A 57671-nucleotide genomic window follows, 5' to 3' on the forward strand; every position below is an offset into this window, starting at 1 on the left:
GTTCTCGTCGGAGCAGGGCAAGAAGGGCCAGATCAAGGTCGGCCAACTGGCGGACCTGGCGGCGCTGAGCGCCGACTTCTTCCACGTCGAGGAAGAAGCCATCAAGTGGATCGAGTCGGTGCTGACCGTGGTCGGCGGCAAGATCGTCTACGCCGCCGGCGACTTCGAGAAGCTCGGCCCGGCCAGCGTGCCAGTGCTGCCGGACTGGTCGCCAGTGGTGAAAGTCCCGGGCCACTGGCGGCCGAACTCGCCGTTGCAGGCGCAGGTGCACCAGTGCAGCGGCCCGTGTGCGGTACACACCCACAGCCATGAGAAGGCGCGGATGTCGAGCGTGCCGGTCAGCGATTTCGCCGGGTTCTGGGGTGCGTTCGGCTGTTCCTGCTTCGCTTTCTGATGCCCTTAACAATGCGCCGGCCAGCACGGCCGGTGCCGTACGCAACATCCATCCACCGAGGAGTTTCACATGAGCAACGTTCCTTACTCGCGCCTGAACAAAGACGACGCCGTGGTGCTGCTGGTCGACCACCAGACCGGGCTGATCTCGCTGGTTCAGGATTTCTCGCCAAACGAGTTCAAGAACAACGTGCTGGCGCTGGGCGACATCGCCAAGTTCTTCAACCTGCCGACCATCCTCACCACCAGTTTCGACAGCGGCCCGAACGGCCCGATCGTGCCGGAACTCAAGGAGCAATTCCCCGACGCACCGTTCATCGCTCGTCCAGGCCAGATCAACGCCTGGGACAACGAAGACTTCGTCAAGGCCATCAAGGCCACCGGTCGCAAGCAACTGATCATCGCCGGTGTGGTGACCGATGTGTGCGTGGCGTTCCCGACCCTGTCGGCCATCGCCGAAGGTTTTGAAGTGTTCGTGGTGACCGATGCTTCCGGCACCTTCAACACCACCGTGCAGCAAGCGGCGTGGGCGCGGATGTCGGCGGCCGGTGCACACCTGCTGAACTGGTTCGCCGTGGCCTGCGAGCTGCAGGTTGACTGGCGCAACGACATGGAAGGCCTGGCGAATCTGCTGTCGCAGCGCCTGCCGAACTATCGCAACCTGATCAACAGCTACACCAAGTTCACCGCCAAGTAAGGCGCTGACGACAAAAATGCCCGCCGTTGTGCGGGCATTTTTTTTGCGCTGTTGCTGCAAGCGTATTGCAACCCCTCTCTCACGGTGCGAGAGGGGACTGACCGCGGTATCTGCTCATTGTTCGGAGACCTGAAAGATCGAGCTGATCTCGGCGGGCGCTCACCTCAACGCTTCTGCAACCAGCCCAGAAATCCGCCTTTCCTGACGGGCGCCGGGGCGGCCATCAGTGCCAGTCGGCTGTTTTGCTGGCGCACGGCCTGCAGTTTGCTCAGCGCTCGTCCGACTTCGCTGCGCTGCTCCATGCACTCGCGGGTCAGGTGCTTGTCGAGGCGGTAGATGATCGAAGACGTCAGCGCGGTGAACGTCGCCTGCGAAGGCGTATCCGCCAGAATGCTCTGCTCGCCCATGACTTCGCTCGGGCCCATGCGTCCGGCCTCGGTGAAGCCATTGCCGTCCGGCACGCTGGCGCTGACCACGCCGGTGGCGATGACGAACAGGCTGTCCGGCACTTCATCCAGGGCCAGCACCACCTGACCGGCGCTGTACTGCTGGGCGACCATCGACCCGGCGAGGCGATCACGCTCATCGGGGCTCAGCGAGCGGAACACTTTCACCTCATCGAGCAACGCGCGAGCGCGGCTCGTGGGTTCGAGGACGCCGTCCGGATGCCGCGAAATCCCCGCGGCTTCGAGATGCCGATGGGCGAGATCGAACAGCTGATTGCGCACGTCGCCTTTCTTGCCCAACTCGGCGATGAAGCCACTGGCGACGTACTCGGACATCTCCTCGCCGGCCTCTTTGAGCAGCGCTTTCGGTGCCGGCTCCAGCAGCAGGCTGCTGCTGCCTTGCAGCGTGCGCTCGAGGGCGTCGAGTACCCGGCGTGGGCGGATGTGGTTGGGCACCTTGATGCTGATCGATACGCCGTGCAGATGGGTCGGCCGGCTGAGATTGACGATCTTGGCCTTGGCCGCCACCGAGTTCGGCACCACGGCCAGGGTGCCGCTGCTGGTCAGCAGGTGCGTGGCGCGCCAGTCGATGTCGAGCACCTTGCCTTCGACGCCGTCGATCACCACCAGGTCATCCACCTGATAGGGCTTGGTAGTGTTCAGCACGATGCCGGAGAACACATCGCTCAAGGTGCTCTGCAGCGCCAGGCCGAGGACGATGGCAAACACCCCGGAGGTCGCCAGCAAGCCTTTGACCGGCAACTCCAGCACATAACCGGCTGCAGCGACGATGGCGACCAGGAATACCAGCGCGCCGATCACCTCCTGCAACAAGCGGCCGCTGTGACCGATGCGGCGCATCAGCGCCAGACCGATCACCACGGTCAGCACCCGTGCGGCGTACAGCCACCAGAGGATGCCCAGTGCCGTCGCGCCGAGTTGCGCCACCGGGTCGTCAGCGAACGGCGGCGCCTGCAACGGGCTCACGCCGGCGTTGATCAGCAGTGCCGTGAAACCCAGGAACAGCCCCAGCCGCACCGCTACCTGCGGCGCACGGTGCTTGAACGGGGCGAGGTGCCAGAGTACGGCGTCGAGCACCAGCAGCACGGTGCTCCAGGTCAGCAGGTGGGCGAAGAGAAAGGACATCGCAGGCTCCAGGTCTGGGTGGGCGGTTGTCGCGAGGGTGCTGGCTTGCGCTTGCGTGCGAGCCCTCGCCACGCCCGTCGACAGGACAGAAAAAACCTCGCCACACCGTTGAGTGTGGCGAGGCTCCGGGCATCAGTTCAGATGCGTCTTCAGTTCGGCCGCTGCCTGGCGTACCGCTGCCTTGACCTGCGGAATCTGGCTCAACGGGTTGAGCAGACCGAAGTCGTGAATCATCCCGTTGTAGCGCACCGAGGTCACCGCCACACCTGCGGCGTCGAGGTGGCGCGCATAGCCTTCGCCTTCGTCACGCAGCACGTCGAACTCGGCGGTCTGCACCAGTGCTGCCGGCAGGCCCTTGAGCTGTTCGCTGCTGGCGTTGAGCGGCGAGGCGTGGATCTGCGCGCGCTCGGCCGGGTTGGTGGTGTAGTTGTCCCAGAACCACTGCATCATGCCTTTGGTGAGGAAGTGGCCCTCGGCGAATTGCTGGTACGAACCGTCGTCGAACTGTGCGTTGGTCACCGGCCACATCAGCAACTGGAAGCGCAGGGCCGGGGCTTTCTGCTCCTTGGCCATCAGGGCCACGACCGCCGCCATGTTGCCGCCGACGCTGTTGCCGGCCACCGCCAGACGCTTGCCGTCGACAGCAATCTCTTTGCCGTGCTCGGCCACCCATTTCGTCGCCGCATAAGCCTGGTTGATCGCGGTCGGGTACTGCGCTTCCGGCGATGGTGTGTAGTCGACGTACACCGCGACGGCGCCGGAGCCCACCACCAGGTCACGAATCAGGCGCTGGTGCGTCGGGTAATCGCCGAGCACCCAGCCGCCACCGTGGAAGAACATGAACACCGGCAGCTCGCCTTTGACCTTGGCCGGGCGCACCACTTTCAGGTTGATCGTCTGGCCATCGACCGTGATCGCCTTGTCGCTGACTTCGACACCGGACAAGTCGACCTTCACCGAGGCCTGCGCGCCGGTCAGCACCGCACGGGCGTCTTTCGGGCTCAGTTGCTCCAGTGGCTTGCCACCGCCGGCGGCGAGGGCTTCGAGAAAGGCCTGGGTGTTGTGTTCGACACCCGGGCTGCCAGCGGCGGCAAAAGCGTTGCCGATCGACAGGGCGAGCAGGGAAGCGGCGAGGGTTTTCTTAATGGTCATGTGCAATTCCTTTTTAAGTCGTTTGAGTTTTTCTATGCCTTGGGATCGGGCTGCTGTGGCGCTGGGCTTCAGGCCTCAGCAACACCGTGAGCACAGATTAATCAGGTGCCAGAATGGGAAAAAGCGGCTATAAAGCGTTTGACTGTCAACCAGAGAGCGACAATGAACCCGTTCGAAGACATGCGTATTTTTTGCCAGGTGATGGACTCCGGCAGTTTCACGGCGGCGGCCGATCAGTTGGGCCTGTCCAAACAGTTCGTCAGCCGGCGCCTGATGCAGTTGGAGGAGCGCCTCGGCGTGCGACTGCTCAATCGTTCGACCCGGCGTCTGGACGTGACCCCGCTGGGCCAGAGCTATTACGAGTCGGCGTTGCGGCTGCTTGGCGAAGTCGAGTCGGTGGAGCAGGGCATCGCCGGGCAGACCGCCGAGCCGCGCGGGACGATCCGCGTCAGTGCACCGCTGTCGTTTGCGGTGGCGCACCTGGGCTGCCTGCTGCCGCCATTCCTGCAGCGTTACCGCGAGGTCACGGTGGAGGTGGACCTGAGCGATCGTCCGGTGGACCTGCTCGGCGAGGGCTACGACCTGGCGCTGCGCATCGGTGTGCTGGAGGACTCGACGCTGATCGCCCGACGCATTGCCGCCATCGAGCGGGTTTACTGCGCCAGCCCGGCGTATCTGGCCGAGCGCGGCACGCCGCAGAAGCCCGAGGATCTGCTCGGCCACGACTGCCTGCCGTACGGACATGGCCGGTCGGTGCAGTGGCGGTTCAACGCGGGGCAGGGCAAGCCGCTGCTGGTGAATGTCACCGGGCGCATGCGCGTCAACAACGGTGAGTTGCTGCGTGACGCGGCGGTGGCGGGGATGGGCATTACCTATCTGCCGACCTTCATCGTCGGCGCGGCGCTGCAGGATGGCCGGTTGGTGCCGGTGCTGGATGAGTTGCGTCCGGAGCCGCTGACGTTGTCGGCGGTGTATCCGCAGCATCGCCAGGCCTCGCGGCCGGTGCAGGCGTTGATCGAGTTTTTGCGCGAGCGTCTCGATCAGTCACCCGGCGCGCTGTAGCGGCGGGGGGGCGCTGGGCTGCGGGAGCCGGTTGTCGGAGCGACGGGGACGAGTTTGACAGCCTTGGGGTGGCTGTCGGGGCCTCATCGCTGGCAAGCCAGCTCCCACAGGGGGTGGTGTTTCAGCCGGGGTCAGTTGGTGCGTTTGTTGTCGCCCGGTTCACCACCGACATGTACGCCGCGATCATCACCGACTTCACCGGCACGGTGCACGCCACGGTCGTCACCGACTTCACCGGCGCGGTGTACGCCACGGTCGTCGCCGACTTCACCGGCGCGGTGCACGCCGCGATCATCACCGACTTCACCTGCACGGTGCACGCCGCGATCATCACCGACTTCACCGGCACGGTGTACGCCACGGTCGTCGCCGACTTCACCGGCGCGGTGTACGCCACGGTCGTCGCCGACTTCACCGGCGCGGTGTACGCCGCGATCGTCGCCAGGTTCGGCGTGCGTGCCATTGCGACCCGAGGAGGCGCTGCTGCCGGAATGCCCCGAGCCCTGTCCACTGTTGCCGCTGTGGCCACCGCTGTCGCCATGGCCGCCGCCACTGCCGCCACCACTGCCACCGCCGTTACCTCCGCCACCGCCACCGCTGCCACCATGGCCGCCGCCGTTACCTCCGCCGCCACCACCGCTTCCGCCTCCGCCGCCACCTCCACTTCCGCCGTGGCCGCCGCCACCACCGCCGCCGCCACTACCCCCTTCCTTGGCCTGAACACTGGACACCCCCGAGAGGCTGTCCGGAATCAATACGGTAGACGCCGACAGGACTGCGCCGATGGCCATCGCGAGCATGAGCTGTTTAATGTGCATATCGTTCTCCGTCTTTGTTGTCATGGTTGGGAACGTGGATGTGCGTTGTTGCATGGGATCCGACCCGTTCCCGAGGTCAGTGAATACTCGACGCCAGTTCGAAAATCGGGATGTACATCAGGATCACGATGACCCCGATGAGCAGGCCGATGAAGGTCATCAGCAGCGGTTCGAACAGGCGCACGAACCACTCGATCCAGCGGCTGATTTCCTCGTCGTAGAAATCGGCGCTGCGTTCCATCATCTGCCCGAGGTTGCCGGACTGTTCGCCGGCACGCAGCAGGCGCAGGGACACCGGCGTGACCAGGCGATTGAGCTCCAGCGCGCTGGACAGTGACTGACCCTCGCGCACCCGCTCGCAGGCCTGATCGAGGCGCGCCCGCGACGCTACGGTGAGCAGGCCGCGCACCATGCCCATGGCGGTCACCAGCGGAATCCCGCCCTGCAGCAGAATCCCCAGCGAGCGGTAGAAGCGCGCCAGCTCGTACATGAAGATCCGCTGGTGCACGGCGGGCAGGCGTTCCACCAGCCGATCCAGGCCACGGCGAAATGCCGGTTGTTTCTGCACCAGCGCGAGCGTGACGATGATGGCTGCCAGCGCACCGAAGAATTCGCCCTGATGGGCGTGCAGGAACATGCCGCTGCTCATCAGCAGCTGCGACAGCCACGGCAGGTTCGAGCCCAGGCCTTCGAACACCAGGCTGAAGCGCGGCACCACGTAGCCCATCAGGAACAACACCACGCCACCGCCGACCACCAGCAACAGCAGCGGATAGATCGACGCACTGACGATCTTCTGCCGCACCTCGTCCATGCGCTGGCGGTAACTGACATAACGGCCCAGCGCATCGCCGACCGCGCCGGTCTTCTCGCTGGACTGTACCAGCGCCACGTACAACGGTGGGAAGACCGCCGACAACTGGCCCAGCGCCTGGGAGAAGGATTTGCCTTCGTACAGCAGGCGCACCAGTTCACTCAAGGTCTTGCGGGCGGCGGGCGCGGTTTCTTTTTCCGCCAGGCTTTCCAGGGCATCGATCAACGGCAGGCCGGCGTTGAGCAGGGTGGTCAGCTCCTGGCTGAACAGCACCAGGTTGAACGTTTCGCGCTGGCGCAGCCGCAGCGAGCGCCAGTGCCGCTCGACGTGCAGGCTGACCACGCGCAGGCCCTGATCTTCGGCGATGCGCCGTGCTTCGCCGGCACCGGGCGCCTCGATGCTCAGCGACACCACGCCGGCCTTGCCCACTGCCTTCAGATGAAAACGCATGCCAGGTGCTCCGCTCATTGCCAGTTGGTGACTTCGGCGTTTTCGCCTTCGCCGCCAGGCTGGCCATCCTTGCCCATCGACAGCAGGTCGTATTCGCTGTTCTCGCCGGGGTAGCGGTAGGTGTAGTTACGACCCCAGGGGTCCTGCGGCAGTTTTTTCTGCAAGTACGGGCCGGTCCATTTCGCTTCGTCGCTCGGCGCGGTTACCAGCGCCTGCAGGCCCTGTTCGGTGGACGGGTAGTGGCCGACTTCCAGCCGATAGAGGTCCAGCGCCTTGCTCAGGCCTTCGATCTGCGCCTTGGCCACCTTGACCTCGGAGCGTCCCAGCTGGGCGAAGTATTTCGGCGCGACGATGCCGGCGAGCAGGCCGAGTACCACCAGCACCACCAACAGTTCGAGCAGGGTGAAACCGCGTTGGCCGCGCGGACGAAAATGCAGCTTCATGATGACCTCCCGTGAGTGGCAGCCGTGTCGCCACCAGGGACTATGCAATTGCCATGCTCAGCCCCCGATAAAACCCGCTGCTGTGGCTGAGGCCCTTGTAAAACGGGGCTTTGCAGAGTCGGCACAGTGCTTGCGTACGGCTGATTCACGATCGGTCAGTGGGGCATTTCCCCCAATTTTTCCGGGCCGGTCAGGGGAGGCCCAATGCTCAATCCATTCTGCGCAGGACTGCTCGGCTGCATGCTGTTGACCGGCATCGCCGAGGCTGATGTGTTTGTCTCCGTGGACGCCAGGGGCGGCTACGTACTGTCCAACGTCCACCGCCCGGGACGCACCTACGAACGGGTGATCCACGAACCGCAAATGCCCGTGGCCAGTCTCGACGGGCAACCGCAAATGATCGCCAGCCAGCCCTACGCCGAGCTGGTGTCGGCGGCGGCTTCGGCCAACCAGTTGCCCGAGGCGCTGCTGCACGCGGTGATCAACGCCGAGTCGCACTACGACCCCGGCGCCACCTCGCCCAAAGGGGCTGGCGGGCTGATGCAGCTGATGCCCGACACCGCCCGGGAACTGGGGGTCAAGGACGTCTACGACCCCAAGGCCAACATTCAGGGCGGCGCCAGATACCTCAAACGCCTGATGACCCTGTTCAACAACGACATCGCCCTCGCCGTGGCGGCGTACAACGCCGGGCCCGATGCGGTGCTCAGCCGGGGCCGGGTGATCCCGCCGTTCGCCGAAACCCAGCGCTACGTGCCCAGCGTCCTGCGCCAGTACCGGCGCTTGCAGGGGCTGGCCGCGGACGCGCCGTTGTAAACCCTGAACCCGGTTTTTCCCCAATGTCGGGGCAGGCGGGGCATCCCGGAAAAGCGGGGAAATGGGTGGGGAATATCCCCCAGCGCCTCAAGTCGGCGATGTAACTGATTGAAAGATGGGTGAATTTTTTGTGGCATGCGGATTGCTCCGGGGCATTTGTCGAGAATCATTCCCTGTGAGTACCCACGACGAGGTTTGCGATCATGGTTGGCATTCACCACGCTCCGTCTCTGTTGAACTGGCTGCTGTTGCTGGCCTCGATGCTCAGTGTCGAGGTGGCCAGCGCGGCCGTGCGCTGCGAGCGCAACCTGGTGGCCAATGTGGTCGCGTTCGATCAGCCGCTGATGTTCAACCGCCTCGGGGCACAGAACGCCAACGGCATGATGTATGCGCTGCGCCGCGATGTGGTCGACGAGCATGACGTGTCGCTGGCCTACGGCGGCGCGGCGGTGCCGGGCAAGGTCGCGCTGCGTGCGGACAAGCGGCCACGGCCGCTGGTGCTGCGAGTGGCCGCCGGCGACTGCCTGACGATCAACCTGCAGAACCTGCTCGACTACCAGGCCAACCCGAACAAGCACGTCGAAGGTCCTGAAGGCGAAGAGGGCGCGCCCGTGGCCAACGACGGCAAAGCGTTCAAGGTCGACGAGCAGGTTGCCGACCGCCATGTCGGCTTCCAGGTCAACGGCCTGCAAGCGGTGAACAGCATCGATGACATCTCCTCGTTCACCGGGCGCAATGCCAACACCCTGGTGCCGCCCGGCGCCAGCCGTTCCTATGTGCTTTATGCCGAGCGTGAAGGGGCGTTTGCCGTCAGCAGCCGGGGTGCGACCTTTGGCGGCGAGGGCGCGGCCGGCAACGTCGCCAATGGCCTGTTCGGCCAGGTCGTGGTGGTGCCCAAGGCAGGACGGACGTATCGCAACACCCTCACCGAAGAAGAAATGCGCCTGGCCACCACGGGCCGCACCCCCGCCGGTCAACCCATCGTCGATTACCAGGCGCGCTACCCGCAACGCCAACCGTGGCTGCGCGAAGGCAAGGCCGGCACGCCGATCATCAGCATGGTCGACGGCAATGAAATCATCTCCAGCGAGAGCGACGCGATTGTCATGGGCAGCAACGCCGACGGCAGTTTCCCGCCCAGCACCTACCCGCTGGAGTCGGTGGGCAAACGCAACCCGGCGATCCCCAACCGGCTCGAGCCGTTCCGCGATTTCGCCTCGCAGTTCCAGGACGAGACCGCCGCCACCCAGGCCTTCCCGGCGTATTGGGCCGACCCGGTGATGGCCCACGTGCTGGAGCCGACCCGCGACTCGTTCATGATCAACTACGGCTCCGGCGGCATGGGCGCCGAAGTGGTCGCCAACCGTCTGGGCGTGGGGCCGATGCACGATTGCCTGTCCTGCGCCTACGAAGAATTCTTCCTCAGTTCGCACACCGTCGGCGACGTGGCGATGCTGGTGGATGTGCCGGCCAATGCCGGGCTGGAGAACATCGCCCCGGGCCAGACACCCAGTGCCGAACAGATCGGCGTGAAGGCCACCATGGCCCTGTATCCGTCGGAGCCGTCGAACGTCAATCACAGCTACATCGGCGACTTCGTCAAATTCCGCAACACCCATAACGGCCACGAGCAGCACATCTTCCACCTGCATGGTCATCAGTGGCTGTTCAACCCCAACGACGACAACTCCGACTACGTCGACGCCCAGGGCATCGGCCCGGGCGCCGGCTACACCTATGAAATCGCCAACGGCGGTTCGGGCAACCGCAACCGCGTGGCCGGCGATGCGATCTATCACTGCCACTTCTACCCGCACTTCGCCCAGGGCATGTGGGCCATGTGGCGGGTGCACGACGTGTTTGAAGAAGGCACCCGGCTGGAAGTGTCGCAGCAGGGTGCCGACGGTTATCACAGCGAACCCTACGCGCTGCGCAGCGGCAAACCGGCGCCCGGCGCACGGGCCTTGCCGGACGGCGAAATCATCGCGGGCACGCCGATTCCGGCGGTGGTGCCGCTGCCGGGCAAAGCCATGGCGCCGATGCCGGGCAAAGTGGTGGTGGTGCCCAAGTTGGGCGAAACCCTGGTCGCCGGTCACGATGACGATGACGCCGCAGAGGCCGACGATGACGGTGAGCACCACGGCGGCAATGGCGCTGGACAAGCGATCGGCTCGCTGGCGCTGGTCGATCGCAGCGAAGCCAACCGCAACGCCGACGGCAGCCTGAAAAACCCCGGCTATCCGTTCTGGATCGGTGGCATGGAAAGTTCGGTCGGTCAGCGTCCACCGACGCCTCCGCTGGACATGCTCGATGCCACCACCGCGCAGACCCTCAAGAGCAGTGGCAACGCGCTGTGGGCCAACCTCGATCCGGCGCAGTCCGGCGGCTGGAACGGCGGTCTGCAACGGCACGCCCTCGACGGCGTGGCGGCCGGTGGCGAGGCGCACACGGTGACCACCTCACTGGATTTCTCCAAGGAAGTCACCCGTGCCAAACCGATCTACCTGCCGGAAGAGGGCACGGAAGTCGAACAGGCGGCGATGGCCTTCCACGCGAAAAAGGATCACCCCAGCTTCGCCCTGTTGCCGGGCAATCAGATCGTGGCGCGGGCATTCCGTACCAACGGCGCCTTGCCGATGGCCGGCGCGCCGTACTACGAGCCGTGCATGGACGACCGGCAGAAACGCCTGACCAGCAGCGCCGGCAGCGGCGAATTCAACAGCGGCGAGCGCATCGACGGGCTGTCGTTCGTCGGTGCCTCGACCTTCACCGCCGACCGGCCGCGGGTCTACAAGGCGGCGAATATCCAGTTCGATGCGGTGTACAACAAGGTCGGCTATCACTTCCCGCAGGCGCGCATTCTCGCGTTGTGGGAAGACGCCTGGCCGGTCATCACCAAGCAGCGTCCGCCAGAGCCGCTGGTGATGCGCATGAACACCTTCGACTGCGTGCAGTACCAGCAGACCAACCTGGTGCCAGCCACCTACGAGATGGATGACTATCAGGTGCGCACGCCGACCGACGTGATCGGCCAGCACATTCACCTGCCGAAGTGGGACCTGACCTCGGCCGATGGTTCTTCCAATGGCTGGAACTACGAGGACGGTGTGCTCTCCCCGGGCGCCGTGCAGGAGCGCATTCATGCCATCCGCGAGTTCAACCAGTGCCAGGCCAGCGATCCGCGCGACGGCACGCCTGCGTGCCCGAAAGCCAAGGCGCATCCATTCTTCGGCCAGTTCGGCCGCAGCGACTGGCTGGGGGCGCGCACGGCGATGCAGCGCTGGTTCGTCGATCCGGTGGTCAACGCCAAGGGCGTCGACCGTGGTCTGGGCACGATCTTCACGCACGACCACCTCGGCCCGTCGACCCACCAGCAGATCGGCCTCTACGCCACGGTGCTGGCGGAACCGGCCGGTTCCACCTGGTTCCACGCCGAGACCGGCGAGCCGTTGTACAGCGGCGCGCGCCAGGACGGTGGGCCGACCTCATGGCAAGCGGTGATCAACACCGGCGACCTCGACGGCGACGGCAAGAACGACAGCTTCCGCGAATTCTTCCTGGAGTACAGCGACTTCCAGCACGCCTATGAAGCCGGCGTCTACGTCGGTGCCGGGCCGAACGGCGTGCCCAACCCGCAAGCCTTCCCTGCCACCGCCGACAGCTTCCGCTACGCGATCAACCCGCCAGTGCGCAGCAACGCCAGCAACCTGCTCGAAGGCGTGCTCGAAGTGCAGGGCGGCCAGGTGCCGGGCTGCCCGAGCCGGCCATGTCCGCAGGCGATCTCGGTGGATGATCCGGGGATGTTCGTCGTCAACTACCGCAACGAACCGCTGGCCCTGCGCGTGTATGACCCGAACAAGGTCGGCCCGGACGGCAAGCGCGGCATGCAGGCCGACGGCCTCGGCGGCGATCTGGCGTACGCCATGCAGAGCCGCACCGACCGCGCCATCCCGGCCATGAACCTGGCCCCGAACCTGGTCACGGCGGCGACCGGCCCGACTGGCGGCACCACGCTGTTCCCGCCGCACATCAACAAGGGCGGCAGCGAGCCGGGCGATCCGTTCACGCCGATGCTGCGCACCTACACCGGCGACAACGTGCGGCTGCGGGTGCATGCCGGCGGCCACGAAGAAGAGCACAACGTCACCTTGCACGGCGTGAAGTGGCTGCAGAGCGGTTCCGGTTTCGGCAACAGCTCCAACTCCGGCTGGCGCGCGTCGCAGATGATCGGCATCTCCGAACAGATGGGCTTTGTCGCCCCGGTGTCGATGCTCTCCAGTTCGGCGGCGACCACCGGCGACTACCTGTACTCGATGGACGCCTCGATCGAAGGCTACTGGAGCGGCATCTGGGGCGTGATGCGCAACTACACGGCCAAACGCAATGACCTCTTCGCCATCCCCAACAACCCGAGTCCGGCGGGCATGCGCAACACCGTGGCGTTCGAAGGCAGCTGCCCACGGATCAGCGCCAACCCCAACGGCATCGGCACCCGGCCGACGGTGCAGCGCAACTACGAGGTGGTCGCGGCGCTGGCCAACGACATCCTCGGCAATGCGCTGGGCCTGACCATCGGCGATCCCGCCGGCCTCGGCCAGCATGTCGGCGGCCCACTGAATCCGGCGGGCGGCACCCTGGTGCTGAACTCGCGCACGGTGAGCATCCCGCAAGTCACCGTGACCGATCCGGAGGATGGCGCGACTATCACCATCGGTGGCCAGAGCGGACCGCTGCATGATCCGACCGCCATCCTCTATGTGCGCAAGTCCGACCTCGATCCGGTCAGCGGCAAGCTCAAGCCCGGTATTCCGGTCGAACCGCTGGTGCTGCGCGCGACAGCCGGTGATTGCATCAACATCACCCTGGAAAACCGTCTGCCGAGTGTGATGCCCGACCTGACCCAGACCGCCGTGATGCAGGGCCTGGTCAAGCGCGACCGCAACAGCGGCCTCGGTTCGACCACCTTCAGCAACAACCTGATGCGGCCGTCCAGCCATGTCGGCCTGCACGCGCAACTGCTGGCCTACGACATCACCAAATCCGACGGTGCCAACGTCGGCGCCAACCCGATCCAGACCGTGCCGCCGCGTGTCGGCAACAGCGGGGCCTACCCGAGCCGTACCTATCAGTACTACGCCGGACACCTGGAGCGTGAAGGCAAACCGGTCACGCAACTGGGCCGCAGCGTCGACAACATCAACGCCACGGCGGTGGAGTTCGGCGGCCTCAATATCACCCCGGCGGACGTCATCAAGCAGCCGCAGAAAGGCCTGGGTGGGGCGATGAGCATCCTGCCGATCGGCGCGACCTGGGTCGACGATGCGCGCAAGGTCAACGCCACGGTCACCGCACCGGGGCAGACGACTTACCGCGACTTCGCGATGGTCTGGCACAAGGCGCTGAACACCCGTTGGGCCAATGGCCGGCCGGTGGAAGGCATCGCGGCCGAGGGCCTCGGTGTGCCGACCGATCCGCAGGACAACTCGAGCATGGCCATCAACTACAAGACCGAACCGCTGTGGTACCGCTTCGGCCTCGCCCCGGATGCGCCGTTCGGGCACGCCGAAGGTGCCGGTTACGGCGACATGGTCAACGCGCACATGGCCTACAGCAATGCGCTGGTCGGCGGCGATCCGCAGACGCCGGTGCTCTACGCCAAACCGGGGCAGCCGCTGCGTACGCACATTCTGATGCCCAGTGGCGGCAGCCGTGGCACCACGTTCCAGCTCGACGGACACGTCTGGTCGGTGAACCCGTTCCAGGCCGAGAAGAGCGACACCGGCGGCTACCCGATGGGCACGCCAGGGGTGGGCTCGGTGCGCTTCGGCTACAACCCGATGTCGATGTACGTCGGCGCTCACGAGAGCGTCCTGCCGGCCGCGCACTTCAGCTTCATGATCCCCAGCGCTGGGGGCAGCAACGCGATACCGGGTGACTACCTGTTCCGCGACTACGCCGCCTACGGCAACACCTCGGGACTGTGGGGGCTGCTGCGGGTGACCAATGAGCCGGAACCGGCGCCGCAGGGGCAGTAGCCCATGCCGGTGGATGCAAAAGCCTGTGGGAGCGAGCCTGCTCGCGAATGAAAGCAACGCGGTTTCGAGGGGTGAGGCGTCTGACGCCTTCGTCGGAACGCCGCCCGGAGCCAGCTCGCTCCCACAGGGGCGGTGGTGTTTCAGAAAACGTGTCAGGGGAGAGCGGCATGAACCGGATCATCAGAATCAGCGCGGGCGTGGCGGTCCTTGCCGGAGCATTGCTCAGCTTCGGCATCTGGCGCACCGCGCCGCCGGCGATGCTCAGCGACGTCGCGTTGCCGGACACCTGGAGCGGTCAGACTCTGGCTCGCGACGGCGTCACCGTGACGTTCCAGCTGCAACCCCTGGCCAGCGACGGCCTGCTGCGCGAAGGCGAGTTTGCCGATGTGCAGTTTCGCGTCAGCGACGGCGCGTCCGGCCAGCCGTTGTCCGGTGTGGCGCCGGGGGCCTGGATCGACCCGCAAACCATCGCTGCCGACCAGGCCCAGGGCCGGGAAAGGAGCTGCAAGTCGCGGGTCGGGGTGTTCCTCAAATCGAACATCGGCGCGCGTCCCTTGCTCGACCTCAACAGCTACTTCCTGCTGGTCATGAACCGCGACGCCAGCATTGCGGTGGTCGATCCGTCGGTGTCGGTCGGCGGCATCACCAGCACGCTGGCGCGCATCGAACTGAAACAGCCGCCGATGGATTGGGTCACGCCGAAAGACAACAAGCGGGTGTTCGTCTCAATGCCCACGGCCGGGGAAGTGGCGGTGATCGACAGCGAGCAGTTCAAGGTGCTCGCCACGGTCGCTGCCGGCGTGCAACCGGTGCGGCTGGCGTTGCAGCCGGACGAACGCCTGCTGTGGGTCGGCAACAACGCGGGCAAGGCTGAACAGTCCGGTGTGACGGTGATCGACAGCCACAGCCTGAAACCGCTCAAGCACCTGGCGACCGGACGCGGTCACCATGAAATCGCCTTCAGCAAGGACAGCCGTTTCGCCTTCGTCAGCAACCGCGACGACGGCACCCTGAGCGTTATCGACATCGCCAGCCTGAGCCTGCTGCAACAGCTCAAGACTGGTGCCAGCCCGCTGTCGGTGGCGTATTCAGCGTTGTCCGGCGCGGTGTATGTGGCCGATGGCAAGGACGGCACGGTGACGGTGATCGACGGCAACAGCCATGCGGTGCGCCGGGTCATTCGCCTGCAGCAGGGCCTCGGGCCGATGGGCTTCAGCGCTGATGGCCGCTTCGGCGTGGTACTCAACACCGTGGAGAATCGCGCCACGGTGATCGATGCCGCCACCGACGCGGCGATCCACGACCTGGAGGTGTCCGCCGAACCTTATCAAGTGGTGTTCAGCAAGGCCTACGCCTATGTGCGCGGGCTGGCCTCGGCGAAGGTCACCATGATCAATCTGGCCTCGCTGGGCGAAGGCCGGCAGCCGATCAGCCAGGGCTTCGAGGCCGGGCCGCAGCCGCCACGGCTGGCCGGCGACCTGCCGCTGGCCTCGAGCCTGGCGGTGTCACGCGATGACAACGCGGTGTTCGTGGTCAACCCGGTGGACAACACCACCTACTTCTACGCCGAAGGCATGAACGCGCCGATGTCCGGTTATCCCAACCGCGGGCAGATTGCGCGAGCGGCGATGGTCATCGACCGCAGCCTGCGCGAGGTGGCGCCGGGGCTCTACAGCGCGCGGGTCAGGCTGCCGGCGGCGGGGCGTTTCGACGTCGCGTTCCTGCTCAACCAGCCGAACATCATCCATTGCTTCACGGCGCAGATCGAGCCGAACGGCCAGGCCGAGCAGCACGTCGGTCAACCGCGGGTCGAGTTCCTCCTGGACAAGACCCGCGTGGCGCTCAACGACCCCTACGTGGTGCGCTTTCGCATCGTCCAGGGCAAGCACAAGGTGCAACGCAGCGGCGTGAAAGACGTGCAGTTGCGCTACTTCCTCGCGCCGACGTCGCGGCCGCGCGAGGTGCCGGCGCTGGAGGTCGCCGACGGTGTCTACGAGGCACCGCTGACGCTCGACCGCAGCGGCGCCTGGTACCTGCATGTGCGCGCCGCGTCGTTGGGCGCCGGGTTCGACGACCAGACCTTTGCCAGCGTCCGGGTGTCGCCCGGGCAGATTCCGTGAAGAGGACATCCCCATGAAGCGATTTGCATCCCGTGGCCTGCTGACCCTGTGCCTGTTGGCGTTCGGCGTCCACCAGGCCCTGGCGCATTCGGCGGACGAGCACGCCGGCCACACCGCACCTGCCGCCAGCACCCAGGAGCACGCCCAGGTGAAATTCGCCGACGTGCCGCTGCTCGACCAGAACGGCAGGACCGTGCGCCTGGAGCAGGATCTGGTGCAGGGCAAAATTGTCGTCATGAGCTTCATCTACACCAGTTGCACCACGGTGTGCCCGGTGGTGTCGTCGATCATGGGCAAGGTGCAGAAGCAGCTCGGCGCGCGGGTCGGCAACGAGGTGCAACTGGTGTCGATCAGCATCGATCCGCAGCGTGACGATCCCAAGCGCTTGCAGGATTACGCCAGGACGTTCCAGAAAGGCCCGGGCTGGAGCTGGCTCACCGGTTCGCCGCAGTCGATCAGCGCCACGCTCAAAGGCCTCGGCAGTTTCAGCGGCGACTTCAAGAACCACCAGCCGTTGATCCTCGTCGGCGACGGCAACAGCCGGCACTGGATGCGCTACTACGGCTTCACCGATCCGGCGTTGCTGGCCAGGGAAGTGGAAAAACTCAGCGGCCTGCGCACCCATGCCAAACACACCGCGATCGCCATGGAGCAACAGCCATGAAAGCGCTGATCCTGATTTTCCTGACCCTGTGCTTCTGCGTGCTCAGCCTGCTCGCCATCGCCCATGAGGGCCATGAGGCCGCGCCATCGGCGCAGGTTGCGCTGCAACCGGCCAAGGGCACCCACGATGCCAAGACCTGGTTCACCGACACCCCGCTGCAGGATCAGAACGGCGACACCCTGCGGTTCTACAGCGATGCGCTGCACAACCGCGTGGTGCTGCTCAACGTGATCTTCACCCGCTGCAATGACGCCTGCCCGCTGATTACCCGCAAGCTCAAGGAAGTCCGTGCGTTGCTGGGTGACAAGGCCGCCGGCATCACCTTCATTTCCCTTACCAGTGATCCGCTGCGCGACACGCCGGCGGTGCTCAAGGCTTACACCTTGGAGCAAGGGGCCGATGACCCGCACTGGCTTTTTCTTACCGGTGACAAGGCGCAGATCGACCTGGTGCTCGGCCGCATCGGCCAGATTGTGCCGACGCCCGAGCAGCACTCGACCCAGTTGATCGTCGGCGATGTCGCCAACAAACGCTGGAGCAAGATCCGTCCCGATGCCCCGGCCGCCGCCATTGCCCAGCGCCTGCAGCTGCTGACAATGCCCGTGGCCGGCCGCTGAGTCCTGGCCATGAAGCGCTGCCGCGTTCTCGCCCTGCTCCTGTTCGCCAGCGTCAGCCTGGGCGCGGCCGCCGTGCCGCTCACCGCTGAGGAAAGCGCCGGCAGGCGCCTGTACCGCGAAGGCCTGTCGGCCAGCGGCGAGGCGATCATGGCGCGGGTCGGCGCGGCGGATGTGCTGCTGCCCGCCACCAGCCTGCCGTGCGCCAACTGCCATGGCGCCGACGGCCTTGGCCGACCCGAGGGCGGCGTGCGTCCGCCGGAGCTGAACTGGGCGCGCCTGAGCAGCAGCTACGGCCAGCAGCAGGTCAACGGCCGCCGTTATCCGGCCTACACCGAGAGCAGTCTGGCGCGGGTGATCCAGCAGGGGCGCGACCCCGCCGACAACCGTCTCGACCCGAGCATGCCGCGCTTCCTGCTGTCGATGAAGGACCAGCGCAACCTCACCGCCTACCTCAAGCGTCTGGCCGAGGAACGCGACCCGGGACTGGAGGCCGAGACTCTGCACCTGGGCACCTTGCTGCCCAGCCAGGGTCCGCTGGCCGAGGAGGGCGCGACAGTGGCGGCGGTGCTCAACGGCAGCGTGGCGCGGATCAACGCGGCGGGTGGCATCCATGGCCGCCAGTTGCGCCTGACGGTGCTTGATCCCGGCCCGGATCGCGCCAGTGCCGAACAGGCCCTGCAACGCTTGCTCGAGCAGGAGCAGGTGTTCGCCCTGGTCGCACCGCTGGCGCCGGCGCTGGACAATGAACTGGCGCCCCGCCTGGAGCAGGCCGGCGTGCCGATGATCGGACCGCTGTCGCTGCTCGGTGCAGTGCAGACCAGTCCGCAGATTTTCGAACCATTGCCGGGCCTGCGCGAACAACTGATCGCCCTGGCCGATTACGCCGCGGCCAGCCTGCGCGTGTTGCAGGGGCCGACGCTGATCGCCTATCCCGACGACCCGGGCCAGGCGCAGACCGCGCAGACCCTCGGCCAATACCTGCAGGCCCACGGTTGGCAGAACGTTCACGTGCAGGCCTACGACCCGGCGGCGGACAGCCTGCCCCTGGGCTCGCGTTCGGTGTTCTACCTGGGCAGTGGCGGCGGCTTCAGTCGGCTGGCGGCCGGTCTGCAGAACGCCGGGCAGGTGCCGTACCTGTTCGCGGCCTCGAGTCAGGTGGCCGGGGATCTGCTGCAGGTGCCGAACGGGTTTTCCCGGCGGGTGTTCCTTGCCTATCCGTTCGTGCCCAGTGACTGGACCCAGGCCGGGCGCATGGCGCTGTCGCTGCTGCGCGAGCATCAGGGCCTGGGTGCGCAGCATGCGGTGCTGCAGGTCGGCGCGTACGCCTCGATGCTGCTGCTCAGCGAAGGCATGAAGCAGGCCGGGCGCGATGCCAGCCGCGAAAAACTGGTGGCGGCGCTCGAAGGCCTGCACGATTTCGACACCGGCCTGACCCCGCGCATCAGCTTCGGCCCCGGGCGACGCCTGGGCCTGAGCGGGGCGCATGTGGTCACCGTGGATTTGCCCGATCAGCGCTTCTATCTGGTCGCGCCCTACAAACCCGTTGTCGCCAGCCCCTGAACGGAGGCCCTGATGATGAAGCTGAGAATGCTCTGCTGGTTGCTGGCGTGCGGCGTGTCGCTGGCGTCGGCGAACAATGAACCGGTGGCGGCGCGGGTCAATGGCGAGGCGATTTCCGAGTTTCGCCTGGAGCGCTATTTCGCCGAATACCTGGAGGACCAGGGCCGCGCCGTGGCCAGCATCCGCAATCCCAAGGCCTACAAGCAGCTGCGCCAGGCCGCGCTCGATGCGCTGATCGACAAGGAGCTGCTCTGGCAGGAGTCGCGCAAACGCGGGATCGAGATCGACGAGCAAGCGGTGCGCGCGCAGGTCGAGCAGACCCGCCAGGCCCTCGGCGGCGCGGAGAAGTTCCGCCGTCGTTTGCAGGATGCCGGGTTCGACGAAGCCTCGTTCAGCGAATACACGCGCCGCGAACTGGCGGCGCAGCAGGTGTTCGCCGAGCTGAGCCGGGTCGATGCGCCCGACGAGAAACAGGTGCGCGCGTTCTTCGCCGAGCATCGCGCCGAGATGGGCACGCCGGAGCAGGTGCAGGCGCGGCATATCCTGGTCAAGGTTGCCGAGGATGCCGACGCCGCCACGATTGAAGCGGCGCGGCTACGCTTGATGCAGATGCGTGCGGCGATCAGCCAGGGCCAGGACTTTGCTAGCGTCGCGCAGAGCGGTTCAGAGGATGCCAGCGCCAGTCAGGGCGGGGCGCTGGGGTACTTCGCTCGCGGGCAAATGGTTGCGCCGTTCGACGCGGCGGCTTTTGCCCTGAAGCCGGGAGAGCTCAGCGATGCGGTGCGGACACCGTTCGGCTGGCATTTGATTTTTGTCGAGAACCACTTGGAGGCAGCCGATGTCCCAGAGTTGCAAGGGCTGGAAACAGTCCGGGCTTACCTTGCCCGACAACAACAGACCCAGGCTCGTCGTCAGGTGCTCGCGCAGTTACGGGCGCAGAACAGGATCGAACGGATTGACGACGACTGAAGGTTCCCCCCCAATAGTGGGGAATGGCTTCGATGTCCATTCAGGTGCTTCCCCGTTTCTGGGGAACGGGAAGCCGGGACGAGCGGGCATTGTCATTGAATTCAAGGACATGAAGACTTAATTCTACCGGCGCTCAGCCTGGCATGAAGTGTGCGTTACCGATGGTAAGGCGCACTCCGACAGGCTCTGTATGCAGGACCTGCTGTTGCAAGGAGTCGACCTTGGTTAACAAAGTACTGGTTGTCGAAGACGAACAGCTGCTGGCGCAGAACCTTCAGGATTACCTGTCGGCGCAAGGGCTGGACGTCCGGATTGCACACGATGGAGCCGACGGCATCGGTCAGGCCGACACCTTCGCTCCCGACGTGCTGGTGTTCGATTACCGCTTGCCCGATATGGAAGGCTTTGAGGTGCTCGACGCTGTCCGCCAGAACAGGACGTGTCATTTCGTGCTGATAACGGGTCACCCGACCGCCGAAGTCTGTGAGCGGGCGCGGCAACTGGGGGTCAGCCACATCCTGTTCAAACCGTTTCCACTGGCGGAACTGGCCCGAGCTGTCTGCGACCTTCTGGGTATCCAGCGCGAAGCGAAACCCGGTGCGAGCCCTTCCGAGGGCTTCGTCGAACGACGCCAGAGCAGGACCGAGAGCTTCCCGTTGCAGTTGTACGATGGCAGTTGGGTGCTGGCGGATCGTCGACGAAGCAAGTCGACCTCCATGGCGCCGGACGACGATCAAATGCTCACCGGGGAGTAATGGCGCGATAGACGTTCCGGCACCCGCCGCAATGGCCTCCCGCGCCGACAGGGCCCCCAGGCCCCGGTGGGAGAGCAAGCCATGGAACGTTTGTCCGTTGTCGTCGAAGCGTTGCCCCCTGCGTGTGCCCCGACACGCTTTTCCAGCGAGCAACTGGCCCAGGCTCGATCCCGGGCGGCCACTTCCGGGGAGCGCGTACTCGACGCCCTCGGCGTGCTCTGCGAACTGGCGCCGATGCCCTTCATTGCCAGCCTTGGCGCCACCCTGCATTACCCGGTGCTCGACACCGACACCCTGTTCCAGGCGACGCCGGTCTTCGACCGGGTCACCCTCGCGCAATGCCTCAAGCGTGAATTCATCCTGCTGCGGCACCAGGACCAGGTCATCGGCGTGTTCGCCGATCCCTTCGACAACGCGCGCCTGGCCTGGATCGACGAGTGCCTGCACGGTGCGCCGCTATACCTGGTCCACGCCGACGACCTCAAGGCTTACCTGGCGCGCCACGAAGAAAGCTTCCATGCCGTCGAATCGCTCAACGCCCAGGCCGACGCCGGCGGTGAGACCGATACCCTGCAGAGCCTGTCGCTGACCAGCATCAGCGAAGACGCCAGCACCGTGGTGAAGCTGGTCAACTCGACCCTCTACGACGCTCTGAAAATGCATGCCAGTGACATCCACCTGGGCACCACCGGCAACGGTCTGGTGATCAAGTACCGCATCGATGGCGTGCTCAACAACATCAGCAAGATCCAGGGCGCCGAGTTCGCCGAGCAGGTGATCTCGCGGGTCAAGGTCATGGCCGAGCTGGACATCGGCGAGAAACGCGTACCGCAGGACGGTCGGTTCAAGATCGGCATCAGTGGCCGGCAGATCGACTTTCGCGTGTCGATCATGCCGAGCATCTTCGGCGAAGACGCGGTGCTGCGGGTGCTCGACAAACAGGACCTGGCCGACAAGGTCTGCGGCGTGCAGTTGCAGGCACTGGGTTTTGAAGACGAAACCCTGCGCCAGTTGCGCCGCCTCGCAGCCGAACCCTACGGCATGGTGCTGGTGACCGGGCCTACCGGCAGCGGCAAGACCACCACGCTGTACGCGATGATCACCGAGATCAACCACGGCGTGGACAAGATCATCACCATCGAAGACCCGGTCGAGTATCAGTTGCCCGGGGTGCTGCAAATCCCGGTCAACGAGAAGAAGGGCCTGACCTTCGCCCGTGGTCTGCGCTCGATCCTGCGCCACGACCCGGACAAGATCATGGTCGGTGAGATCCGCGACCCCGACACCGCACAGATAGCCGTGCAGTCGGCGCTCACCGGGCACCTGGTGTTCACCACCATCCACGCCAACAACGTGTTCGATGTGATCGGCCGTTTCACCCAGATGGAAATCGATCCCTACAGCCTGGTCTCGGCGCTCAATGCGATCCTGGCCCAGCGCCTGATCCGCCTGGTGTGCAGCAGCTGCAGCACCGCGGTCACGCCGAGCGATGACGAGCTGCGCGCCTCGGGCCTCGACCCGCACAAGGTCGGCCACTACCGCTTCGTCCATGGCAAGGGCTGCGGCCATTGCCGCGGCAGCGGCTACCGCGGCCGTACGGCGATTGCCGAGCTGCTGCACCTGGACGACGAGCTGCGGCAGATGATCGTCGAACGCCAACCCATCACTCAGATCAAGGCCCTGGCCTGCGCCCGTGGCTTGCGCCTGCTGCGCGAGTCGGCGCTGGAGCTGGTGGAGAACGGCCGGACCACGCTGGAGGAGATCAATCGTGTCACTTTTATCGCGTGAGCGTTTTGTCGCCGTGCTCGGCGCCAGCGGTGTCGGTCTGGGCCAGCGGCGGGGCAGTGCAACCCTGTGGCTGGGCAGCGTCGGCTACATCGACGAAGGCTTCCAGAGCTACGCGGTGGCACTGGACACCCTGGATCGTCTGCTCGGCGAACACACCCGTGCCGGGGCGGATCTGAGTGTGGTGATCTCCGGCCACTTCAGCCGGTTCTGCCTGGTGCCGTGGAGCGCGCAGATCAGCAGCCCTGACGAACTGCGCGGCTTCGCCCAACTGTGTTTCGAGGACTTGTTCGGCGCCCCGAGCCAACCGTGGAGCCTGGTATTGTCGGCCGAGCCGGCCGGGTATGACCGCATCGCCAGTGCCTTGCCGCAGGATTTGCTCGAACGCCTGCGCACGCTGGTCAGCGGTCGCGGTCTGCGCCTGCGTTCGGTGCAGCCCTACCTGATGACGGCGTTCAACTGCTTCGACAAAAGCCTCGCTGCCGGCGACTTCCTGTTCATCGTCGCCGAACCGCAACGCAGCGTGTTGCTGCTGGCGCGTGACGGGCGCTGGGCCGCGGTGCGCTCGGCGGGCAACGGCGACAGCGATGCCGCGCTGAGCGCACTGATCGGCCGCGAACGGCAATTGCAGGCCTCCACCAGCGAGCGCCCGTTCAATGTCTACCTGCACGCGCCGGCGCGCCTCGATGCGCCGCCGCAGATTGCCGAGGTGCAGCTGCGCACGCTCGAAGACGACACGATGAACGTGCGTGACGGCTTGTACGTCATGTCGCGGGCGGTGGCCTGAGATGCGCGCCTTGAACCTCGACTTCCAGCCGCGTCCGCGTTCCGGCCCGCTGGGCTGGAGCCTGCTCGGCAGCGGCGTGTTGCTGGCGCTGCTGTGCTTCGGCGTGCAGCAACACCTCGGCGAGCAGGCCGAACAGCAGCAGGGCCACCTGCAGCACACCCAGCGCCAGCTCACTGGCGACAGCGGCGGCAAAATCACCCTGAGCGCGGCCGAAACCCGCGAGCAGGCGCAGAACCTCGCCGAAATGCGCAAGGTCTCGCAGCAACTGCGCCGCCCCTGGGAGCGCCTGTTCGCCATGCTCGAAGCCATGCCGCGTGACGACATCGCCTTGCTCACCCTGACCCCGGATGCGCGCAAGGGCCAGGTGCGCATCAGCGCCGAAGCGCGGGATCTGCAGGCGATGCTGGATTTCCACAAACGCCTGGAAGCCAGTGACGAGCTCTCCGACGTGTCGCTGCTGAGCCACGAAATCGTCGTCAAATCGCCGGAGCAACCGGTGCAATTCAACCTGTCGGCGACCTGGGAGATGGGCGATGCGAATCCCTAGACTGATCGTCCACGAATACCTGCAGGGCCTCGGCGTTCCGGGCCTGGCCGGTCTGGCGCTGCTGATCGTCACACTCGCCTGGGCCCTCGGCGGTTTGCTGCCGGGCTGGCAGTCGCTGCAACAGCTCAGCCAGCAGACCCAGGACGCCAGCGGATACCTGGCGAAGGTCGAGGACGGCAGCATCGCGCCGCCAGTGGTGCCGCAACGGCAGCTCGATGATTTTCGCAACAAGCTGCCGGCCCAACCGCAGGCCACGGTGGCCATCGACCGCATCTACGCCCTCGCGGCTCAGGAGCACATCACCCTGGCGCGTGGTGAATACGCCCTCGGCGTCGATCCCAAGACGCACCTGGCGCGCTACCAGATCCTGTTGCCGGTGCGCGGCAGCTATCCGCAACTGCGCCGCTTCCTGCACGCCTTGCTCGGCCAGTTGCCGGCGGTGGTGGTGGAAGACGTCGAGTTCCAACGCAAGAAGATCGCCGACACCGACCTCAGTGGCCGGATCCGTATGACCCTCTACCTGTCGAGGTCGTGATGGATATCAAGCGCATCAGCGGCTGGCTGGCGTTCTTCGGCGTGGCGGCGGCACTGGCCTGGTTGCCCGAGTATTTCTCGCCGAGCGAAGACGCCGATTCCAGCGCAGTCGCCGTGGTCACCCCGGGCCGCAGCACCAGCCGTGGCGCCTTGCCCGCCAGCGCGGCCAAGGTCGCGGCGCCGCCGCTCAAGGACCTGAGCCCGGCCGGCGATCTGTTCGCCGCCAAGAGCTGGAAAGCCGCGCCGAGCCTGGCCACGGTCACCGAACAACCGCTCAACCCGACGCCAGTGGTGCCCGCCCCGAGCCTGCCACCGGTGCCGTTTCAGTTCGTCGGCAGGCTGCATGACCGCAGCGACCTGCAAGTGTTCTTGCAGGACGGCGAGAAGATCTACGTCGTGCGCAGCGGGGATGTGATCGACGACACCTGGAAGATCACCGGCATTTCCGAGGTGGAACTGCAGCTGATCTACCTGCCTTTGCATTTGTCGCAGACCTTGTCTGTGGGGAGTACGCAATGAACAGATCCCGTTTGCTCATGAGCCTGGGCCTGTGTGCCGGGCTGGCCGCGTGCAGCAGCGCGCAGGTCGCCAACCAGGAGGCTGCCGACCTGATCGAGCAGGGCCAGTACGAAGCCGGCCTGGCGCGGATCCAGGAGGGCCTGCGGGAGAACCCTCGTGATACCGAGTTGCACCTGCTGCTCAACAGCGGCCGGGCCAAGGCGATCACCGCGCTGCTGACCTCCGGTGACACCGACCGTGCGCGGCGTGACTTCGTCTCGGCGCGCACCGCCTATCAGCGCGTGCTGACCATCGAGCCGAACAACCGCCGCGCCCAGGATGCGTTGCGGCAGCTCGACTACCTGCGCAGCATGGACGAAAAACTCGAACTGGCGCGGGGCGACCTGCGGCGCGGCGACATTTACGGTGCCGACCGCCAGGTGAAACAGATCCTCGAACTCGACCCGGCCAACGAAGGCGCGCTGGAACTGCAAGGCAACATCCGCCTGGTACAGAGCCGCAACGTCATCCAGTACCCGCAACTGCGCACCCGACTCGACCGGCCGGTGACCCTGGAATTTCGCGACGCCAACCTCAAGACCATTTTCGAAGTGCTGTCGCAGGTTGCCGGTCTCAATTTCATCTTCGACAAGGACCTGCGCCCGGACATGAAAGCGACGATCTTCGTGCGCGACGTGCGCATCGAAGATGCCGTGCAACTGTTGCTGCAGCAGAACCAGTTGCACCAGAAAGTGGTGAACGAAAACACCCTGCTGATCTACCCGGACTCGCCGCAGAAGCTCAAGGATTATCAAGAGCTGGTGATGCGCACGTTCTACCTGACCAGCATCGACGCCAACACCGCGCTGAACATGATCAAGACCATGCTCAAGACCCGCGACGTGTTCGTCGACGAGCGCCTCAACACCCTGACCATGCGCGATACCGAAGACGCGATCCGCATGGCCGAGAAACTTCTGCAATCGCAGGATCAGTCCAACCCCGAAGTGGTGCTGGAAGTGGAGGTGATGGAAGTCGCCACCCAGCGCATTCTCGACCTCGGCCTGCAATGGCCGAGCACCTTCGGAGTGATCAACAGCGACGGTTCGGCGGTGTCCATCCTCGATCAACTCAAGGGCATCAACTCCAGCCGGATTTCGATCTCGCCGTCGCCGCAGGCCAAGATCAACGCACAGGACAACGACATCAACACCCTGGCCAGTCCGGTGATTCGCGTCAGCAACCGTGAGCAGGCGCGGATTCACATCGGCCAGCGGGTGCCGATCATCAGCGCCACGTCGGTGCCGTCCACCCAGGGCCCGGTGATCACCGAAAGCGTGACTTACCTCGATGTCGGTCTGAAGCTCGAAGTGCAGCCGACCGTGCACCTGAACAACGAAGTGGCGATCAAGATTGCCCTGGAAGTGAGTAACGCCACGCCGCTGGAACCGACCCGCCAGGGTACGATCCCGGTGCAGGTCGACACCCGCAATGCGCAGACCTCGCTGCGCCTGCATGACGGTGAAACGCAGATCCTCGCCGGCCTGATGCGCAACGACCACGGCGCCACCGGCAACAAGATTCCCGGCCTGGGTGACATTCCCGGTCTGGGCCGCCTGTTCGGCAGCAACAAGGACACCATCGGCAAATCGGAACTGGTGCTCTCCATCACCCCGCGGATCGTGCGCAACCTGCCGTACCAGAGCCCGTCGGACATGGAATTCCCCACCGGCACGGAAACCAGCATGCACATCCAGGCGCCGGACCGCTCGATGCAGACCTACACCCTGCCAGCTCCGGTAGCGCAGCCCAAGGCGCTGGGCGATGCCGCCGTGGCCACCACCCACGTGACCGTCGAGAAGCCTTGATCATGAACGCCTCGCAACGCGGTTTTACCTTGATCGAAGTCGTGGTGACGCTGGCCCTGATCGGCCTGCTGGCGAGCATGGCCGCGCCCCTGACCGAGACCGTGGTCCGCCGCGGCAAGGAGCAGGAACTGCGCACCGCGCTGTACCAGATCCGCGACGGCATCGACGCCTACAAACGCGCCTTCGACGCCGGTTACATCGAGAAGTCGCTGAACAGCAGCGGCTACCCGCCGAACCTGAAGGTGCTGGTCGACGGCGTGCGCGACGTGCGCAGCGCCAAGGGTGCCAAGTTCTACTTTCTGCGCCGCATCCCGCGTGATCCGCTGGTGCCGGCCAAGCGAGACGACGAAGGGGGTTGGGGCCTGCGTGCCTACAACAGTTCGGCCCAGAATCCGCGCGATGGCGAAGACGTCTTCGACGTCTATTCCAAGGCGCGCGGCAAGGGCCTCAACGGCATCGCCTACCACGAGTGGTGAATCGCATGCGCCGCGAACAGGGTTTTACCTTGCTGGAACTGATGGTGGTGATGGCGATCATCGCGACCCTGATGACCATCGCCTTGCCGCGCTACTTCAGCAGCCTCGAGGCCTCGAAGGAAACCACGCTGCACCAGAGCCTGTCGGCGATGCGCGAGGCGCTGGATCACTACTACGGCGACACCGGACGGTATCCCGATTCCATCGAACAACTCGTCGAACAGCGTTACCTGCGCAGCGCACCGCTGGACCCGATCACCGAGCGCAACGATCAATGGGTGCTGGTCGCGCCGCCGGATGGCGTGGCGGGCGGCGTCGCCGACATCAAAAGCGGAGCTACCGGGAGGGCGCGTGATGGCAGCCAGTATTCCGAGTGGTGAGCGCGCCGGGCAGGGCGGTTTCACCTACCTGGGCGTGCTGTTCCTGATCGTGCTGATGGGCATGGGCCTGGCCAGTGCCGGCGAGTTGTGGGCCACCGCCGCGCGCCGCGACCGGGAAAAGCAACTGCTGTGGATCGGCACCCAGTACGCGCAGGCGCTGCGCAGCTATTACCGCAGTTCGCCGGGGCTGGCGCAGTACCCCAAAGAGTTGGTCGACCTGCTCGACGACGAACGCTTCCCGCAAGCCCGGCATCATCTGCGCCAGCTCTATCCGGACCCGATCGGTAAAGGTGAATGGGCGCTGCAACGAGGCTTCGACGGGCGCATCACCGGGATCAACAGCCCGTCGACCGAGGTGCCGCTCAAGCAGGCCGACTTCCCGGCGCAGTGGTCGGACTTCGAAGGCATGCAGCGTTATTCGGACTGGCAGTTTGTCGCCGAAAAAGCCTTCCTCGAGGGCAGCAACGGCCCGGCCAAGGGCCAGTCGGCACTGCCCCAGGCGTTGCAGCCATGAGCCGCCGGTGGTGGTGCGCGTTGTTCCTCGGCCTGCTGGCGTGCTGCGCCAGTGCCGGCGAGGAAGACGAAATGATGGGTTTCATCGTCGACGACACGATCTCGCACATCGGCCACGACTTTTACTACGCGTTCAGTGAACGCCTGCGCGACACCAGCCCGATGGATTTCAACCTGGTGGTGCGCGAGCGCCCCGACGCGCGCTGGGGCAGCCTGGTGACCGTGGAATATCAGCAACGCCTGGTTTATCGGCGCTTCCTGCCGCCGAACACCGTGGAACTGAAGGACGAGGCCTACGACGCCGCCGACTGGGTTCGACGCCAGGTTGTCCAGCGCAAGCTGGAGGCTCTGTTGCAGGACACCACCGACCTTGAGAAGGACGAACTATGAACACGACAACGTTCTCACGGCGCAGCGCAATGTGGATGTCGGGGTTGTTGCTCGGTGTCGCCAGTGCCGCGGCCGTCCAGGCCACCGAGCTGGTCTATACGCCGGTCAATCCGTCGTTCGGCGGCAACCCGCTCAACGGCACCTGGCTGCTCAACAACGCCCAGGCGCAGAACGATCACGACGATCCGGATCTCAAGAGCCGTTCGACCGTGGCCGGCACTTCGGCGCTGGAGCGCTTCACCAGCCAGTTGCAGTCGCGGCTGCTGGGGCAGTTGCTGGACAACATCTCCACCGGCAACACGGGGAGCCTGTCCACCGACTCTTTTATCGTCAACGTCATCGACGACTCCGGGGCACTGAGCATTGAAGTGACCGACCGAGCGACCGGTGAAGTTTCGGAAATTCAGGTGAACGGCCTCAACCCATGACGGGCTGACGGTTCCGGGGAGTGATGGACATGAAAAGAATAATCGCGCTAGGGCTGCTGTTGGCGACATTACAAGGCTGTGGACTGCGTGAGCCGATGCCGGCCGAGCAGGACACCGACACCCCGACCCTGACCCCCAGGGCCTCGACCTACTACGACTTGCTGAAAATGCCGCGGCCCAAGGGCCGGCTGATGGCGGTGGTGTACGGCTTCCGTGACCAGACCGGGCAGTACAAACCAACCCCGGCCAGCTCCTTTTCCACCAGCGTGACCCAGGGTGCGGCGTCGATGTTGATGGACGCGATGCAGGCCAGTGGCTGGTTTGTGGTGCTCGAACGGGAAGGGCTGCAGAACCTGCTGACCGAGCGCAAGATCATTCGTGCCTCGCAGAAGAAACCCAATACCCCGGTGAACATCCAGGGCGAGCTGCCACCGCTGCAGGCAGCGAACATGATGCTCGAGGGTGGGATCATCGCCTACGACACCAACGTGCGCAGCGGCGGGGAAGGGGCGCGCTACCTGGGCATAGACCTGTCGCGGGAGTACCGGGTGGACCAGGTCACCGTCAACCTGCGCGCGGTGGATGTGCGCAGCGGGCAAGTGCTGGCGAACGTGATGACCAGCAAGACGATTTATTCAGTGGCGCGCAGTGCCGGGATTTTCAAGTTCATCGAGTTCAAGAAGTTGCTCGAAGCCGAGGTCGGTTACACGACGAACGAGCCGGCGCAGTTGTGTGTGTTGTCGGCAATCGAGGCGGCAGTGGGACACATGGTGGCGCAGGGGATCGAGCGGCGGTTGTGGCAGGTGGCGGGGGACAGTTCCACGCCCTCTCAGGATGATGTCTTGAATCGCTATTTGACCCAGAACAAGGTGGATCCGGAGGCCGAGTGAACTGGGCGGCCTTTGCGCCGACCAGGTTCTCTGGGTAGTTTGGGTGAATATCCGTTTTTTTGGGTGTTGCCGCTGGCGGTTTCGCTCTTACAGCGAGTCCCTTTTGGCAAACGCCCCAAAAGGAACCAAAAGGTCTGGGCCCCGGCGTTCGGCCCCTCGCTGGGGCTCGGGGTTTCTTCGCTCCGGGATTCATCCGGGGGCATCGCCTCCGGTTTGCTTCGCTGCACCTCCTCTCGATGTGTTCGACTCCGTCGAACGGTCGCTGCGCTCCCACCCCCGGATAAATCCCTCCACTCAGCCTGCCGAAGGGGCTGGCACGTCAAAAGCGGTACTCGAGCTAACGCTCATTGAGTTGAGTGGGGCGGCTGCGCCGCGGGTTGGGGTGGTAGTTGGTTGTTGTTGATGTTGTTCCTGGCGCTTTCGGCGTTCCTGTCGCTCTTGTTGGTGTTGGTGTTGGTGTTGGTGTGAGCAGATGTATGTGTTTTCAAAACCCGAATTCAACTCGGTATTTCACGTCGGCGTACCTCTCCCAAACAACTCGATCGGCTCCCTATCCCTCCGGGAGAGGGCTGGGGTGAGGGCGCTCTTGATCTTCCGCGTTAATTGATCGTTCCCACGCTCCGCGTGGAAATGCAGCCCGGGACGCTCCGCGTTCCATTCTTGAATGTTTAAAAGTTGTGTCTGTTTTAACGGTCCTTCCCACAAGGTTTTCAGGTTGTCCGTCGGAAGCGCGGGCTCTAGCCTGTTTCGGTCGCTGCCAATTCAGCGATCGGGCCTGGAAACCCGTGGGAAAACAGAAACCAACAACCCCTTCGTCTGGAAACCGAATGGGCCAGCTTCACCCCTCAAACAGAGAAAACATCATGTTCAAACCAACACCCAACCCACCCGAAAATCAAACCAACCCCGAAACCGACCCAACCTCCCCATACACCTCCATCAACTCGAAAAAACTCCACAAAAGCCGCCGAACGCGCGCTGGACCATTATCTCTGCCCCGGCGCCCACATCATGGGCAGCGTCAACGAACCCGCCCCGATGTACCTGGCCAACCCGGTCTACAACACCGAATCCCTGCTCGCCAACGCCTGCGAGTCCCTGGGCTCCACCAGCGAAATGCTCAACACCTTCGCCGCCACCCTCGACCCCGCCCACCGCAAGACCTCCCTGGGCATCGCACAGATCCTCATGCTGAGTGAACTGGCCGTAAATCAGGCCTTGGATCACGTCGAGCTGAACGATGAATAGCTCGGTACAGAAACCAAGTCCCTTCGAATCAGAACATAGTCGACTTACCTTGGAGGCGATGGGCGATGTGGATGCTGATCGAGTGATTGACCATCAAACAGTGCTGGATTGGGTCGGTTCTTTGATCTGTCCGGAGAAACCATTAGATAGTCCCCAATAGCTTGAGAACCATCAGAAACAAAAAAGAACGCTATCCAAAAAGAGGTCGCGTTCTTCACTTTCAATCAGGAGCCACCATGGATGACCTGTTCTCCCCAATCGTTTCAGACTTCGATAGCGAAGAGCAGGCCGCCAGCTACGACCGCTGGTTCCGTGCCGAAGTCCAAGCGTCAATCGACGGCCCGCGTCCAAACATTTCGCATGAACAGGTAATGGCCGAGATTCAGTTATTGATGGAGGAAATGGAACGCAAACCGAAAATCTTAAGGTAGCGAGCAAGGATTCAATTCAAATATCGTTCGTTCAGGATGTATCAAAGTTCAGGTAAGATCCGTAGATAGTGATATTCAAAGGAGAGAATTGATGGCAGGAAAGCCAGTCGCAAGGCTCGGAGATCCAGGTAGTCACGGCGGAAATATCATCACTGGATCAAGCCCCATTTTTGTTAACTCAATGCCAGTGGCCTTGGTAGGTGATACCTATGCTTGCCCCGTTCACGGCAGTAACCCCATAACGACAGGCGCGCCCCATGTTTTCGGATTGGGGAAGGATGTTGCACATGTTGGCTCGCAAACAGCATGTGGAGCGACGATCACGGCTGGCTCACCGGATACCTTCGTTGGCGAGTCTGGTGGCGGTGCTCCCACCAGCTTCCTTTCGCAGTTTCTGAAAGAAAAGACTTTTGTCGAGTTCCATCTGCTTAACGAAAGAGATGTACCTCTCGCCAACGAGGCGTATGAACTGACACTTCCCGATGGAACCTTAATGACGGGCACCCTTGACGATAATGGTTTCATGCGTGTGGAAAATATTCCCAGAGGAAGTTGCAGCATAAAATTTCCGAAACTTGAAGATACGGAACATCTTTAATGGTTCAGCCTACTAAAACTACCAGCACAACCCAGACGGCAAAAAATGCAGGCACATCAGGGAAAACTACGAAGACCCACCAAATAGTCGTGTCGGGTGCCTACATGGAGGTTTTGATTGGTGGTCCTTACAAATGGGAAGGTGTAGATCATCCTTATGGACATGCAGCCTTGCACGTGGTTGTAGGTGGTAAAGATATTACATATGACTTTGGGCGCTATGGGCTAACTTGGGGGCCTTTCGATAGCGAAGGTGAAGGGCTATTGAACGTATGGACTTCTTTTAGAGGCTACATTGCCAATGAAAACCGTTATGGAAGGACAACGACTGGTTTCGTTTACTATTTAGATAATAAAAGCGCGGAGGCAGTGATTGCCCATTTCGCTGAGATCATTGCGGCTAGAAAGCAGTTGAGGGAAAAATTTCCGACCTCGACGCGTTATCTTCTTCAGAAAGACTATCACCCTACAACCAATAACTGCACGACCATGACGATGGAGGGAGCCAAAGTTTCCGGGAAGTCGATTGTCCAGAATCCTGGCCAGTATGCGGAAATGAGGGGGCTTTCATGGGTGGAGAGGCAAGCTACGCGTACTCAAAACCTCCCTAAAGATGGGATTTTCATGCCGGCAGATTTTCAGGCAATGCTTGAAGGGAATACGGAAACGCGCTATGACAAGAAAAATGTCTACAAAAAGTAAGCTGATTTCCTTTCTCGTGTGTATTTTGATTTTGGTCAATATCGCAGTATTGATATTTGTCTTGTTTAATGGATTTTCGAGGACGCAAAGCATGAAGATGATTAAGACTAGAGCGCCAATGCTTATCGGCGGGCGAGATGGTGACGAAAAGTATTATGTGCTACCTGCTGGGGCGACTGTTTATTACGATAAGAGCTTCTCGGAAGGGTTTAGTCGTTACATAGTTTACTTTAATCATCAAGGCCCTATTGTTGGTGATGAAGTTCCTATGGAGCCTAAGTATCAGGGCTCACTTGTTGACCCTCTTTGGCTGTCTGATGTAGACGCGGATACCCTGAAAGAAATCTTCAAGCGTTTCCCGCTTTCCAAAAAAGACGTCGCTGCCGCTATCAAGGCCAATGAAATAACCAAGGATGATCTGGCCGACATTGTTCGCTCGATGCCGGATTGACGGAGTTTTTATAGAAGCCTTCGGTAGATCCAACAGAAACCCACAAAAAACCGCGATCTCTCTCACTAGAGGATCGCGGTTTTTTGTGCCCCAGACTTACTGCTGTAATACTGCCGCCTGGTTAGCTGACCCGCACTGATGAAAGTTCGCAGTTTGCGTCATTCCGCCCCGGGCCACATACGCCACGTTCATGGTTTGATCGTTCCCACGCTTTGCGTGGGAACGCAGCCTCTGAGGCTCCGCGTCAAATGCGAGCTGGAACGCGGTGCGTCCCTTGAAGCATTTCCCACTGAGTCGGTTCGACGTGGAAACGATCAACGACTCAAATCTCAGCGCAAAAAAAACCGCGCCCCCAACAGATCGCGGTTTCCCAACACCCAACCCTTACTGCTGCAACACCGTCGCCTGGTTCGCCGAGCCGTACTGTTGAATGGTCGCGGTCTGGGTCATCCCGCTCTGATCGACGTTCGCCATGTTCCCGGTCCCGCCCTGGGTCACGTACGCCACGTTCATGCTGTCGGTCTGTTTGACGGTGATCTGGTTGTCGCTGCCGTACAGCTGCGCGGTGTAGGCCTGGTTGCCGCTGCCGGACTGGTCGAACTCGGCGCTGTTGCCGGTGCCGCTGGAGGAGCCCTGGACCAGGTTGGTGGTGCCGCGCTGGTCGGAGATGAGCAGGTTGTCGCTGCCGTTCTGGTCGAAGTACAGCTCGTTGTAGGCGTCGGCCTGGCTGACGGTGGTTTTGTTGCCACTGCCGGTCTGGTGCGTGGTCATGATGTGGCCGACGCCGTCCTGGGTGAAGCTGGCGATGTTGCCGTTGCCTGCCTGGGTGACGGTGGCGCGCTGGTTGCTGCCGAACTGGCCGCCGGCCTGCGGGCCTTTCCAGTTGCTGGCGTAGACCTTGTTGTCGTTGCCCACCGACGTGGCGTTGAGCACGTGGCTGTCGCCGTTCTGGTAGGTGAAGTGGACGTTGCCGCTGCCTTGCTGGTACAGCGCCAGGGTCGAGCCGATGGATTCGAACTGGTCGGCGTAGATGGCGTTGAGGTTGCCGACCTGCAGCACGCTGGCGACGTTGTTTTCGCCGTAGCTCTGGTCGACCACGGTTTCGTTGCTGTCGCCGTACTGGTTGACGGTGGCCTGGCTGGCCAGTTGGCTGTCCTGCCAGATCTCGGTGCCGTTGAGGTTGCCGAACTGGTTGATGCTGATGTTGCCGCCGGTGCCATTGCGCTGGTCGCCGTAGGCGTAGTTGCTTTCGCCGGCCTGGTTGATGCCGATCTGCCCGCCGTTGTGCAGTACTTGCTCGGCGGTGCCGTAGTTGGCGGTGCCGTACTGGATGATCAGCGAGTTGTTGCCGCTGCCTTCGTACAGTTGCTCGATGTTGGCTTCGTTGCTGTCGCCGAACTGCAAGGTCTTGCCTTCGCTGCCGTTCTGCGAGTCCTGGTAGATGAACGAGAAGTTGCCGCTGCCCTGCTGCTGTTGCAGCGCGGTGTTGGGTGAGCCGAAGCCCAGGGACTGGCTGGCGTGTGCGGTGTTGAAGGCGCCGCTCTGTTGCTGGGTGATGGTGCCGTTGTCTTCGTAGAGTTGTTCGGCGTAACCGGCGTTGTAGTCGCCGACGGCATCCTGGGTGATGACGCTGCTGGCGTGGTCTTGCACGGCGGCGGCGTCGTTGCCCTGACCGAGCTGGGTCTGGGTCGCGGTGCTGAACGGGGCCTGGGTCTGCTTCACATCAGCGATGTTGGCAGTACCGGCCTGGCTCTGGCTGGAGAGGCTGTCGTCGGCCATGGCCTGGGCACTGATCATGACCAGGATGGCGGCGGTGAGAGGCGTCAATTTGAACATGATGGAATCTCCGATGATTGCAGTGCTTAGCGGTATTGCTTGACCGAAACGCTCATGCCGTTGCCCGACTGGGTCACGGCGCTTTGCAGCCCCGTGCCGGCCTGCTCGATGCTGGCGTCGTTGTTGTTGCCGTTTTGCGCAATCTGCGCGCGGTTGTGGCTGCCGTTCTGGGTGATCGAGGCGGCGTTGCCGGAACCGTTCTGGGTGATCTGCGCCATCAGGTCGCTGCCCTGTTGCAGGATGTAGGCCTCCTGATTGCTGCCCGACTGCACGATCCGCCCGAGCAGCGACTGACCGTTCTGGCTCAGCAGCGCCAGGTTGGCCTGGCCGAGCTGATCGATCAGCGCCTGCTGGCCCACCGGCGCGGGCAACTCGCCGAGGTCGGCAGCGGGCGCCAGGTCATCGTTGTCCAGCAGATCGTCGGCGCGCAGGCCTGCACTGCTGCACAGCAGGAGCAGGCAAAGCAGGGCGGCGGTCGACGGTTTCATGGCAAAAGTCCTGTCTGGTGTTGATCGGTCCAGCGCCTTGCCGCGGCCACCCGGAAGTGGCCGGGGCGCGGCCTCACAGCGTGGTCACCGACACCGTGCGCACGGTGCCCTGGGACGAACGGATGGTCGCGGTCGGGTTGGCCGATGGCACCACCGTCGTGTTGTTCAGCGTCAGCCGCCAGCGTCCGGTGACCGGTACCGTCGTCGTGCCGAGCGTGACCACCCCGGTCGGGGTGCTGACCTGCACGGTGATGGTGTTGCCGGTGGTCACCGACGAGGTGCCGGCGAAGTCCCAGTTGAAGCGGTTGCCGGAGCGCGCCTGCACCGTCGAGGTGGTGATGGTGAAGGTCTCCGCCGCCGGCCGTGGCGACACTTGCACGGTGACCGTCGCCGGCGTCGACAGGGCGCCGAAGCTGTCCCGGGCGATGTAGGTGAAGGTCGTGGTGAACGCCGTGGTCACGGTGGCCGGTGGGGTGTAGGTGATCACCGTGCCGTCGGTGCTGACCGTGCCGCGACCGGCGGCGGGTTGGGTCAGGCTGGCGACGCCCAGCGGCACGTTGCCTTCCGGATCGGTGTCGTTGGCCAGGACGTTGATCGGGATCGCGACGCCCAGGGTGGCGACGCTGTCGGCGACGGCGGTCGGTGGCCGGTTCGGTGCGACGGTGATGGTCACGGTGGCCGGGTTGACCGAAGCCAGGCCTTTGACGTCCTGCGCCTTGTAGGTGAAGGTCGTGGTCAAAGGTGCATTCACCACAGCCGGCGGGGTGTAGACCACGGACGTGGTGCCGTTGAGGGCGACAGTGCCCTGGCCGGCGGCCGGTTGAGTCAGCGCGGTGATGCTCAGCGGTACGTTGCCGTCCGGATCGCTGTCGTTGCTCAACAGGCTGAGCGTGATCGGTACGCCGAAGCTGGTACTGCCGGTGTCGGCGACGGCCAGCGGCGCCTGGTTCTCACCGGTGTCCGGCGCGTTGCCGACCACCACCACCGCTTCGCTGTCGCTGCCGCCGGCGGCGGATTTCACCGTGACGGTGGCCGGTGGCTGGGTCAGGTCGGCGACAGTGATGCGTTGCAGGGTGCCGGATTTCGACAGGCGTCCGTAGCCCTGGGCGACCATGTCCGGGATCGCCACTTCGTCGGTCGACGTCGCTTCGATCAGCAGGCTGTGGTTGGCCCAGTTGTAACGTGCGGTCTGGATTTTCACCACGTCGGTGAGTTTGCTCGACACCGACGTCGGCCGGGTGGTGCCGGCCGGGTTGGTCGCGGTCACTACTACCACGGCAGGCAAGGTGCCGTTGCCCAGGCGCTGGCCGAAGAACAGGCCGTTGTTGTCACCCAGCAGGCTGGTCTGGCACGGCGTCGGTGGCGGCCCGGGCAGCAGCGCAATGCTTTCGCGGAAGCACAGGGTCGAGCTGCTGTCCGCCTTGGCGAAGACCTCGGCACGAATGCCGGACGAGGTCCGCCGGTAAGTGGTGCGGTCGATTTCCACGTGGGTTTGCTGGCGGCTGTCGAGGACCTTGCCGGCAACGGTGAACAGGCTGGTCTGGATCGTCCCGGCCGGGCCGGTGATGCGCACGAAGTTGGTGTCGAACGGGCTGCCGGTCACCGCTTCGGTGAGGTTCGGGTCGCCGACGAAGGTTTCGACGCCGCCGGTGTCCGGGTTCACTTCGGTGTACGGGCCGTTGACGCTGCGCAGGAACGGACCGATGGCGCCGTTCAGCGCACCGCTGAAGTTGCCCGGCGCACCGATGCCGACGTCCTTGGTGATGTTGATCGCGCGTCGCCCGGGTGTGGTGACGTTGACCGTTTCCACACCGTACGGGTGGGTGATGGTGTAGGTGCCGGCGACGGGCACGTTCACCCGGATGCGAATCCGCGCGAAGCTTTGCTGATCGCCATCAGCCGGGTTGCCCGAGGCGAATGCCGCTTCGATGCCGGCGACATACGCGTCCATGCCATAACCGGCGCCGTTGTTGGCAATGTTGGTTTCGGCGAGGAACCAGAAGGCTTCCGGCGGCCAGTTGTCAGGGAACACCATCGGCTGGCTGTCATCGAAGATGCCCGGCTCCGGCAGCAGGGTGCACATGTACGCCGGTGGCGTGCTGGCCGGCACCCGCGAGCTGGCGGCGCGCGACTGGCACAGTTCCATCGACAGCAGGTTATTGTCCTGGTACCACATCGGGAATTTCCCGGTGGCGAAAGTGTAGGGGCCGGGGTCGACGGCGGCGAGTTGCGCGTAGGCACTGCCGGTCAGCGAGAGAGCAAGCCCGAGCGCGTTGAGCGCAAAGCGTGGCCACTTGTTCATGATGCCTCCTGATGCGGATCTGGGCATGTGAGCGTTCATTGCACGATGACCACTTCTTCGGTATCGCTGCCGCCGTTGGACGACGTCACCCGGACCTTGGCCGGTGGAATCGGCGAGATTCCGGTGGCCAGGGTTTTCACCGCACCGTCGCCGCTCAGGGCACCGATGGCGGCGCCGCCGATGGCGGTTGCGGTGAGCACCGGCGGCGAAGTTTCGTCACTGGTCGAGGCGACGAGCGTCAGTTGCCCGGAACTCAGGCTGTATTCGGCGCGCTGGATCACCACCAGGTCGGTGAGGGCCATCGGCAGGGTGGTCGGCGTGCTGCTGGCGATGGCCAGGTGGTTGTCGGCGGTGACTTGCAGGGTGGTCGGCAAGGTCGGGTCACTCGCCGACTGCGCGTACCAGCTGCCGGTGGAGTCGGCCTCCTTGAGGTTGAGCACCGGCGTGGTGCTGGTGACGGCGACGGTGGCCGGCGCCGGCGGGGCCAGCACGAAGATGTCCTGCTGAGCCACGGGCGCGCTGCTGCCGGGCTTGCGTGAGTACGTGCTGCGCTGCGGGATCAGCGGCGTTGGCCGGACCACCGTGGACAACTTGCCGGACACCGCGAACACCGTGCTGCGCAGATCGATGCCGCCGGGGCCTTCGATGCGGATGAAGTTGGTGTTGAACGGACTGCCGGTCACCGCCTCGTCGAGGTTGGGGTCGCCGATGAATTGCTCGGCGGCGCCGGTCACCGGGTTGGTCTCGGTGTAGGGCCCGTTGACGCTGCGCAGGAACGGCCCGACGTCGCCCTTGAGCGCGCCGTCGTAGGTCTGTGGCGAGCCGATACCGATGTCGCGTGTCATGTTGATCGCGCGGCGCCCGGGGGTGTCGACGCTGAACACATCGACCCCGTACGGATGGGTGATGACGTAGGTGCCGGCGGTCGGCACGTCGACCCGGATGCGGATCCGCGCGAAGCTGATCTGATCGCCCTCCACCGGATCGCCGCCGCTGAACGCCGCTTCAATGGCCGAGCCGTAGGACAGGTTGATGCCCCGCGCCGCGTCGACAATCGCGCCGTCGGCGGTGAACCAGAACGCTTCGTCGGGAAAATTGCTGGGGAAGGACAACGGCTGCGCGTCGTCGAAGATCCCCGGCGCCGGCAGCAGCGAGCACATGTACGTTGGCGCCGCCGGGGTGCCGGGCACCCGCGAGCTGACGGCTTTGGACAGGCACAGGTCCAGGGTGCGACCGTGGGTGTCCTGATACCACGCAGCGAAATTGCCGTTGGCCGGTACGTAGGGGCCGGTGTCGACGGCGAACAGAGCGGCCTGGGCAATGCCCTGGGCCAAGGCGCTCACGACCAGGACGGTCGCGGTTTTGGACAGTAAAGGGTGCATGAGTTAAGCCCTCTAGCGAAGTACCTGCCCCCTGGGGGTGGGTCAGTTGCAGAGGGGTTTACAACTTCCATACCAACGCACTGCCAATCTTCCCGAGAGGCCCGTGGCACAGGCGCTGGCGAGCGAAGGGCAAGGTGACGGCGGCTGCGGCGATAGGGCGACAGTCCCCAGGATTGGGGGCTGTGGGGGACTGGCGTTGGCGGCGAGTTGCCGTTCACCCCCCGCATCCGGGCAAACACCCAACCGTGGGCTATAACCCTATAGGACGTATCGGGAAGTCGCCGCCATGAACATGCAGTCAGAAACGCTTCCGGTCGACGAGGCCAGCCTGCGCCTGGGTTCGCGCAAGCAGCCGTTCAACCTGCTGCGCTGGTTCTCGCTGATCAGCATGGCGGTGATCGGCACCGTGGCGATCGCGCTCGGGGCGGTGTCGACGCGTTTTGTCGTGGAGGAGAGCGTGCAGCGCGATGCGTTGCTCACCGCGCAATTCATTCAGGCCATCGCCTCGGCCGAAGTGCGCCACGTGTCGATTCCCAATGTGCGCACCATGGGCGAATTGCTCGATCCGCGCCAGGACAAGGATTTTCCCGAGGTCGATCCGGCGGCCCGGGCCAATGCCCGCGGTGAATTTCTCGATCACATCGAACACTTGCCGGACGTGATCCTCGCCAACGTCTACGCCCCCGATCGGCTGGTGATCTGGTCGACCAACCCGGCGCTGGTCGGCACGCGGATTCATGCCGATGAAGACCTCGACCGCGCGTTCGACGAACGGATTCCGGTGTCGGCCAGTTATCACGATGTCGACAAGGGCCGTGAAGAACAGAAATTCGTCGTGCCACCGGAGTACATCTTTATCGAGAACTACATCCCGTTGTTCGACGCCGAGGGCAGGAATGTCACGGCGATGGTCGAGATCTACAAAGAACCCAAGGATCTGATCAACCGCATGGAGCGCGGCCTGGCGCTGATCTGGCTGGCCACCGCGCTCGGCGGTGGGCTGATCTACCTGGGGCTGTACTGGATCGTGCGGCGCGCGGCGATCCTGCTGGCGGCGCAGCAGAAGCAATTGATCGCCAACGAAACCTTTGTCGCCCTGGGCGAAATGTCCTCGGCGGTGGCTCACAGCCTGCGCAATCCGCTGGCGACGATCCGTTCCAGCGCCGAACTGGCACTGGAGTTCGACGCCGGGCCGGCGCAGAAGAACATCAAGGACATCATCGGCCAGGTCGACCGCATGTCGAAGTGGGTACGCGAGCTGCTGCAATCGCTGCGACCGCTCAATGACGAGCCGGAACCGGTGAACCTGGTGGCCGCGCTGCACGAGAGCCTGCTGGCGTTCGAACAGCAGATTGCCCGCGCCGGTGTGCATGTGGTGTTTCATCCGCAACACACGCCCATGGTGTTGAGCCAGCCGGTGCAACTGGCGCAGATCCTCAACAGCCTGCTGGCCAATGCCCTGGAGGCCATGGACAAGGGCGGCACGTTGACCATCAGCCTGGAGTCCAGCGACAGCCGTGGCGTCAGCGTGGTGCTCAGCGACACCGGCAAAGGCATGAACGAAGAACAGCGCAGCATGGCCTTCCGGCCGTTTTTCACCACCAAGCAGGGCGGCCTCGGCGTGGGCCTGGTGCTGGTCAAGCGCATCATGGAACGCTTTGGTGGCGGCGTGTCCCTGGACAGCCGCGAAGGCGAGGGCACCACCGTGCGCCTGGCGTTCCAGCGCATCCAGTGAACGCGCAAATCGCATTGCGCGAAAAACTCTGAACTTTCCCCAGCAGTGGGTGTCAGGCCCCGGTCACCGGGGAGTGGGGACGACAACAGCGCTGCCAAGACCCTGTTACAAAAGGAAATAATTTTTTGGCGAGCTAATTGCAAAACACCATCACCCCTTCCTTGATGAGGCGGCTGGTGATGGACAGAACAACGCGTTACCCCCACAAGCATTTCCTGCTGACGCCGTTGAGCGTCTTTCTGGCATTGACCCTGGGCAGCATGAGCGGGTTGCGAGCGAGCCCGATCGATGACGAGAATCAGCCGGAGCCTGCCGACCCGTCGGCCTACTACGATGAGCCGGCCGATGAAACCACCGCGCTCAACGCTATCCTGACGATGCCCGAGGCCAACCAGGACTCCTTCGATCTGCCTGACGGCGTCAAGGGCACACGGCTCACGCCGCGCGCGGAAAACATCCTGCCGCCGAGCGTGCAGACCAGCTTCAACTACCCCACCAACGGCAAGCCGAGCCCGTTGTTCGGGGCCCAGCCGTTTACCCAGCAACTGGTGCTGTTCGAAGAGTTCGGTCCGGAAAAACTCGACCCGACCACTCCGGCCGCCCCGCTGGGCTTTCCGCCGGCAGCGATCGGCCCGGCACCGGCGCAGGACCCCAACAGTGTCGCGCGCAGTGCACCTCCCGGCCCGGCGCTGGATGCGTTCCTGCGCCAACCGGGGCTGACGCCGTTCCCCAGCCAGTTTTCCAATTCGGTCGACCGCAACCCGTGGCAGGCGCAGATCGAACTGTTCCTCAACCGTCATATCGGCTCGTCCGCCGAAGGCCGCCCACCTGGAAAAGGCTGGGCCCATCAGCGCTGGAACGAGTTCTACCCGCAAGTGGCCTACAAAACCGTGCAGACCGGTGCGCGGCTCAACGGCGGCCTGCGTGACAGCCGGCAGATGCACGGCTATGCCGTCGGTGAGTTCGGCCCGGGCGGGCTGTATCACAACGTCGCCGGCGTGCCGCTGACCGATGGCACCGCCAAGGGCGTCGATCCACGGTTCCACCCGGCAATGCCGGCGCAGAACCACAATTCGGTGTGGACCTTCGACGGCACGCTGCCGCCGAAACTGTTGATGGTGCGCTACGGCCAACCGGTGCTGATGCGTCACTACAACGGTTTGCCCATCGATCCGTCGGCCAACCGTGGTTTCGGCCTGCACACGATCAGCACTCATGAACACAACGGCCACGCGCCGGCGGAAAGCGACGGCTATGCCAACGCGTTCTTCTTCCCTGGCCAGTTCTACGACTACCGCTGGCCGATCCAGCTCGCCGGCTACGACAGCATCAATACCAAGGCCGAGGATCCGCGCGCCGCATTCCCCTGCGCGCCGGGCGAAACCCTGTGGGTCAACGACATGAGCCCGGGCAGGAAGACCTGCGACCACGGCACGATCAGGATTCGTGGCGATTACCGGGAAACCATGAGCACCCACTGGTTCCACGACCACATGCTCGATTTCACCGCGCAGAACGTCTACAAGGGCAACGCGGCGATGATGAACTACTACAGTGCCCTCGACCGCGGCAACGAATCGGTGAACGACGGGGTCAACCTGCGTTTCCCTAGCGGCAGCGCCTTGCCGTGGGGTAACCGCGACTATGACGTCAACCTGGTGTTCGCCGACAAGGCCTGGGATCAGGAAGGCCAGTTGTGGTTCAACCCGTTCAACACCGACGGCTTCATCGGCGATCAGGTGCTGGTCAACTGGCAGTGGAAACCGACTCTCGACGTGCGCGCGCGCAGTTATCGCTTCCGCATCCTCAACGGTTCGGTGTCGCGCTACTTCAAGCTTGCCCTGGTGCGTGAAGTCAAGGGCAGCGGCGGCGAGTTCCAGGGCCCGAAAAACTCCGGCGTGTCGTACAGCCGCGTGCCATTCCACATGATCGCCAACGACGGCAACATCATGGAACACAGCGTGCCGTTCGACGGCTCGATGGACCTCGATGCCGACGGCGACAAGCAGAACCACAACGCGATCCTGCCGACCCAGGGCATCGCCGAGCGGTTCGACATCATCGTCAACTTCGCGAAAAACGGCATCAAACCCGGTGACAAGCTGTTCTTCGTCAACCTGCAGGCCCAGGACGACGGCAAAGGCCCGAAAGAAGTGATCCCGCTGGCCGACGTGCTCGCGGAGAAATACCTGCCGGTGATCAAACAGACCAGCAAGGGGCCGCAGTGGGACAAGGGTGACCCGGTGGTGGGCAAGGTCTTGCAGCTCAACGTCAAGGCGTACACCGGCCAGGACCTGGCCATGGATCCGGCAGCCTATGAGCCGGCCAAACCGGGCAAGGCGGAAGGCCTGGTGATGATTCCGCTGAAGATCCACCGTGACAACGCCGCCGACAAGGCGCTGCTGGCCAAGGCCCGCCACCGTACGTTCACTTTCGGGCGCGCCGACGGCACCGACGAAGCACCGTGGACGGTCAAGACCGATGGCGGCTTCGGCTTCCACATGGACCCACGTCGGCTCAATGCTTCGACCCGACTGGCCAGCGGTCCGACCGATGCCGGCACGAGCGGTTTCGGCACCCTCGAGGTGTGGAACATCAAGGCCGGCGGCACGGGCTGGAGCCATCCGGTGCACGTGCACTTCGAGGAGGGCATCATTCTCAGCCGTGGCGGCAAGGCGCCGCCGGAGTGGGAAAAGTGGGCGCGCAAGGACGTCTACCGCATCGGTTCGGAGCCCGATGGCCTGGACAATGTCGAGATGGCGATCAACTTCCGCGAGTTTGCCGGGACCTACATGGAGCACTGCCACAACACCCAGCATGAGGACAACTCGATGCTGCTGCGCTGGGACCTGGAGAAACCCGGGCAACTGCAGTTGATGCCGACGCCACTGCCGAGCTGGGACGGTGTGCGCTACGTCAACTCCGCGGCACTGCCAACCTTCCGCAACGGCGACGGTTTCGGCCCGAAAGTGGTGGTCAAGCCATGAACCGCCGGCCCGTCGACTGCAGCCCGCTGCCGACCCCGCGCTCCCGGGCGCTGGCCATGCACCTGGTGCTGTTGCTGGTGACCTGCGTGCTCGGCAGCCAGGTGCTGCTGGCGCATCAGGCCGGCGGCGAGCCAACGCCGCCGGCCGCGGAAGCCGCCACCCCCTGGGGTGGCGATTATTTCCCCAACACCCTGCTGACCGATCAGGACGGCCACCAGGTGCATTTCTACGACGATCTGATCAAGGACAAAGTGGTGGTGATCAACTTCATCTTCACCTCCTGCAGCGATTCCTGCCCACTGGAAACCGCGCGTCTGCGCCAGGTGCAGAAACTGCTGGGCGAGCGGGTCGGGCAGGACATCTTTTTCTACTCGATCAGCATCGATCCGCTGAGCGACACGCCGGCAGTGCTCAAGGCCTATGCGCAGCGCTTCAAGGTCGGCCCGGGGTGGAAATTCCTCACCGGCGAGTTCGAAGACGTCACCGACCTGCGCAAGAAACTCGGGCTGTTCATCGAAGGCGTCGACAACGGGCGCAGCAAGGATCACAACCTCAGCCTGATCGTCGGCAACCAGAGCACCGGCCGCTGGATGAAGGCCTCGCCGTTCGAGAATCCGTGGATCCTCGCCGATCAACTGGCCAACACCCTGCAGAACTGGAAGCAGGCCAGCGCCGAGGAAAGCTACGCCGACGCCCCGCAGATTCGTCCACCGAGCAATGGCGAGGAACTGTTCCGGACCCGCTGCGCCTCTTGCCACAGCCTCGGCCCGCAGGATGGCGAGGGCATCGGCATGCGCAACATCGGCCCCGACCTGATCGGTGTGACCCGCCAGCGCGATGCGCGCTGGCTCAGCCGCTGGATTCGCGAGCCGGATCGTGTGCTGGCGGAAAAAGACCCGATCGCGGTGCAGCTGTTCGAGCAATACGAACGCATTCCGATGCCCAACCTGCGCTTGGACGAGCAGTCGGCGCAGTCGATCATCGACTTTCTCGACGACGAAACCCAGCGTCGGCAGCCTGCCGTGCAGCCCTTGGCTGACGGGGCGTTGACGCCAAAACGGGCCAGTTCCACGAGTGAAACGGTGAGTCGCATGCAATAGCGGCCAAACAGCATCATTGAACCGTGTGTCACGGTCATAGCCACCTACACTCACACGTGACGGTGGCTGTAACCGGCTCGATAGAAAAAAACGCCAGGGCATCCCCATGCAGCGACTGAAACAAGCAAAAACACCGGCGCCGGGCGCGACGGTTGCAGCGATCAAGAGTTGGAGCGCGCAGTTCAACCTGCTGCGCTGGTTCTCGCTGGCGAGTTTTTTCATCATCGCTGCCGTGGCGTTGGGCCTGGGTTATGTCTCGACGCGTTTCGTGGTGACCGAGAGCGTCGAGCGCGATGCCTTGCTCACCGCGCAATTCATTCAGGCGATTGGCGACGCGGAAGTACGTCACGCCGGGATCACCCCGGAGCGCACCATGGGCGAAATGCTCGATCCACGCCAGGACAACGCCTTCGCGGACGTCAATCCGGGCTCGCGGGCGGCCGCGCGGATCGAGTTTCTCGATCACGTCGAGCATTTGCCCGACGTGCTCCTGGCCACGGTCTACGCCCTGGATCGCACGGTGATCTGGTCGACCAACCCGGAACTGATCGGTGTGCGTTTCGAGGACGATGACGAGCTGGACGAATCCTTCGAGATGAAGGTGCCGGTGTCCTCCAGTTACCACAAGATCGACGACGAAAAGCCCGAGCAACGCTTGTCGCGCGAACCGAAGTACCTGTTCATCGAAAACTACGTGCCGATGTTCAACGCCGACAAAAGCAAAGTCGTCGCCATGGTCGAGGTCTACAAGGAACCGGCGGACCTGGTGGAGCGCATCGACCGCGGTTTCGCCTCGATCTGGGCCGCGACCCTGCTCGGTGGCGCGGCGATTTATCTGGGCCTGTTCTGGATCGTGCGCCGCGCCGCGAGCCTGTTGCAGAGCCAGCAGCAGCAATTGATCAGCAATGAAACCTTCGTCGCGCTCGGCGAGATGTCTTCGGCGGTGGCGCACAGCCTGCGCAACCCGCTGGCGACCATCCGCTCCAGCGCTGAACTGGCCCAGGAAGTCGCCAGCCAGGGCGCGCAGCGCAATATCGGCGACATCATCAGTCAGGTCGACCGCATGTCGCGCTGGGTGCGCGAGTTGCTCGTGTCGTTGCGACCCATGAGCGATGACGGTGAAGCGGTGGACTTGCTGCCGGCGGTCGAGGACACCCTGGGCGCGTTCGACGCGCTGATCCGCCGCAGCGGCGTCGAAGTGCGCTTCAATCCGCAGCAGTGCCCGCCGGTCGTCAGCCAGAAGGTGCTGCTCACGCAGATTCTCAATAGCCTGTTTGCCAACGCCCTCGAAGCCATGCCCAAGGGTGGCGTGTTGAGTGTCGAGATTGAAACCGCCCAGCCCGGCCAGGTGCGCATGACGTTGGGAGACACCGGCAAGGGCATGAGCGCGCAACAGCAGCAACTGGTGTTCAAGCCGTTTTTTACCACCAAGCAGGGCGGCCTCGGGGTTGGCCTGGCGTTGGTCAAACGAATCATGGAGCGGTTTCAGGGGTCGGTCGTTCTGACCAGCCGCGAGCAGGAGGGAACCCGCGTCAGTCTCAACTTCAAAGTGGCATCGGGAGGGGAATATGGAACACAGCATTCTGCTGGTCGAGGATGACGAACTGCTGGCCGACAATATTCAGACCTACCTGGAGCGCAAGGACTTCGAGGTGACGGTCTGCCATTCGGCCGAGGACGCGCTGGAGCAACTGAGCCGCTTCATGCCGGACGTGGTGCTGACCGACAACTCGCTGCCGGGCATGAGCGGGCACGACCTGATCCAGAAGCTGCGCATCAGCGCGCCGGATCTGAAAGTGATCATGATGACCGGCTACGGCAATGTCGAAGATGCGGTGGTGGCGATGAAGGAGGGCGCCTTTCATTACGTCACCAAACCGGTGGCCCTGCCCGAGCTCAAGCTGCTGCTGGACAAGGCCCTGGCCACCGAGCGCATGGAGCGCACGCTGTCGTTCTACCAGGAGCGCGAGGCGCAGAAATCCGGGGTGCAGGCACTGATCGGCGAATCGGCGCCGATGCAGTACCTGAAAAACACCATCGCGCAGTTGCTCGACGCCGAGCGGCGCATGGCCAACACCGACCTGCCGCCGGTGCTGGTGGAGGGCGAGACCGGTACGGGCAAGGAACTGGTTGCGCGCGCGCTGCACTTCGATGGCCCGCGCAGCAAGGGGCCGTTCATCGAATTCAACTGCGCGTCGATTCCGTCCAACCTGGTCGAATCGGAACTGTTCGGCCATGAGAAAGGCGCGTTCACCGACGCCAAGGATCGCCGCGTCGGCCTGGTGGAAGCGGCGGACGGCGGCACACTGTTTCTCGACGAGATCGGCGAAATGGACCTGCTGTTGCAGGCCAAGCTGCTCAAGCTGCTGGAAGATCGCACCATTCGCCGGGTCGGTTCGGTGAAGGAGCGCAAGGTCAACCTGCGGGTGATCAGCGCCACCAACTGCAACCTTGAGCAGATGGTCCAGCAGGGCAAATTCCGCCGTGATCTGTTTTTCCGCCTGCGCATCATTTCGATCAAGGTGCCGCGGCTGTACGCGCGCGGTGACGACATCCTGTTGCTGGCGCGGCATTTTCTCGCCAGCCATGGCAAGCGCTACGGCAAACCCAACCTGCAGTTCAGCCAGCAGGCCGAAGAGTTGCTGCTCAGTTACACCTGGCCGGGCAACGTGCGCGAACTGCGCAACATGCTCGAGCAGACCGTACTGCTGGCACCCAGCGACACCATCGCCGCGCACCAGTTGAATGTGTGCATGAGCCTGGTCGACGAACCGCCGCTGCACCTGCATCCCGAGATGCCGGCGTTCGACGCGCGTCCGGCGAGCAACACCGAGTCGATGAACCTGCCGGAAGTCGAGCGCGACATGGTGCGCAAGATGCTCGACAAGACCGACTGGAACGTCACCAAGTCAGCGCGCCTGCTCGGCCTGAGCCGCGACATGCTGCGCTATCGCATCGAAAAACTCGGCCTGGCGCGGCCGGACAAGCGTCAATGGTAAGCCGTGCGCCGGCCGGCGGTGCCGCAGGCTGCAGCTACAGGTTCGGCTCCGGCATGACCGGCACCGGCCGGGCCAGGCATTCCAGCAGACAGCTCGGATCCAGCACCTCGTCATTGACGTAGATGCCGCGCTGCGGATCGTAACTGCGCACGAACACCCGCACCGTGGCATCGGCCACGGTCGGCAGTTGCGAATCGTGGAACACATGGCGATCGGGGATGACGATGAAATCCTGCGGCGCCGTGTCTTCATAGTCGCGCGGCGGCAGCGCGCTGAACGAGGGCGGAGCAGGGTGGGCGAAGGGCTGGTTCGGCCCGTAGTAGTTGAAGTTGCTGTCGAGCGCGTGCGCCTGGGTGGCAGCGAGCAGACAGCAGGGCAACAACAGCCGTTTCAAGGTTTGCATGGCGGCACCTGCGTGGGCGGTTTTCCCCAAGGCTATTAACTATAGCTGGCTGTGCCTGGGCTGTCGGTGCACTCGACGGCGTCTACGGGGGGCTTACAGGTTTGTAACAACTTGCGCGCGCAGGCTGGTCTAGACTCGGGCCGCTCGATCAAGAGCATCGCCCGGAGTGCGCCATGGAAGTGCCAAACCACAAGAACGTTATCGAGAGCAATCGTCAGGCGTGGAACGATTCTGCTCGCCATCACCAGGATTCGCCGGACTGGCAGGCCTTGCTCGATGAAGTCACGCAGGCCGATTTCTCCTGCCTCGACGATACCCTGCGCGGCTTGCTGGAACAGCTCGGTGTCGACGGCCAGGACGTCGTGCAACTGGGCTGCAACAACGGCCGCGAGAGCCTGTCGCTGTTCGCCCTCGGTGCGCGAAGTGTGATCGGCATCGATCAGTCCGCGGCGTTCCTCGAGCAGGCCCGCGCGCTGAACAGCCGTTCCCCGCACCACGCCGAATTCATCGAGGCCGACATTCATCGTCTGCCGGCGCCACTCCTCGCGCGTTTCGACATGGCGCTGATCACCATCGGCGTCCTCAACTGGATGCCCGATATCGGCGAGTTTTTCCGCCACGTCGCCGCGACCTTGAAACCGGGCGGGCGCCTGGTGATCTATGAAACCCACCCGTTCCTGGAGATGCTCGACCCCGAGGCCGCGGATCCCTACCGCCTGGCCACCTCGTATTTCCGCGCAGAGCCGTTCGTGCAGGAGCAGCCGATCGTCTACGTCGGCAAGGTCGAGCAGGCCGCGGCCAAGTCGTACTGGTTCGTGCACACCCTCGGCGCGATCTTCAGCGCCGCCCTCGATGCCGGGTTGAACATCGCGCACTTCAGGGAATACGCCCATTCGAATCGCGAAGAACTCTACGACCGCTACCTGGACCAGGAGGCGCAAGTGCCCATGTGCTTCACCCTGGTCGCAGAGAAAACTCAGGGCGTGGTGTGACGGGTGGCAGGTCCCGCTGTGCACGAAGGTTGACACAGCAGCACCTGACGGTTGGTTAAGGGGCCTTTACGCCTGTGCCGCAGCACTGACCACGGGCCGTCCCGGTTTGCGCAGCGGGTCCAGGCGTGAGCCCTGGTAGCGGCTTTCGCGGAACAGGCGCCAGCGGCCGAACAGGCCGTAGACGTGGGTGACCCGGCCCTGTTCGTGGTAACCCATGCGAATGTGCAGTTTCAGCGCCGGGATATTGTGGGTTTCGCAGACATCGACGACTTTGTGGCAGCCCTGGGTGGCCATGGCTTGCCAAAGCGCGACTTGCACGTCCACCGACAGGCTGCTGCCGAAGTAGGCGCGGGTCATTTCGCCGCCGAACTCGAAGAATTCGCCGGGTTTGACCGGGAACTCGCAGCCGTAATAGTGACGGTCATGGTAGTTGCGCGTGCTGCCCCAGATGAACGCCACGGCGTGGCCGTCGGCGTCCAGGTACATGTGCCCGGTGTGACCTTCGTCCGCGAGTTCGGCCATGGTCTGTACACGGTCGCCGAAATGCCTGGCGAACGCCCCGGCATTCTGCGCTGTGATGTCGACTTTGCGCAGGCCTTCATAGGGCCGCAGCTTGTGCGGCGGCACCGGGCTGACCAGGTCGCGCTCCATCCACAACAGCTCCCAATGGAAGAACACATAGCGTTTCCACAGTGTGCCGAAGGTGCGGCCCAGGCCTTTCTGGCGGATGCGGTCGCGCAGCTTTTCGATGACGCTCATGATGCCCTCCGTGGCCGTAGCCCGGTGTGGTGGATGGTGCTTTTTGTGGGTATAGATCAAGCCTGCAAGTTCATGTCAAAGCGCCAGCTTTGAAAGTATTGCAAGTTGTGTAACTCATTCCAGTGCGGTCGCCCCGCGCAAAAAATCCTTGTTCAGATCGCTGTAGGAAACCCGTGGAATACCCGGCAACCGCTGCTCTAGCAGGCGGCTCAGGGACTCTCCCGGAGCAAGATAGGCATCGCCGAAATCCGCCCCGAGCGAGTTCGGGTGGGCGACGATTTCCAGCACACCGTCGGTCGGCGCGGGCGCATTGCGCAGGTCCACCGGCGTGCACACGTAATCTGCCGTCGCGCCCGCCAGACCCTGCAATCGGCGATTGAGCAGGCCTTTGAACAGGCGCTTGGGCAAGCTGAGGTTCTGCCCCAGGTTGCGTGCCAGGCGCACCGGCACACCTTGATGAGCGGCGAAGCGCGCGACGATCTCGCCGATCGGCCAGATGTTGTGCACGTGCTGATGCGAGTCCAGGTGGCTGGGCCGCACGCCGTGGTCGACACAGCGTTGCCACTGCGCCTGCAGTTCTTTACGCACCGCCTCGCGATCCGCGCGGTTGAGCCACAGGCTGTGGCGTGCCAGGTTGAGGTCGAACACGCCGTGGCTGTCGCAGAACGTGCGGCGGGCGCGGATCGCCTGGCTCAGCGGCCGGCCGTAGGTCAGGTTGAAGTGCAGGCCGACCCGCCCTTCGAGCAGTGGATGGCGGGCCATGGCACAGGCCGCCTCGAACGCCGGCATGTTGGCCATGGCCGTGGCGGAACTGATCACCCCGGCCTGGAACGCGCTGAAGATCACCGCGTTTTCATTTGCGCTGAGGCCGAAATCGTCAGCGTTGACTATGACTTGGCGAGGCATGGTCGCCCTCCGTGGTAATGGCGGTGGGTAGGGGGGCCTGCTTGGGCTGCGGCGCACTCGCCGGACGTTTGGCGCGCCATTGCTGCACGCGCGGCTTGAGCCGGTGCCAGACGCGCAGCGCCAGGCCCAGCAGCAGGCCGCTGGGACGCCACGAATAGAAACTCCAGCGCCAGTGCTCCAGTTGCCCGGTCATGCGTTCGTGCAGTTGGTGGCTGGAGTTCTCCAGGCTGACGCGCGAGGCATCGATCCAGTGCCAGTGTTCGTCCAGGCCCCAGCGAATCCACTCATCGAGCAACACCCGGCCGCTGCCCAGATCGGCGTACTGCGGCAGGAACGCGAGGTTGTAGTCGTAGAGCCGGCCCTGTTCGAGCAGGCCGAGTCGGTAGCTGAGGCAGCGGCTGTCGAGCTCCAGCGTCACCAGGCGTACCAGGCCCTGCGCGGCGAGGGCGCTGAAGGCGCTGTCGATCCATTGTCGGCTGCGCGCGCTGGCAAAAATGCCGACGCCTTCGTCACCTTTCCAGCTCACCGCCTCGACTGCGCTGATGGCCTGCAGCAACGCCGGCATGCTGTGCGCATCGGGGACGATTCGGCGTACCTCGGCGCCGCACGCGGCAATCCGTTTGCGCGCTCGGCGCAGTTTGTAGCGTGGATCGCCGGAGACTTCCTGGCGATCGGCCTCGCTGATCAGGTGCACCGGCACGCGACAGCTCAGGCGCCGTTCGCCGGTAGAGCTGTGCGCCATCCACTCGGTGAGGGCACTTTCTTCGCCGGCCGGCTCCGACAATTCATTGAGCTGCAGCAGGGCGTGGGGCAGCCGTTGGCGAATCAACTGCAAGGCCTGGCGCATGTCCGCGGCGTCCAGCAGCGACAACAGCGCCAGTCGATCGGCGAGGGGGTAGCCAAGGTGATGCAGCACCCTGAAGCGCATGCCGAAGAAACGTTCACGACCCGCCACCAACGGCAGGCACAGGCGCAATTCGTCGGCTTCCCAGGCGAGCAGCACGTGCACCTGCTGACCGGCGTCCAGTGCCTGCTCGGCGGCGATCAACCAGGCGAGGCTGTTGAACGGCGTGTGGTCCGTCACCCGCAGGCGCAGCGCGTCATAGGCCGCTGCCGGGAAGTCGGTTGCGCACAGCGAAGTGCGCCATTCGAATCGCGCCATAGGCTCAGGTCGCCGTTGCTGTGACAGATGGACGGGAGGGCTTGCGCAGTGCATCCAGGCGCGAGCCGCTGTAGCGGGTTTCGCGGTAGAAGCGCCAGCGCCCGAACAGGGTGTAGACGTTCATGATCCGCCCTTGCTCGGTATAGCCCATGCGCAGGTGCAGCTTGAGCGCCGGGATGTTGTGGAACTCGCAGACGTCCACGACCTTGTCGCAGCCCTGCGCAGCCATGGCTTTCCACAGCTCCAGTTGCAGGTCGACCGACAGTTCCGAGCCCCAGTAGGCGCGGGTCAGTTCGCCGCCAAACTCGAAGAATTCGCCAGGTTTGACCGGGAACATGCAGCCGTAATAGTGCCGGTCGAAATAGTCGCGGGCGCTGCCCCAGATGAAGGCTACGACGTCGCCCTGATCGTCCAGGTGCATATGCCCGGTATGGCCCTCGGCGGCCAGTTCGGCCATGGTGCCGACGCGATCACCGAAGTAGCGCGCGAATGCGCTGGTGTTGTCCGGAGTGATCTTCACCACCCGCAGCGGCGGGTACGGCTTGAGGCTGTGCGGCGGCACCGGGCTGACCAGATCGCGCTCCATCCACAGCAGTTCCTGATGGGAGAAAACGTAGTGCTTCCATGCTTTCTTGACGGTGGCAGACAGTCCTTTGTGCCGTAGGTGTTCAGTCAGTTTGCTCAGCATGTTCATGGTGTTGACTCCTGATGACGATGCATCGCGTGGCCACGGGCCGACGCGGCGGAACATCAACGGACGGGTCATGAGGCGCTCCAGCTGAGGGCGAAAAGGGTTTGCCCCGGCAGCTCGAATTGCACTCGACCGTCCTGGCAGGCAAACGGTGCGTCACGGCTGCGATTGTCGGCACCGAAGTAACGCAGGGCGCCACTGTTCAGCGGACACTTGGCGCCGCTCAGATCGACCCGTTGCAGGCGCGTGCCCTTGTTCACGCCGAGCAGGCCGCGCTGCTCGTCGCTGGCCATCGCCAGGACGTCGACTTCAAAGGCGTCGTTCTCCAGCCACAGCACGTTGTGCAGCCAGTGCTGCTGGATGAACTGCTGCGCGTAGCCGACCGGTTTGAGTTGAAAACGCTCATCGCCCAGCACGCGCAACATGCCCTTGGGGTACTGCGGCTCATCGGCGGCCTGGAACCAGTTGAGCATGCTCAGCAGGCCGTCCTGGGACGCATTGATCACCACCGAGGCCCACCACAGCGAGGTGTAGTGGGTTTCCTGATCGTAAGGGCTCAGGCTCGAGCCGCTGGACAGGTTGGTCTGGTCGAGCAGCAAGGCCTTGCGCGGCTGGCCCTGGGCATCCAGGCCGACCAGTTGCGCGGCGCGCCGCACGCTGTCGCGATAGACGCGGGTTGCCAGCAGGTCGCGGATCATCCATTCGTGCCAGGCCAGGGCATCGACCTGGTCGGCGGATTCGCTGAGCAGGCGCCGGGCCCAATCGATGCCGCGCTTGTCCGCCGCGTTATCGGCGAACGGCCCGTTGACCAGCCGCGAACTGGCCGGCATGGCAATGCGCACGCCAGCCCTGGCATTGCCCGGATCGCTGCGCACCTGGGCGGCCATGCTGGTGAAGATCGCCCGGTATTGCGCGTAGCTGGAATAGTTGAGGTTCGGTTCGTCGGCGAAACCGATGTAGTGCGTGCCGTTACCGCCCAGCGCACGGGTACCGGCGAGCCAGGCGGCGAGGCCGCTGTTGCTTTGTAGATCGGCGCGCAGGTCGGCCTGGCGCTGACTGCCGGCCAGCAGGGTGATGTCCTGGCGAATGCCGAACCGGTCCTGATAGGCCTGGCGGAAAGCGTCCTCGAAATGCGGATTTTTCGCGGTGACGTCGACGAAGCTGTAGTAACTGGCTGCCGTCGGTTTCAGTGCATCGAGCGCGGCATGACTGGCGGGCGGCGGCAGCACGTAGGGCAGGGCGATGCCCAGGTCGGGGGTGCGGCCGAGGACTTTTTCGTGGATCGTCAGGTGGGTCTGGCCGGCGTCTTCACGCAGCGGTCTGAGCTGCTGCGGATTCTGCGCAAACAGGTTGGCCGTGCCGTCGAGCCAGAATGCCGCTTTGCCGCTGCCCTGCAGGCGCAGGCGCCAGACCTGCTCGCGGGTACTGACCGGCAGCGCCACCTGATCGAATTGCCAGTAGGCGCGGTACGGCTTCAGCGCCAGTTGCAATTGCTCGCCATCGGCCACGCGCTGTGCTTGCAGGGCACTCACGCCGCCGTGGAACTTGCCCGCCAGCACCGCGTGTTCGCCGGGGGCGATCCTGAAATACAGTTCGTCGCCGTTGTGGGTTTCGGCGCTGAAATGCACCTTGGCCGGGGCGAACAGCGCCACGGTGCCCTGATCGTGTTCGATGCGGTAGCTGCGGAAGCTGTAGCCGGGAATCTCCAGGCGATAGGCGGCTGCGCCAGGCGCCAGCGGCCAGCTCTGGCTGCCCCGGGTTTCGCTGGCCTGTATCAGTCGCTCGCCCTGCAATGTGCCCTGGCCGTCGAGCAGGTACAGATGTTCTTCGTTGGCGTCGGCCTGCCACGCCGGCACCCAGCGCACGGTGACGGTATCCGGGCGATCGGCTTGCAGATACAGGCTGCCGTCGCGAATGTCGCCCCAGCGCATCGCCGCGCCGAAGGCGTCCAGCGTCAGGCCGAGGCCGAACAGCAGGGCCAGGCGCTTCATGCGGCTTTACGCCGTTGCAGCATCAGCCACATGGGCGCGATGTCACTGGGCAGGATAATCAGCGTCTGCCAGAACGGCACGCCGCTCAAGCGGCAGTACAACACCAGCATCGCCACAGTCACCGCCAGGTAGGCGATCGATGAAGCCGCCGCGGCGCCGACGATACCGTAGGCGGGGATCAGCAGCAGGTTCAGCGCCAGATTGAGCAATGCGCCGAGGCCCATCAGCAGGGAGACGCTGCCGGGCCTGTTCTTGCCCAGCAGATCGAGGCGCAGGATGCTCGCATAGCACAGGCCCAGCAGCCCCGGCAGCAGTGCGAGCAGCGCCGGGTAGGCCGGTTGGTAGGCGGCCCCGAACAGGGTGACGATCAGCCACTCGCCGATCAACGCCATGCTCAGGCAGGCGCCGAGCATCACCGTGGCGGTCAGGCGCAGGGCTAGCGGCGTGACCTTGTCCATGCCTTCGTCCTGTTGCAGCAGGCGTTTCATCAGCGGTGTGGTCACCGCTTCCGGAACGATCAGCAGCAGTTCGGCGGCGGCGCTGGCCATGGCGTAATGACCGAGCGCGGTACTGCCGAGCAGGGCGCCGATGAACAGATAATCCGAGCGCAGGATCACTTGCTGGAACAGCAGGTCCGGATGGCTGCGGGCGCTGTAGCGCAGCAGTTCGTTCTGACTGGCGCGGTCCCATTGCAACTGCAGCGGCTGCGCGCGCCGCAGCCACAGCCAACCCGCCAGCACCACCAGGCTGATCCCCGCCAGCCAACTGATCAACGCCGCTTCCAGCGCGGCGCTTTTCCACATCCAGAACAGGGCGACAAACAGCAGCAGCGGTGCCAGCGACTCGATCAGGCGCAGGGCATTGAAGGCGACCACGCCTCCGGAGGCGTTGTGCAGGGTCAGCAGGCCGCTTTTCAGCACGGTCAACGGCACCGCCAGCAGCAACAGCCAGGCCAGCAGGCCGAGTTGCACGGTGACGTCCAGCGTGCTGCCGAATTCGCGCACCAGCGCCACCACCAGCAAGGTCAGCAGACCCGCCAGCAGACAGCCGAACACCAGCACCTGACTGAGCAACAGGCCCATCGGCCGCTGCTTGGCGGCCTGATAGCCGACCGCCGAATTCAACCCGCCGCTGGTGGCGGCGCTGATCAGGTCGGGCAGGGTGCTGAGCAGGGCGAACAGACCTCGTTCGCTGGGCCCGAGAATGCGTGCCAGCAAGACGTTGCGCAGCAGCCGCAAGGCGATCATCGCCAGTTTGGTGCCCATGCTCAGGGCCAGGTGGCGCAGGTAGCTGCTGCGGCTCATGGCCGCGCCCCGCGGAAGATCCGCCACGACAGCAGCTCCGGATTGCGTGCGGTGCGCTGGCTGACCCCGAAGCGCGGCAGGTTCAATGGGTCGCCGCCACCGCGGTAGATGCCGCTGCCCGTGCCAAGGGCGAACGGGTAGTCATGGCGGGCGATCTGTTGCCGCACGCGCGCGTCGTTGTCGCCGTTGGGGTAGCAATACACCGGCAGCGGCCGGTTGCAGCCGTTGTACAAGGCATCGCGGCTGCGGCTGATTTCTTCGCTCAGGCGCACGTCGTCGAGGCCGGTGAGGATCGCATGGCTGGCGCCGTGCGGGCCGAAACGCACCAGGCCGGAAGCTTCCATGGCGCGCACCTGTTGCCAGTCCAGGGCTTGCGGCAGCGAGTCCGGCGGACATTCATCGGTGAGGCGTTCGAGCTCCCGTGGCTCCAGCGTTTTCAGAGTCTGCAGGTAATGCAGCAGCGCCAGGCTGCGGCGCGCCACGTCGATATCGTCGACCAGCACCGGCAGCGGATGACCGATTGCCTGCAGGCATTCGATCAGGTGCATGCGGGCCTTTTCGCCATGGCTGTTCCACAGGGTTTCGCCGATGCTTTCCCACCAGAAGCGCTGGCGACTGCCGATGAAATCGGTGGAGAGAAAAATGCTCGCCGGTACCTGGTGCTTTTGCAGCAGTGGAAACGCGTTGACCGCGTTGTCGCGCCAGCCGTCGTCGAAGGTCAGCGCCACTTGCGGGCGCTCGGTGCGCAGCGCGTTGGGCTGGAGGATTTCCATCAGCGGCACGCAATCGAAATGCCGGCGCAGCCACACCAGCAGGTGCTCGAAGGCTTTCGGTCCGACGCACAGTTCGTTGCGGTGCGGCAGATCGGCGGCGCGGTCGTTGGACAGCACGCGGTGCAGCATCAGGATCACACCGGCGCCGTGCAACTGGTGGCGACCCACGGACGAGTTGAGATAGAGCCAGCCACTGGTGCGTTTCAGCAGTTGTTTGATCGCCATGGCGCTGTCCCTCTCAACGGTTTTGTTCAGGGTTCCACTGGGCGTAACGCTGGCCGCGCAGGAACTGCCACAGGCCGATGCTCATGCCTGCCAGTGTCACCAGCAGGAATGCCGCGAGGCGGAACGGTTTGGGTAAGCGGTGTTGTGAATCGAG

Annotated in this window: 51 protein-coding genes and 1 pseudogene (2 of these 52 running past the window's edge); 34 read left to right on the forward strand and 18 right to left on the reverse strand. The window is 64.1% G+C overall.

Annotated elements, in window-relative coordinates:
* A protein-coding gene (locus tag QRN70_RS22200; RefSeq protein WP_285420033.1) for an amidohydrolase crosses the window boundary here: on the forward strand, positions 1–394 show its 3' end. The gene continues 1445 nt to the left of window position 1, outside the view; only the last 394 of its 1839 coding nucleotides appear in the window; the start codon falls outside the window, past its left edge; its stop codon occupies positions 392–394.
* A gap of 69 nt (positions 395–463) precedes the next feature.
* Positions 464–1090 carry an isochorismate family cysteine hydrolase YcaC gene (gene ycaC / locus QRN70_RS22205; protein ID WP_085612768.1) on the forward strand — a complete coding sequence of 209 codons (627 nt, stop codon included), beginning with the start codon at positions 464–466 and terminating at the stop codon, positions 1088–1090.
* Between the two features lie 164 nt (positions 1091–1254).
* Here ycaC and QRN70_RS22210 read toward each other — a convergent pair whose 3' ends face one another.
* On the reverse strand, positions 1255–2682 hold the full coding sequence (locus tag QRN70_RS22210; protein ID WP_285420034.1) for a mechanosensitive ion channel family protein: 1428 nt from the start codon (positions 2680–2682) through the stop codon (positions 1255–1257).
* A 132-nt stretch (positions 2683–2814) separates the two neighbouring features.
* Positions 2815–3834, reverse strand: a complete 1020-nt coding sequence (locus QRN70_RS22215) for an alpha/beta hydrolase (RefSeq protein WP_285420035.1) — start codon at positions 3832–3834, stop codon at positions 2815–2817.
* A 162-nt stretch (positions 3835–3996) separates the two neighbouring features.
* Here QRN70_RS22215 and QRN70_RS22220 point away from each other — a divergent pair, with 162 nt between their 5' ends.
* A complete protein-coding gene (locus tag QRN70_RS22220; protein WP_285420036.1) occupies positions 3997–4896 on the forward strand; it encodes a LysR family transcriptional regulator in 900 nt (299 codons plus the stop codon).
* 131 nt (positions 4897–5027) lie between these two features.
* Here QRN70_RS22220 and QRN70_RS22225 read toward each other — a convergent pair whose 3' ends face one another.
* The 3 genes from QRN70_RS22225 to gspG all read right to left on the reverse strand — a co-directional run bounded on the left by QRN70_RS22225 (position 5028) and on the right by gspG (position 7421).
* Positions 5028–5714: a hypothetical protein gene (locus QRN70_RS22225; RefSeq protein ID WP_502941655.1), complete on the reverse strand. Its 687-nt coding sequence runs from the start codon at positions 5712–5714 to the stop codon at positions 5028–5030.
* Positions 5715–5790: 76 nt separating this feature from the next.
* Positions 5791–6978, reverse strand: a complete 1188-nt coding sequence (locus tag QRN70_RS22230; RefSeq protein ID WP_285420037.1) for a type II secretion system F family protein — start codon at positions 6976–6978, stop codon at positions 5791–5793.
* A gap of 14 nt (positions 6979–6992) precedes the next feature.
* Positions 6993–7421, reverse strand: a complete 429-nt coding sequence (gspG, locus tag QRN70_RS22235) for a type II secretion system major pseudopilin GspG (RefSeq protein WP_285420038.1) — start codon at positions 7419–7421, stop codon at positions 6993–6995.
* A gap of 204 nt (positions 7422–7625) precedes the next feature.
* On the opposite strand from gspG, the gene QRN70_RS22240 reads away from it, so the two are divergent.
* The 25 genes and pseudogenes from QRN70_RS22240 (at position 7626) to QRN70_RS22360 (ending at position 33482) form a co-directional block, all read left to right on the forward strand.
* The gene (locus tag QRN70_RS22240) at positions 7626–8237 is read left to right on the forward strand and encodes a lytic transglycosylase domain-containing protein (RefSeq protein ID WP_285420039.1); all 612 of its coding nucleotides are present in this window, start codon (positions 7626–7628) and stop codon (positions 8235–8237) included.
* Between the two features lie 203 nt (positions 8238–8440).
* Positions 8441–14272: a manganese-oxidizing multicopper oxidase MnxG gene (mnxG, locus tag QRN70_RS22245; RefSeq protein ID WP_285420040.1), complete on the forward strand. Its 5832-nt coding sequence runs from the start codon at positions 8441–8443 to the stop codon at positions 14270–14272.
* A 167-nt stretch (positions 14273–14439) separates the two neighbouring features.
* Complete coding sequence (locus tag QRN70_RS22250; RefSeq protein ID WP_285420041.1) at positions 14440–16392, forward strand: YncE family protein; 1953 nt, start codon at positions 14440–14442, stop codon at positions 16390–16392.
* A gap of 13 nt (positions 16393–16405) precedes the next feature.
* Positions 16406–17056: an SCO family protein gene (locus QRN70_RS22255; protein ID WP_285420042.1), complete on the forward strand. Its 651-nt coding sequence runs from the start codon at positions 16406–16408 to the stop codon at positions 17054–17056.
* Positions 17053–17673 (forward strand): SCO family protein, encoded by a 621-nt coding sequence (locus QRN70_RS22260; RefSeq protein WP_285420043.1) that lies wholly within the window; start codon positions 17053–17055, stop codon positions 17671–17673. The genes QRN70_RS22255 and QRN70_RS22260 overlap by 4 nt, the downstream gene beginning before the upstream one ends.
* Before the next feature lie 9 nt (positions 17674–17682).
* Entirely contained in the window at positions 17683–19233 is a 1551-nt protein-coding gene (locus tag QRN70_RS22265) for an ABC transporter substrate-binding protein (RefSeq protein WP_285420044.1), read from the forward strand.
* 15 nt (positions 19234–19248) lie between these two features.
* Positions 19249–20202, forward strand: a complete 954-nt coding sequence (locus QRN70_RS22270) for a peptidylprolyl isomerase (RefSeq protein WP_285420359.1) — start codon at positions 19249–19251, stop codon at positions 20200–20202.
* A 221-nt stretch (positions 20203–20423) separates the two neighbouring features.
* Positions 20424–20957: a response regulator gene (locus tag QRN70_RS22275; protein ID WP_285420045.1), complete on the forward strand. Its 534-nt coding sequence runs from the start codon at positions 20424–20426 to the stop codon at positions 20955–20957.
* An 81-nt stretch (positions 20958–21038) separates the two neighbouring features.
* Positions 21039–22745, forward strand: a complete 1707-nt coding sequence (locus QRN70_RS22280; protein WP_285420046.1) for a GspE/PulE family protein — start codon at positions 21039–21041, stop codon at positions 22743–22745.
* The gene (locus QRN70_RS22285) at positions 22726–23529 is read left to right on the forward strand and encodes a hypothetical protein (protein ID WP_285420047.1); all 804 of its coding nucleotides are present in this window, start codon (positions 22726–22728) and stop codon (positions 23527–23529) included. The genes QRN70_RS22280 and QRN70_RS22285 overlap by 20 nt, the downstream gene beginning before the upstream one ends.
* A gap of 1 nt (position 23530) precedes the next feature.
* Positions 23531–24076 carry a PilN domain-containing protein gene (locus tag QRN70_RS22290; RefSeq protein WP_285420048.1) on the forward strand — a complete coding sequence of 182 codons (546 nt, stop codon included), beginning with the start codon at positions 23531–23533 and terminating at the stop codon, positions 24074–24076.
* Entirely contained in the window at positions 24063–24611 is a 549-nt protein-coding gene (locus QRN70_RS22295; protein WP_285420049.1) for a GspMb/PilO family protein, read from the forward strand. The genes QRN70_RS22290 and QRN70_RS22295 overlap by 14 nt, the downstream gene beginning before the upstream one ends.
* A complete protein-coding gene (locus tag QRN70_RS22300; RefSeq protein ID WP_285420050.1) occupies positions 24611–25129 on the forward strand; it encodes a hypothetical protein in 519 nt (172 codons plus the stop codon). The genes QRN70_RS22295 and QRN70_RS22300 overlap by 1 nt, the downstream gene beginning before the upstream one ends.
* Entirely contained in the window at positions 25126–26976 is a 1851-nt protein-coding gene (locus QRN70_RS22305) for a secretin GspD/PilQ domain-containing protein (protein ID WP_285420051.1), read from the forward strand. Before QRN70_RS22300 ends, QRN70_RS22305 begins: the two co-directional genes overlap by 4 nt.
* Before the next feature lie 2 nt (positions 26977–26978).
* Complete coding sequence (locus QRN70_RS22310) at positions 26979–27452, forward strand: type II secretion system protein (protein WP_285420052.1); 474 nt, start codon at positions 26979–26981, stop codon at positions 27450–27452.
* A gap of 5 nt (positions 27453–27457) precedes the next feature.
* On the forward strand, positions 27458–27832 hold the full coding sequence (locus QRN70_RS22315) for a type II secretion system protein (protein ID WP_285420053.1): 375 nt from the start codon (positions 27458–27460) through the stop codon (positions 27830–27832).
* Positions 27807–28346 (forward strand): type II secretion system protein, encoded by a 540-nt coding sequence (locus tag QRN70_RS22320; RefSeq protein WP_285420054.1) that lies wholly within the window; start codon positions 27807–27809, stop codon positions 28344–28346. The genes QRN70_RS22315 and QRN70_RS22320 overlap by 26 nt, the downstream gene beginning before the upstream one ends.
* The gene (gene csgE, locus QRN70_RS22325; protein WP_285420055.1) at positions 28343–28735 is read left to right on the forward strand and encodes a curli production assembly/transport protein CsgE; all 393 of its coding nucleotides are present in this window, start codon (positions 28343–28345) and stop codon (positions 28733–28735) included. The genes QRN70_RS22320 and csgE overlap by 4 nt, the downstream gene beginning before the upstream one ends.
* Positions 28732–29163 (forward strand): curli assembly protein CsgF, encoded by a 432-nt coding sequence (locus QRN70_RS22330; RefSeq protein WP_285420056.1) that lies wholly within the window; start codon positions 28732–28734, stop codon positions 29161–29163. The genes csgE and QRN70_RS22330 overlap by 4 nt, the downstream gene beginning before the upstream one ends.
* A 29-nt stretch (positions 29164–29192) precedes the next feature.
* Positions 29193–30053, forward strand: coding sequence for a CsgG/HfaB family protein (locus QRN70_RS22335; RefSeq protein WP_285420057.1), 861 nt, complete (start codon positions 29193–29195; stop codon positions 30051–30053).
* An 863-nt stretch (positions 30054–30916) separates the two neighbouring features.
* Positions 30917–31301 (forward strand): annotated as a pseudogene (locus QRN70_RS22340) (DUF6124 family protein).
* Between the two features lie 236 nt (positions 31302–31537).
* The gene (gene relB / locus QRN70_RS22345; protein ID WP_285420058.1) at positions 31538–31732 is read left to right on the forward strand and encodes a type II toxin-antitoxin system RelB family antitoxin; all 195 of its coding nucleotides are present in this window, start codon (positions 31538–31540) and stop codon (positions 31730–31732) included.
* 91 nt (positions 31733–31823) lie between these two features.
* Positions 31824–32330, forward strand: coding sequence for a PAAR domain-containing protein (locus QRN70_RS22350; RefSeq protein ID WP_285420059.1), 507 nt, complete (start codon positions 31824–31826; stop codon positions 32328–32330).
* Positions 32330–33031 (forward strand): hypothetical protein, encoded by a 702-nt coding sequence (locus tag QRN70_RS22355; RefSeq protein WP_285420060.1) that lies wholly within the window; start codon positions 32330–32332, stop codon positions 33029–33031. Before QRN70_RS22350 ends, QRN70_RS22355 begins: the two co-directional genes overlap by 1 nt.
* A 91-nt stretch (positions 33032–33122) precedes the next feature.
* Entirely contained in the window at positions 33123–33482 is a 360-nt protein-coding gene (locus tag QRN70_RS22360) for a hypothetical protein (RefSeq protein WP_285420061.1), read from the forward strand.
* 384 nt (positions 33483–33866) lie between these two features.
* Here QRN70_RS22360 and QRN70_RS22365 read toward each other — a convergent pair whose 3' ends face one another.
* From QRN70_RS22365 to QRN70_RS22380, 4 genes are all read right to left on the reverse strand, one after another.
* Positions 33867–35318 (reverse strand): curlin, encoded by a 1452-nt coding sequence (locus QRN70_RS22365; protein WP_285420062.1) that lies wholly within the window; start codon positions 35316–35318, stop codon positions 33867–33869.
* Positions 35319–35344: 26 nt separating this feature from the next.
* Positions 35345–35806 carry a curlin gene (locus tag QRN70_RS22370; protein WP_285420063.1) on the reverse strand — a complete coding sequence of 154 codons (462 nt, stop codon included), beginning with the start codon at positions 35804–35806 and terminating at the stop codon, positions 35345–35347.
* A 73-nt stretch (positions 35807–35879) separates the two neighbouring features.
* On the reverse strand, positions 35880–38108 hold the full coding sequence (locus QRN70_RS22375) for an Ig-like domain-containing protein (RefSeq protein WP_285420064.1): 2229 nt from the start codon (positions 38106–38108) through the stop codon (positions 35880–35882).
* 35 nt (positions 38109–38143) lie between these two features.
* Complete coding sequence (locus tag QRN70_RS22380; protein WP_285420065.1) at positions 38144–39490, reverse strand: hypothetical protein; 1347 nt, start codon at positions 39488–39490, stop codon at positions 38144–38146.
* Between the two features lie 286 nt (positions 39491–39776).
* Here QRN70_RS22380 and QRN70_RS22385 point away from each other — a divergent pair, with 286 nt between their 5' ends.
* The 5 genes from QRN70_RS22385 (at position 39777) to QRN70_RS22405 (ending at position 48311) form a co-directional block, all read left to right on the forward strand.
* Positions 39777–41225: a sensor histidine kinase gene (locus tag QRN70_RS22385; RefSeq protein ID WP_285420066.1), complete on the forward strand. Its 1449-nt coding sequence runs from the start codon at positions 39777–39779 to the stop codon at positions 41223–41225.
* A 179-nt stretch (positions 41226–41404) separates the two neighbouring features.
* Positions 41405–44212 carry a multicopper oxidase domain-containing protein gene (locus tag QRN70_RS22390; RefSeq protein ID WP_285420067.1) on the forward strand — a complete coding sequence of 936 codons (2808 nt, stop codon included), beginning with the start codon at positions 41405–41407 and terminating at the stop codon, positions 44210–44212.
* On the forward strand, positions 44209–45312 hold the full coding sequence (locus QRN70_RS22395) for an SCO family protein (RefSeq protein WP_285420068.1): 1104 nt from the start codon (positions 44209–44211) through the stop codon (positions 45310–45312). Before QRN70_RS22390 ends, QRN70_RS22395 begins: the two co-directional genes overlap by 4 nt.
* Positions 45313–45418: 106 nt before the next feature.
* Positions 45419–46912: a sensor histidine kinase gene (locus QRN70_RS22400; RefSeq protein ID WP_285420069.1), complete on the forward strand. Its 1494-nt coding sequence runs from the start codon at positions 45419–45421 to the stop codon at positions 46910–46912.
* Positions 46881–48311: a sigma-54-dependent transcriptional regulator gene (locus QRN70_RS22405; RefSeq protein ID WP_285420070.1), complete on the forward strand. Its 1431-nt coding sequence runs from the start codon at positions 46881–46883 to the stop codon at positions 48309–48311. The genes QRN70_RS22400 and QRN70_RS22405 overlap by 32 nt, the downstream gene beginning before the upstream one ends.
* Before the next feature lie 34 nt (positions 48312–48345).
* Here the strand turns inward: QRN70_RS22405 and QRN70_RS22410 are convergent, their stop codons facing one another.
* Positions 48346–48714, reverse strand: a complete 369-nt coding sequence (locus tag QRN70_RS22410) for a hypothetical protein (protein ID WP_285420071.1) — start codon at positions 48712–48714, stop codon at positions 48346–48348.
* A gap of 173 nt (positions 48715–48887) precedes the next feature.
* Between QRN70_RS22410 and QRN70_RS22415 the strand changes: the two genes are divergently transcribed.
* On the forward strand, positions 48888–49706 hold the full coding sequence (locus tag QRN70_RS22415; protein ID WP_285420072.1) for a class I SAM-dependent methyltransferase: 819 nt from the start codon (positions 48888–48890) through the stop codon (positions 49704–49706).
* A 66-nt stretch (positions 49707–49772) separates the two neighbouring features.
* Here the strand turns inward: QRN70_RS22415 and QRN70_RS22420 are convergent, their stop codons facing one another.
* The 8 genes from QRN70_RS22420 to QRN70_RS22455 form a co-directional block, all read right to left on the reverse strand.
* Positions 49773–50465: a GNAT family N-acetyltransferase gene (locus tag QRN70_RS22420; RefSeq protein WP_285420073.1), complete on the reverse strand. Its 693-nt coding sequence runs from the start codon at positions 50463–50465 to the stop codon at positions 49773–49775.
* 114 nt (positions 50466–50579) lie between these two features.
* Positions 50580–51371, reverse strand: a complete 792-nt coding sequence (locus QRN70_RS22425) for a carbohydrate deacetylase (RefSeq protein WP_285420074.1) — start codon at positions 51369–51371, stop codon at positions 50580–50582.
* Entirely contained in the window at positions 51343–52533 is a 1191-nt protein-coding gene (locus tag QRN70_RS22430) for a GNAT family N-acetyltransferase (protein WP_285420075.1), read from the reverse strand. Before QRN70_RS22430 ends, QRN70_RS22425 begins: the two co-directional genes overlap by 29 nt.
* A gap of 4 nt (positions 52534–52537) precedes the next feature.
* Positions 52538–53227 (reverse strand): GNAT family N-acetyltransferase, encoded by a 690-nt coding sequence (locus QRN70_RS22435; protein ID WP_285420360.1) that lies wholly within the window; start codon positions 53225–53227, stop codon positions 52538–52540.
* 68 nt (positions 53228–53295) lie between these two features.
* Entirely contained in the window at positions 53296–55215 is a 1920-nt protein-coding gene (locus tag QRN70_RS22440) for a hypothetical protein (protein ID WP_285420076.1), read from the reverse strand.
* Positions 55212–56519 carry a lipopolysaccharide biosynthesis protein gene (locus tag QRN70_RS22445; protein WP_285420077.1) on the reverse strand — a complete coding sequence of 436 codons (1308 nt, stop codon included), beginning with the start codon at positions 56517–56519 and terminating at the stop codon, positions 55212–55214. Before QRN70_RS22445 ends, QRN70_RS22440 begins: the two co-directional genes overlap by 4 nt.
* Positions 56516–57517, reverse strand: coding sequence for a polysaccharide deacetylase family protein (locus QRN70_RS22450; protein ID WP_285420078.1), 1002 nt, complete (start codon positions 57515–57517; stop codon positions 56516–56518). The genes QRN70_RS22445 and QRN70_RS22450 overlap by 4 nt, the downstream gene beginning before the upstream one ends.
* Before the next feature lie 13 nt (positions 57518–57530).
* Positions 57531–57671: the 3' end of a glycosyltransferase gene (locus QRN70_RS22455; protein WP_285420079.1), read on the reverse strand. 996 nt of this gene lie beyond the right edge of the window; 141 of the gene's 1137 nt are visible here — the last part of the coding sequence; the start codon falls outside the window, past its right edge; it ends in the stop codon at positions 57531–57533.

This window comes from Pseudomonas sp. efr-133-TYG-5, assembly GCF_030209175.1.
GTDB lineage: Bacteria > Pseudomonadota > Gammaproteobacteria > Pseudomonadales > Pseudomonadaceae > Aquipseudomonas.

Coding starts and splice junctions, on each gene's coding strand:
- QRN70_RS22355 (WP_285420060.1), top strand. CDS start 32,330: ATGGTTCAGCCTACTAAAACTACCAGCACAACCCAGACGGCAAAAAAT.
- QRN70_RS22270 (WP_285420359.1), top strand. CDS start 19,249: ATGAAGCTGAGAATGCTCTGCTGGTTGCTGGCGTGCGGCGTGTCGCTG.
- QRN70_RS22375 (WP_285420064.1), bottom strand. CDS start 38,108: ATGAACAAGTGGCCACGCTTTGCGCTCAACGCGCTCGGGCTTGCTCTC.
- QRN70_RS22385 (WP_285420066.1), top strand. CDS start 39,777: ATGAACATGCAGTCAGAAACGCTTCCGGTCGACGAGGCCAGCCTGCGC.
- QRN70_RS22230 (WP_285420037.1), bottom strand. CDS start 6,978: ATGCGTTTTCATCTGAAGGCAGTGGGCAAGGCCGGCGTGGTGTCGCTG.
- QRN70_RS22395 (WP_285420068.1), top strand. CDS start 44,209: ATGAACCGCCGGCCCGTCGACTGCAGCCCGCTGCCGACCCCGCGCTCC.
- QRN70_RS22410 (WP_285420071.1), bottom strand. CDS start 48,714: ATGCAAACCTTGAAACGGCTGTTGTTGCCCTGCTGTCTGCTCGCTGCC.
- QRN70_RS22450 (WP_285420078.1), bottom strand. CDS start 57,517: ATGGCGATCAAACAACTGCTGAAACGCACCAGTGGCTGGCTCTATCTC.
- gspG (WP_285420038.1), bottom strand. CDS start 7,421: ATGAAGCTGCATTTTCGTCCGCGCGGCCAACGCGGTTTCACCCTGCTC.
- QRN70_RS22225 (WP_502941655.1), bottom strand. CDS start 5,714: ATGCACATTAAACAGCTCATGCTCGCGATGGCCATCGGCGCAGTCCTG.
- mnxG (WP_285420040.1), top strand. CDS start 8,441: ATGGTTGGCATTCACCACGCTCCGTCTCTGTTGAACTGGCTGCTGTTG.
- QRN70_RS22365 (WP_285420062.1), bottom strand. CDS start 35,318: ATGTTCAAATTGACGCCTCTCACCGCCGCCATCCTGGTCATGATCAGT.
- QRN70_RS22240 (WP_285420039.1), top strand. CDS start 7,626: ATGCTCAATCCATTCTGCGCAGGACTGCTCGGCTGCATGCTGTTGACC.
- QRN70_RS22405 (WP_285420070.1), top strand. CDS start 46,881: ATGGAACACAGCATTCTGCTGGTCGAGGATGACGAACTGCTGGCCGAC.
- QRN70_RS22315 (WP_285420053.1), top strand. CDS start 27,458: ATGCGCCGCGAACAGGGTTTTACCTTGCTGGAACTGATGGTGGTGATG.
- QRN70_RS22280 (WP_285420046.1), top strand. CDS start 21,039: ATGGAACGTTTGTCCGTTGTCGTCGAAGCGTTGCCCCCTGCGTGTGCC.
- QRN70_RS22425 (WP_285420074.1), bottom strand. CDS start 51,371: ATGCCTCGCCAAGTCATAGTCAACGCTGACGATTTCGGCCTCAGCGCA.
- QRN70_RS22250 (WP_285420041.1), top strand. CDS start 14,440: ATGAACCGGATCATCAGAATCAGCGCGGGCGTGGCGGTCCTTGCCGGA.
- QRN70_RS22435 (WP_285420360.1), bottom strand. CDS start 53,227: ATGAACATGCTGAGCAAACTGACTGAACACCTACGGCACAAAGGACTG.
- QRN70_RS22415 (WP_285420072.1), top strand. CDS start 48,888: ATGGAAGTGCCAAACCACAAGAACGTTATCGAGAGCAATCGTCAGGCG.
- QRN70_RS22400 (WP_285420069.1), top strand. CDS start 45,419: ATGCAGCGACTGAAACAAGCAAAAACACCGGCGCCGGGCGCGACGGTT.
- QRN70_RS22305 (WP_285420051.1), top strand. CDS start 25,126: ATGAACAGATCCCGTTTGCTCATGAGCCTGGGCCTGTGTGCCGGGCTG.
- QRN70_RS22380 (WP_285420065.1), bottom strand. CDS start 39,490: ATGCACCCTTTACTGTCCAAAACCGCGACCGTCCTGGTCGTGAGCGCC.
- QRN70_RS22420 (WP_285420073.1), bottom strand. CDS start 50,465: ATGAGCGTCATCGAAAAGCTGCGCGACCGCATCCGCCAGAAAGGCCTG.
- relB (WP_285420058.1), top strand. CDS start 31,538: ATGGATGACCTGTTCTCCCCAATCGTTTCAGACTTCGATAGCGAAGAG.
- QRN70_RS22260 (WP_285420043.1), top strand. CDS start 17,053: ATGAAAGCGCTGATCCTGATTTTCCTGACCCTGTGCTTCTGCGTGCTC.
- QRN70_RS22360 (WP_285420061.1), top strand. CDS start 33,123: ATGAAGATGATTAAGACTAGAGCGCCAATGCTTATCGGCGGGCGAGAT.
- csgE (WP_285420055.1), top strand. CDS start 28,343: ATGAGCCGCCGGTGGTGGTGCGCGTTGTTCCTCGGCCTGCTGGCGTGC.
- QRN70_RS22335 (WP_285420057.1), top strand. CDS start 29,193: ATGAAAAGAATAATCGCGCTAGGGCTGCTGTTGGCGACATTACAAGGC.
- QRN70_RS22320 (WP_285420054.1), top strand. CDS start 27,807: ATGGCAGCCAGTATTCCGAGTGGTGAGCGCGCCGGGCAGGGCGGTTTC.
- QRN70_RS22440 (WP_285420076.1), bottom strand. CDS start 55,215: ATGAAGCGCCTGGCCCTGCTGTTCGGCCTCGGCCTGACGCTGGACGCC.
- QRN70_RS22255 (WP_285420042.1), top strand. CDS start 16,406: ATGAAGCGATTTGCATCCCGTGGCCTGCTGACCCTGTGCCTGTTGGCG.
- QRN70_RS22445 (WP_285420077.1), bottom strand. CDS start 56,519: ATGAGCCGCAGCAGCTACCTGCGCCACCTGGCCCTGAGCATGGGCACC.
- QRN70_RS22350 (WP_285420059.1), top strand. CDS start 31,824: ATGGCAGGAAAGCCAGTCGCAAGGCTCGGAGATCCAGGTAGTCACGGC.
- QRN70_RS22390 (WP_285420067.1), top strand. CDS start 41,405: ATGGACAGAACAACGCGTTACCCCCACAAGCATTTCCTGCTGACGCCG.
- QRN70_RS22370 (WP_285420063.1), bottom strand. CDS start 35,806: ATGAAACCGTCGACCGCCGCCCTGCTTTGCCTGCTCCTGCTGTGCAGC.
- QRN70_RS22265 (WP_285420044.1), top strand. CDS start 17,683: ATGAAGCGCTGCCGCGTTCTCGCCCTGCTCCTGTTCGCCAGCGTCAGC.
- QRN70_RS22215 (WP_285420035.1), bottom strand. CDS start 3,834: ATGACCATTAAGAAAACCCTCGCCGCTTCCCTGCTCGCCCTGTCGATC.
- QRN70_RS22290 (WP_285420048.1), top strand. CDS start 23,531: ATGCGCGCCTTGAACCTCGACTTCCAGCCGCGTCCGCGTTCCGGCCCG.
- QRN70_RS22210 (WP_285420034.1), bottom strand. CDS start 2,682: ATGTCCTTTCTCTTCGCCCACCTGCTGACCTGGAGCACCGTGCTGCTG.
- ycaC (WP_085612768.1), top strand. CDS start 464: ATGAGCAACGTTCCTTACTCGCGCCTGAACAAAGACGACGCCGTGGTG.
- QRN70_RS22330 (WP_285420056.1), top strand. CDS start 28,732: ATGAACACGACAACGTTCTCACGGCGCAGCGCAATGTGGATGTCGGGG.
- QRN70_RS22310 (WP_285420052.1), top strand. CDS start 26,979: ATGAACGCCTCGCAACGCGGTTTTACCTTGATCGAAGTCGTGGTGACG.
- QRN70_RS22430 (WP_285420075.1), bottom strand. CDS start 52,533: ATGGCGCGATTCGAATGGCGCACTTCGCTGTGCGCAACCGACTTCCCG.
- QRN70_RS22220 (WP_285420036.1), top strand. CDS start 3,997: ATGAACCCGTTCGAAGACATGCGTATTTTTTGCCAGGTGATGGACTCC.
- QRN70_RS22300 (WP_285420050.1), top strand. CDS start 24,611: ATGGATATCAAGCGCATCAGCGGCTGGCTGGCGTTCTTCGGCGTGGCG.
- QRN70_RS22295 (WP_285420049.1), top strand. CDS start 24,063: ATGCGAATCCCTAGACTGATCGTCCACGAATACCTGCAGGGCCTCGGC.